Source organism: Ralstonia sp. Ralssp135, assembly GCF_047304345.1.
GTDB lineage: Bacteria > Pseudomonadota > Gammaproteobacteria > Burkholderiales > Burkholderiaceae > Ralstonia > Ralstonia chuxiongensis.
On the sequence record NZ_JBGLYZ010000013.1, the window covers coordinates 1 to 54,955 of the forward strand.

Sequence of the window (54,955 nt, forward strand, 5' to 3'; positions counted from 1 at the left end):
GAAACGAGATTATGCAGAGCTTTTTCGTCGCTGTCAACAACTCGTCGAAGAATTTTTATCATCAACTCGCTGCCAACCACCACTCAGTCCACCGCCAATCGCCAACCACCCAATCGACCGCAAACCCGCTCCAACCTTGCTTCTCCACCACCAAACTCCACCGCCTCAACCTGCGTTTCGGCGCTGTGTTTTGCAGCGAGGGGCGAATACTAATGTGCGGATGCGCAGCTGGCAAGCTCTTTTTGTGAGGCACCCGCAAAAATCTTGCTAGTTACCTGCCCACTACGCAATGTGGCCACACGGTATGGCGGGGTTGAGAGGCCGCCGAACGCCTCACCAGGCCTGCCGGCGACATGGATGGAAAGGCCATTGGCCCCGGAACGCCCTTCTTACTTATAGAGAAGCCATTGGCATCAATGCTTGATCGGTGCCTTGCACAGCCCCTGGTTGTAGAGAATCGCCTTGCTGGTCGATGCGTAGTTGTCAGCGTCGCACGGCGGCAGGAACAGTGATGCGTCCTTCTGTGCTTTGACGGCAGTCGTCTCAGACAGCACAGCCAGACACTGGGTGTTGTCACCGCGATGGTATTCAGTTACGGCAAGATCACTGCGGGCCTTGTCGCGCTCAATCCAATCCATGAAGGGATCGCAATCGGAGAGCAGCGAACGCAGCGTTGTGCGGGCTGCATCGTAATCCTTGGCGGCATATTGCTTGTGGGCCTGGCCGATGCGGGCCTGGCGCTGGCGGTCTGTGCAGGCGGCCGGGGCACGGCGGTAGTCACCATCAAACATAGCGCGCATGCCGCAGAAATCTCGGCACGCCTCGGCGGTGGCGGAGGAATCCAGCTTGAGCGCATCCTTATTACCCGATACGGCGATGCGGCACTTGCCCTCGTCTTTCTCGATGCCGACGCGGCCCTGGAACGTCCCTTCAATCGCGCACGTGTGGCAGTTCCCGCCGACGGTGGCGATATTGAAGCTGCTGCCCTTGACCGCCATCGTGCCGCTCGCGCTACCGCCCAGGATGTAGACGTATTCGCCCGGCTCGACGGCTGGGCCGGCCGCCAAGGCGCAGGCGCTAGCCAACAAGCCTGCAATCGCTAACGCGCGCCGCATCCACATTCCAAATCCCATGGTGTTTGCTCCAGATCCATGGAGGCGAATGCCTCCTGCAAGCGCGCCGTTCTGCGGGAGGCTGGGTATATCGGCACCCAACAGCCCCAACGACCGACGTCGTAACGCTGTCAGATATGAAATAGCGCCAGCACTGCCACGACACCACCGACAGCGCCAACACCGTACGAAAGCACCTGCATCCAGCGCCGGCGCGAGAGCAATGTAATGGCTGCCAGCGCGATCGACACCTGAATGGCGACCACCGCTTGCGCCCACCGGTGATGATGGTGCACGGCAAGCTCGCTCGCGTCATCGGCCTCTTTTGCCAGACGCTCTTGGTCTTCAGCCTGACGGCGAATGTCTTCTTTCTCGGCGGCGTAGCGCTGGGCTTCGCGCTTGGCGGCGGCCTGATCGGTGCCGGGCAGCTGAGCGGTCAACTCGGCGATGGCCTGCTTCTGGCCTTTGGCCTGATAGTAGGCCCAGCGGTTGGCGGCCTCGGTCTTATGGATGGCAGCTTCGTTCTTGGCGAGTAGCGCAGCGTTTTGCGTGGCGCCGCCTTGGTAACCGAAGACAGCGCCGGCTGTCGAAAGAATCGCCGTCATGACGGCGATACGCCCGGCAAAGCTGTCGGCGTGGCCGCTTTCTGCCGCATGCTCGAGCGCGTGGTCATGCGCGCCGTGCACGTGAAATCCTTCTGACATGGTTGCTCCCCTTCTAGTCTTGTATCGTCGGTCGCCCATCAGGCGCGGGCCTCACAATGCATGGCCTTGCGCGGAAAGGCAACGCCATGCGGTGCGCATCCAACGTTGCAGATGCAGCCTCCTGACGCTGACGCGCAGGGAGTAAGCGCGGCAATCGCAAATCATTTATACGCTGAGCAATTGCGCCGTTGAATACACGAAACCGGTCCGTATAATCGCGTAGCAATGCGAATCAGAGCCAATATTCCTTTGTTAATCGCATTGTTAATAAAACAAAACAATACTGCGAGTCAGATCCATGGATGCGTCCCAAAAGCCTTTAGCGCCACTGCCTGAAGAGGAACACCACCCCGCCATCGTCCGCGTGGCCGACGCGACGATCCGCGATGCCAATGCACTGCTGCATGCCAACGGCGGCCTGAAGTTCGGCCGGGGCATGATCGGCACCATCCTGGCGTTGGTGCTGAGCTTTCTGTGCCTGCTGGGCGTACTGGCGTTTCACTTTCCCCAGTATCTGACGACGCCCGAATTGCGGCGCGCGTATTCAGTGGATGTGATTCGGCAGATTCTGTTTGTCTCTCTGCTGATCTCGGGCGGGTTATCGCTGGCGAATATCGTGCTGGATAACCGCCGTCGCCTGAACGGCTTGGCGTTCCTGTTTGTGGTGGTTGCCGTTGCGCTGGGCGGCTCGCGCGTGCCGGTTGGCGATTTTCCGGATCACACGCCGTACATCGGCATGGATTGGTTCATTCTCGACCTGCTGGGTTCGACGGCGATTTTCGTGCTGCTTGAGAAGCTATTCCCGCTCTACAAGAAGCAGCCGGTGTTCCGGGCGGAATGGCAGACCGATATGGCGCACTTTGCAGTGAACCACTTCATCGTGGGGCTGGTGCTGCTGGTGGTGAACTTCGTGATCCACCGCGTGTTCGGATGGATGGTCCATGCGGACTTCCAGCAAATGGTCCAGCACATCTGGTTCATTCCACAGCTGCTGCTGTGCATGCTCGTGGCCGACCTGATGGAGTACGTCACGCACCGCGCGTATCACGAGGTGCCGTTCCTCTGGCGCTTCCATGCCGTGCATCACAGCGTGAAGACCATGGACTGGCTGGCCGGCTCGCGTCAGCACATTCTTGAACTGATCGTCACGCGAGTGGCAGTGCTGGGACCGCTGTTCGTGCTGGGATTCGACAAAGCCGTGGTCGATGTCTACATCATCATCGTGGGCTTCCAGGCGGTGTTCAATCACGCCAATGTGCATTTGCCGTGGGGGCCGTTGAAGTACATCTTCGTGACGCCGGATTTCCATCATTGGCACCACTCGTCGGAAGACGAAGCGATCGACAAGAACTACGCCGCGCACTTCGCCTTCATCGATTACCTGTTCGGTACCGCAGTCAAATCGAAAAAGGCTTTCCCAGAGAAGTACGGCGTAGTAGGTGACTACATGCCCGACGGCTTCGTCAACCAGCAGCGCTTTCCGTTCCGACGTCAGCAGAACTGAGTCGAAGGTTTTTCATCATGCCTCCCGCCGCCGCTGCTCAGCACCTCATCGCCCGCCTCGGTCTCGAACCGCACCCGGAAGGCGGCTTCTATCGCGAAACCTATCGCAGTGAGGAACGCATCCAGCGCGGCATCCCGCCCGTCGAACGTGCGGCTGCCACCGCCATCTATTACCTCTTGGCGGATGATGCATATTCCGCCTGGCATCGGATCCAGTCGGACGAGTTGTGGCACTTCCATGCGGGGGACTCACTCAATGTGCATGTGTTGGAGGACGACGGTACGGTGAGCACGCATCGTCTGGGCAATGCGCCCGACGACGCGATGGCGGTGTACCAGGCGGTGGTTCCGGCAGGCTGCTGGTTTGCGGCCGAGCGCGTGCCGGGTGAACATGGCTATGCGCTGGTCGGCTGCACCGTCGCGCCGGGGTTCGAGTTCAGCGAGTTCGAACTGGCCGACGATGGCGCGCTGCTGGCAAAGTATTCGGCACATGGCGATCTCATCCGAAGGTTGCTGCCCAAGCCTGCGGTGCGTTAGTCAGCACCACACCACGCTTTCATAGCCGACCGTGCGGCGGTAGACGCTGATACCCCGCCACGTGCTGTACTCCATGTACGCGCATGTCAGGACGACGATCCAGTTGGCTGCTGCGGTGGCTGTGGTGGACATATCCCCTCCCCTCTCTGCCTGCCCCGATGCTGTCTTATCGGCACGTTTTCAGTCTAGGAGAGGGGTCTCCAAAACCATTGCACGAGCAATGACGCTTCTCGGCCCTTATTTTCCGGGTCTCATCTCCGTATGGGCCTCGCGCGTCGCAAACGCCCGCCGGGCGCGGCTCTAATGCATCTTGGAGCGCACAGCATGACGGCGCCGGCTAGTCTTCATCAGTGCGTCGATCTACGCTTGTGAGACGCGCTGCGGCGTGACGCACGCCCCCCCATCCACATCACACAGACGCCTTCGGAAGAACATCATGGCTACCATCGGATTCATTGGTCTTGGCATCATGGGCGCTCACATGGCCCGCAACCTGCTCAAGGGCGACCACACCCTGATCGTCAGCGGCAAGCATTCTGTGCCGGAAGATCTGCGTTCGCGCACCACGGTTGTCGCCAGCTCAACGGCGGTGGCGCAAGCCGCGGACATCGTTATCGCCATGGCGCCGGACACACCGGACGTAGCCGATGTGCTGTTTGGCGAAGAGGGTGTTGCGCAGGGCTTGGCTGCAGGCAAGCTCTTCATCGACATGAGTTCGATCTCGCCGATTGAAACGCAGGCCTTTGCAAAGCGCGTTGAAGCGCTGGGCGCCGATTACCTCGATGCGCCCGTTTCAGGCGGTGAAGTCGGTGCACGCGATGCGACACTCACGATCATGGTTGGCGGCAAAGCAGCCGCGTTCGAGCGTGCCAAACCGCTGTTCGCCTTGATGGGCAAGAACATCACGCACGTGGGTGACTCCGGTGCTGGTCAGACCTGCAAGGTGGCCAACCAGATCATCGTGGCATTGACCATCGAGGCGGTAGGCGAAGCGCTGCTGTTCGCCTCCAAGGCCGGGGCCGATCCGGCACGTGTGCGCGAGGCGTTGATGGGGGGCTTTGCCTCCTCGCGCATTCTCGAAGTACATGGCGAACGCATGATCAAGCGGACGTTTGATCCGGGCTTTCGCATCGAGCTGCACCAGAAAGATCTGAACCTCGCGTTGGAAGGCGCTCGCAAGCTTGGCATCGCCCTGCCGAACACCGCCGCTGCACAGCAGCTTTTCAATGTGTGCGCCGCCAATGGTGGCAAGGCATGGGACCACTCGGCCATGGTGCGCGCGCTGGAACTAATGGCGAATCACACCATCGCCTGAAGCAAAACGGGGGGGCGTGCCTAGGTGAGCGCAACCCACCCGTTTTTGCGACCGTCGACAGCCTCGGCTTACAGCTCAAGTTGCTCCAGCACTTTCCCCTTGGTTTCGATGCCGAGGAAGTAGATGGTGATCGCGGCCAGTATAGGGACCAGGGCCAGCAGTAAGAACGCATTGCTGACATTGCCCGAGCCGATGGTCGAACCGATCAGCATTGGCGAAAAGATGGCCGCAATCTTCAGCCACGCGCCGCCCATGCCGCAACCGATCGCGCGGATGTTGGTCGGGTAAAGCTCCGGCGTATAGACATATGCGGTGATGAAACCGCACGCCATCAACCCCAGCGCCAACGAGCACAACCCCGCCACCACATACAGCGACTGCTCGTGCAGCAGCCCGGCCAGCGCCAGCGAGACACCGCACAGTACGAACGACACCACCATCACCGGCTTGCGGCCCACCTTGTCGACGATCATCGCGCAGACCAACGAGCCGATCACACCCAGCACTGAAGCGAGCGCCGCCAGGTTGAGCGCCAGTTGCAGCGGTGCGTGATAGATCGTCTTGTAGACCGTCGGCAGCCATGTCGACAGACCATACTGGATGAAACCGCACGTCGCCCACAGCATGGCCACGACCACGGTGCGCTTGATGTACACGGGGCCGAACAGATCGCGCATACCGCGCTTCGGGTGGCGATGCGACATCTGCTCGAATGCCGAGGTATCGCCCAGCGGAGGCAACGGTTCCTTCGATTTGGCTTCAAAGCGAGCCTGCGCTGCGTCCGCCTCGGCCATCCGGCCATTGGTCGCCAGCCAGCGCGGGGACTCCGGCACGGCCTTGGGCAGCGTGAAGAACAGCACCAGCGGAATGCCGCCGAGGAAGTACATCACCTCCCAGCCGAAATGCGGTACCAGCCATGCGCCCAGCGCGTTGGACACCAGCAGACCAATCGGAAACACCACCTCATAGAGCAGCACGAAGCGCCCGCGGCCATGTGCGCGCGTGACTTCGTTGATGTATGTGGCCGCCACGGGCAGTTCGCCTCCCAGGCCCACGCCCTGCACGATACGCAGTGCCGCAAATAAGGCAAAGCTGGGCGCCAAGCCGCACAGGAGGCTCATCAAGCCGATAATGCCTGCGCTATAGCCGATCATGCGCACGCGACCGAACCGCTCGGCAAGCATGGGGAACACCAGCGCACCGATCAACTGACCGATGCCGGGCGCGCCAATCACAAAAGCAATCTGCGCAGGGCTCAGATGCCATTGCGCAATCAGCAGCGGCAGCGTAGCCGCGATGACGATCACGTCAAAACCATCGAAGAACGTCGCAAGCCCGATCAGCAGACGCGCGCGCACGTGCATGCCGTTGCTCTTGAGCCGCTCGATGCGGGCAACGATCTTGCCCAGGCTCATCGCGCCCAGCGGCCCATCGTGGTCAATTCCGTTGTCAATCAAAACACCTGGCTTCATGTGAAGCTCCTTCCAGAGGAAGTTGATGCGCCACTTGGTCGCTGCCCAGTGGCGCGCGTGGGGGCAGGACGTCAGAACGAGTGATGCACGCCGGTGCTGACAACGAGCTGGTTGCGCTGCGCCGCCACACCGACGCCGTTGATGGCAGCGGACTTCGCGTCGCCGGCGGCACGCTGGTAGGTACCCTGAACGTACACCTGCGTGCGCTTGGAGAACGCATACACATTGCCCAGGCTGAACTGGTTCCAACGCGCCCCCTCGTACTTGCTGAAGGTATAGCCCACGTTGAGCGTGTTGGCGGCGCTGTAATGCCATGCCGTGCCCAGGTCGACGTTCTGTGCGCGAGCATTGGCGCCGCCCAGCGTGATGCGCGTTTGCGTGTAGACAACGTTGATCTGGACCGGCAGGCTGCTGAACTGATACAGCGCGCCGGTACCAAACGACTTGACCGAGCTCATCGGCGTCATCACGCCCGGTACCAGCGTCGTGCCCAGCGTGTTCGTGATTCCCAGGCGGCCTGCGATGTCCAGCGCGCGGTCATTGGATGCGGTATAGGCCGCTGCTGCACGGAAACCGCCGTTGGTGTAGTACGCACCCAGGCTGTAGCTGCGGCTCTTCGACGGCGAACCCGGTACCTCGCCAAAACCATACATGCCGCCCAGCTGCAGCCCGCCGAAGATCGGCGATACGTAGCGCACAGCGTTGTCGATCTGGAACTGGTTGGCCAGGTTGTCGAAGTTGCCGGGGTGGAACAGGTAGAAGTTGGTGAGCTGGAAGCCGTTACTCAGGCGGCCGAGGTAATCGAACATGAAGTCCGCCTGGTGGCCGAGCTGGATATTGCCCAGGCGATCGTTGGTGAGGCCCACCCACGCCGCCCGGTTGAACAGCTTGCCGGCGACCACGCTGTTGCCGGTGTCACCCAGAAAACCCGACTCCAGCTGGAAGATGGCCTGCGTACCACCGCCAAGATCTTCCGAGCCGCGCAGGCCGAAGCGGTCCGGCTGCATGGTGCCGGGGTCCATGCGCAAGGCCGAGCCGCTGGCGGCGCCGCTCTTGAGGCTATTGATGTAGGCCACGCCTTCATCAATGCTGCCGTACAGCGTCACGTTGCTCTGGGCCGCCGCCGTGCCAGCCAAGCTCATCGCCGCAAGGGCGAACAAAGTTGTCTTCATTTGCTGTTTCCTCCACTGGACGAGGTGTCCGCCCCGCCAGTTGTTATCGCCGTCTTGGTGGACGAGCTGGTTGTGGTTCTTGCTTTGTTTCGTATACGAAACGTCGTTTAAAAGAAAAACAGGGCGAAAAAAAAAGAGGGCGCGGCTGGTCAGGCCGGCGCCTAAACCATCCTGCGCTTACAGATCAATCACCAGGCGCTTGCCCTTGCAGCCGGATACGCAAACCATCATCGTTTGGTTCGATGCGCGCTCGCTCTTGGAGAGCACGCTGTCACGGTGGTCGGGCTCGCCTTCCAGCACGCGCGTTTCGCACGAGCCGCACACGCCTTCCTTGCAGCTGTGTTCCACCTCGACGCCAATCTCGAGCAGCGCGTCGAGCAGCGACTTGCCTGCCGGTACGCACAGCTCAGCACCGTTGCGCGCAAGCTTGACTTGGTACTCCCCTTCCTGCACCGACTCCACACCGGGATCTGCCGCAAAGCGTTCGATATGGACGTTGGTGTAGCCGAGTGCCTCGCAAGCGGCCTCGAAAGCCCGCAGCATCGGCCCAGGGCCGCAGCAATAGAAATGCGTGTCGGCCGGATGTCCTGCGAGCAGCGCTTTCAGATCGGGCGGGCCGCCTGCTTCCGCATCCAAGTGGAAGCGCACCGCATCGCCATGCGCGGCCAACTCTTCGGCAAAGGCGGCTTCGGCACGCGACCGGGCGCAGTACAGCATCGAGAACGTCTTGCCTTGCTCGGCCAGACGGCGCGCCATGCAGACGATGGGCGTCACCCCAATGCCACCCGCGACCAGCACCGTGCGGGGCGCGGCTTCGTCCAGCTCGAAGTGATTGCGCGGGCCGCCGATCTTGAGCGTCGAGCCCACGCGCAACTGCTCGTGCACATAGCGCGAGCCGCCGCGGCTGTTGCGGTCGAGCAGCACGCCGACCACGTAGCGATCACGCACCTCCGGCGCACCGCACAGCGAATAACTGCGCACCAGCCCGTTGCCAAGATGCAGTTCGATATGCGCGCCCGGGGCGTACTCAGGCAAGGTCTTGCCGTCGACATCGCGCAGCTCCACGCTCACGATGCCTTGGGCTTCGTAGCGCATGGCATGCACGCGCAGGTTGAGGGGGGAATTCATAGCACTTCTCTCTGCAACGTTTCAGCGCTTTTCCGTCAGGAACTTGCCTTCCGGGCCGACGACGTTTTTCTGCCGACGTGTGTTGCCGTCAATGCCACCGTCAATGGCCCATTCGGCAAACACGGTCGGACCGGGTTCGAAGTCGCGCGGCTGCCAGTCGGCGTCGAGCTGGTCTTCATCGGCGTAATACTCGATCAGGCCGCCGGCGGGGTTCTTGAAGTACCAGAAGTACGCCGACGAAATCGGGTGTCGCCCCGGGCCCAGTTGCGTGTCCCAGCCACAGCGCGACACATGCATGCCACCGCCGAACACTTCATGGATGTCGCGCACAGTAAAAGCGACGTGGTTGAGCCCGCTCTTGGCCTGCGGCGTTTGCAGCAGGAACAGATCGTGGTGGCCACCCTCCGGCTCGCAGCGCAGGAACGCACCGCGGCCGGGGTAGTGGTCGGACGGCACAAAGCCGAGCTTCTCGATGTAAAAGCGCTCGGTGGCAACCACGTCTTTCACGAAGAACACCACGTGACCCACTTCAATGGGCATGGCACGTTCGTAGATCGGGCTGGGTTGATTGCGGCGCGGCTTGTCCGTCCAAGTGTTCATCTCAGCGCATTGCACGTCGATATCGCGCTTGGTGGTCAGCTGCACACGCACTGCTAGGCCGTTCGGGTCGGTGCAACCAACGCGGCCGTCGGCGTGGACGTAGCCTGGCTGATCGGCCAGCTTGTCGACCAGGCGGTCGAGCACTGCTTGCGAATCGGCGCCCCAGATCACTTCGCGCAGCGTCGGGCCGGCTTCCATGGCGGGGGGCAGCGAGGCATCGTCGGTGCGCTTGACGCGCACGCGGCAGCCGTTGAGCGTTTCGAACAGCAGGCCGCCGGCGTCTTCCGATTGCAGGGCAAGGCCCCAATCCAGGAAAAACTGCTTGCAGGCGGCGAGGTCGTCGGCACCGTAGACGATTTCGTCGATGCCTCGAATCGTGTTCATCTTGATCTCCTGTGGTCTGGGTGTTTGCTTCAGCTTCAGTTGGCGTTGGCCCAGGCCAGCGGTTGTTCGTTCAAGCCCCAGTAGAGGCTCTTCTGCTCCATGTATTGCAGGATGCCGAGGCGGCCCTTCTCACGGCCCAGGCCACTGTCGCGCCAGCCACCAAACGGCGTCGAGATCGAGAACTGCTTGTACGTGTTGATCCACACGTTGCCGGCCTGCACCGCGCGGCCAATACGCCACGCGCGCTTGTAATCGCGTGTCCAGATGCCGGCGGCCAGTGCGTACACGCTGTCGTTGGCTTGTTCGATCAGTTCGTCTTCATCATCGAACGGCATGGCAACGAGCACGGGGCCGAAGATCTCTTCCTGGCAAATGCGTGCGCTGTTGGTAAGGCCTTCGATGATGGTCGGCGTGTAGAAGTAGCCCGATTCACAGCCGGAGATCTCCGGGCGCAAGCCGCCCGTGCGCAGGTGGCCGCCCTCTTGCACGCCCATCGCCACGTACGACTCGATGGTCTCGCGGTGGCGATCCGTAATCAGCGGGCCCATCTGCGTGGATTCATCGGCCGGATTGCCGACACGCAGGCGTGCCGCAGCAGCGGCTAGGCGATCCATGAACGGCTCGTACAAGGAACGCGCCACAAACAAGCGCGACCCTGCGATGCATGACTCGCCCGACGAGCTGAAAATGCCGTACAGCACGCCATTGACCGCGTGGTCGAGATCAGCATCCTCAAACACCATCGTCGGAGACTTTCCACCGAGTTCGAGCGACACCGGCATCATCTTGTCGGCCGCAATGTGCGCGATGTGGCGGCCGGTGTTCGTGCCGCCCGTGAACGACACGCGACGCACCAGCGGATGCTTCGTGATCGCGTCGCCAATGACGGAGCCCTTGCCGGGCAGCACGCTGATCATGCCCTTGGGCACGCCCGCCTCTTCGCAAATGGCGGCCAGTTCCAGCGCCATCAGCGGCGTGACTTCGGCCGGTTTGACGACGACGGCGTTGCCTGCGGCCAGCGCGGGCGCCATCTTCTGCGCTTCGCTGGCAATCGGAGAATTCCATGGCGTGATGGCGGCCACCACGCCCATGGGCTCATGCACGCTCATCGTCAGGCAGTCGCCACGCGCCGGCGTGAGCGATTCCTCCAGCGTCTCGCACGCGGCACCGAAGAACTGGAACGTGGCCGCAGCGCTTGCCACCAGGGCGCGCGTCTCGTTGATCGGCTTGCCGTTGTCCAGGCGCTGGCGTTGGGCCAGCGCTTCGCTGCGCGAGCGGATCAGTTCGGCTACGCGGTACAGAACGGCCGCACGTTCGTGCGGCTTGCGCTGCGCCCAACCGCTGGAGAGGAAGGCGCGGTAGGCACCAGCCACAGCCTCTTCCACATCGGCGACGCTGGCAGCGTTGAGTTCAGCCACCACCTCGCCCGTGGCCGGATAGCGCGTGACATAGCGCTCTCCAGTGCCGAGGCGCCATTCGCCTGCGATGCAAATGGGCAGCAAGGACGTTGCGGTTGCGTTAAGGGTAGAGACAGTCATGGCGCAATGGCCTCGCTTAAATCGAAACGGCGTGCGCGCGGTTGCCCAGCGCACGCACCACGCTGAACACCGTCAGCGCAGAAGTCTTAGGGTTGGCCGCGAGCGGCTTACCGCGCATCGTCAGCTCGAAGCCGCCAAAGGCGCCGCGCGCCTCAACGTGATGGATGTTCTCGTCCACCGTCGGATCGGCCAGCAGCTTGACGTGCGTGTGCTCCAGCCCCAAGCCCGCCAACGACAACGTGGCAGCCACGTTGGCATTCTTCGGGAACAGGCGTGCAGCTTCGCGAGCGTTGCCTTCGAAGATCACGGTCGGCTCGCGCAGCGCATCCAGGTCAAACTGCTGCTCGGCCGGCGTGTCCTTCCAGGCGCGCGGCGGCTTTCGGCCGGTGTAGGTCACGGCATCCAGCCCGCCGACGCGCGCGGCGGCCAGTGCATCGATGGCGCCAATAGCGCCCGACAGCAACTGCACCTGCGCGTTGCCACGCCGTGCCGCTGCCTCCAGCCGTTCAGCCACACCCGGTTCGGACAGCGCGCCCACCGATACCACCAGGCAATCAATGCCCTGCTCCAACGCCGGCAGCACATGCTCCTCAAGCGCGTCGTGGCCAGCGCATTCGACCAGCAGATCAGGATGCGCGTCGGCCGACAGATGCGTCGTGACACGCGCATTCGGCGCGAACGGTGCGATGGCCTCGCGCGCCTTGTCCATCGCGTGCTCGGGCACGATCACGACGTCAAAGCAGACATCCGGATCGCTCTTGAGCAATTCCAGAACGCCCTGCCCGATCGCTCCGCACCCGACCATCGATACATGCAGCATGTCCGGCTCCTTGAATTGGCTCGATCGCAGGTTCACGCCACCACCGTCGTACGCTCGGCGGCGCGTTCGCCCTGGCCATCCTTGGCCTGCTGATTGACGGGCGGGCCCGCAAAGATGGTCTTGAAGCTGCCGATGGAGAGCATGTCGATCTCCATCAGGAACGGCCCTTCGCCGCTGGTGGCTTCGGTCAACGCGCTGCCCACGTCGGCCAGATCCGATACGCGGCGATGACGCAACTGCAGCGACTGCGCGAGTGCCGCGTAGTCCGGCGTGTGCAGATCCACGTAGTGGCGGCGGCCGCCGTACTGCGCGTCCTGGATGTTCTTGATGACGCCATAGCCCTTGTCGTTCATCAGCACGATGACGAGGTTGGCGCGCTCCTGCACAGCGGTCGCCAGCTCACCCAGGTTCAGGATGAAGCCGCCATCACCGGCCAGACAGAACGTGGTCTTGCCCGATCCAGTGGTTGCCGAACCGATGGCCGCGCCAATGCCCATCGCCAAACCCTGGCCGATACCACCACCTAGCGCATGGACGCCAGCACGCGAATCAAAAATACGCAGCTGACGATTGCCCCACGTGCTGTTCGACACCGTCACATCGCGCACCCAATTGAACTCGCGGCCAACTGCGGCTTGCAACGCATCCACCAGCTTTGCGTACGGCCCGAGGCCATCGATCAGCCCGCGCACCGCCGTCTCGTGGGCCGCGCGCAGGTCGGTGGCGAATGCCGCATCGATCTGCATCTTCTTTTCCAGTCGATCCGCCAGGCCATCCAGCGCGAGGGCCGAATCGCCGCATACGAAATAGTCGCTGGCGTAGCAACGGCCTTCTGCCGACGCATCTGCATCAATGCGGTACAGCGGACGCGGCAGCTTCAGTTCGTACTTGAGCGTCTCGTTGCCGCGCAAGCGCGAGCCAACCACGACCATTGCGTCGCACGTCTGATAGAACGCTTCGACCGGCTTGTGCAGGTTGAATGCGCCCAGCGAGCGAGGATCATCCTCCGGCACGATGCCGCGGCCCTGCGTGCTGGTGACCACGCCAAAGCCCAGATCCATCAGGCGCTTGACCTGCTTCGCAGCGTGGCGGGCGCCACCGCCCAGCCACAGCATCGGACGGCGTGCGCGCGACAGGCGCTCAGCGAGTTCGTCCAGCGCGTGGGCCGACGGCACATGCTGCGGCACCTGCAGCGGGCGCAGATCGTCCGGCATCGGGATCAGCGCGGCTTGAATATCGATGGGGATCTCCACGCTCACCGGGCCGGCCGGGGCCGTGAGCGCGGTCTGCACAGCCAGCTTCATCGTGCTGATGGCGGTGTCGGCACTGCGCACGCGGAAGGCCGCCTTGGAAACGGCTTTGAGCATCGTGAGCTGGTCCGGCGCTTCGTGGATGTACGCGAGGCTTTGATCCAGGTACGGCGTTTCGATCTGGCCCGTGATGTGCAGCAACGGCGTGCCTGCGGTCAGTGCTTCCACCATGGCGCCCGCCGCATTGCCAGCCGCGGTGCCGGTGCTGGTCAGGCAAACGCCCAGGCTGCCCGTGGTACGGGCATAGGCATCGGCCATGTTGGTGCCGCCCGCTTCGCCGCGCGCCATGATGAAGCGGATCTTGCCGCGCTCGCCCATCGCATCCAGGATGGGCATGTTGTGGATCGAGATGACGCCAAAAGCGGCCTTGACCTCGCAAGCCTCCAGGAAGGCTGCAATCGCGTGGCCCACCGTGACCAGTTGTGGTTCCTGTTGTTGTCTATTAAGCATGACGGGAGTGTCCTCCGGAGATATCGATGTGGCTGCCCGTGGTGTACGAAGACAACGGCGAGGCAAGGAACAGAATGGCGCGGGCTGCTTCTTCCGGCAGGCCCAGGCGTCCAAGGGGAATATGTTTTTGCGCGGCCAGGCGGCGCGTCCAAGCGGCCCAGTCGAGATGGCGATCTTCTTCGGAGCGAGCCTCGAAGCGGCGGCGCCATTGGCCGGACTCCACCAGCCCGATCAGGATGCCGTTGACACGCACGCCCTTCGGTGCAAATTCAGTCGCCATCGAGCGCACCAGGTTGAGCACACCCGCACGCGCGGCCGAGGTGGCCACCATGTGCGGCTCGGGCTGCTGCGCCAGCAACGAATTCACGCAGACGATCGCGCCGTGCTCCGAGCGCTCCAGTTGCGGCATGAAAGCGCGCGTGGGATGAATCACGGAGAAGAACTTGAGATGCAGCTCCTGCGTCCACCCGGCATCGTCGGTATCGGCGAACGTCGAGACGCGGCCCTGGCCGGCGTTGTTGACCAGCATGTCGACGGGGCCGAGCGCCTGCTCCACGGCATCGGCAAACGCAGCCGTCTGCGCGGCGTCGAGCACGTCGCACGTTGCGGCAAACAGCCTGGCGCTCGGGAAGCGGCTGCGCAGGCCTTGTTCGGCTTGCGCAAGACGTTCGGCGTTGCGGCCGCACAGCGCCACGGCGGCGCCGGCTTCCAGCAGCAGTTCAACGGTGGCCAGGCCGATGCCGGAGGAGCCTCCGGTCACGACAGCGGTCTTGCCGGTCAGATCGATCATCGGCATGGTCATTCCCGGAACAGGTTGACGACCTTGCCGCTGACGGGGCGGTAGTCCAGCAGGTAAGACAGCTCGCCAGCAGCGGCGCGCACCTTGTCGATCATCAGATCGAGTTGTGCGGGCTCAATGCGCGGCGACGGAATGGTCGTGCCGAGCGCCGCCACCACCTTGCCTGCGCGGTCCAGCACCGGCGCAGCAATCGTCGAGATGTTCGCTTCGAAGAAGCCTTCCTGCAGCACGTAGCCGTGTTCGCGGTCGCGCTGGACCATCTCGAACAGCTCTTCCACCGTGCGCGGCGTGTTGGCGGAGAACACCTCCAGCTGGGGCTCCGGATAAAGCTGGCGCAACTCCGCCAGCGACAGGTCTGCCAGCAGCACACGACCCAGCACCGTGGCATGTGCCGGCAGGCGCGTGCCCACATTCACCGAGCTGGTGAACGGCGTGGGAGCGACCGACTTCGCCACGTAGACGATCGAGCGGCCATCTCGCACGACGAGGTTGCACGGATAGTGAATGTCGTCACGCAAGCGATCGAGCAGCGGACGGCCCAACTCGGTCAGTTCCAGCGAGGCGAGATACTCAAAGCCCAGGCGCAGCACCGCCATGCCGAGACGGAAATCGCGACCGCCGTCCACGCGCTCGATGAAGCCCATCACTTCGAGCGTCGTCAGCAGGCGAAATACCGTCGAACGCGGCACCTTCAGCCGGCGTGCCAGCTCCGGCGCCGACAAGACGCGGTCTTTGTGGCTGAATTCGCACAGGAGGCGCAGGCCGCGTTCGAGGCCCGGCACGATGTACTTTTCCTGCACGTCTTCTGGAATGAGGTCGTTGCTCATACGTCTTGGCGCTTAGGCGTTTTGAGATTGGGAGAGAACGGCTTGTTCGACCAAGCCTGCGACAGCGTCAGGCGCATCGATATAGGAGGCATGCCCCGCAGACGGCACAAGTGCAAACGGCAGACCAAACGTCTTGGCCAGGGCTTCGCAGCCCTGCGGCGGCGTGATGCCATCCACATCGCCGCAAGCGATTTGTGCCGGCGTCGATGCGGGGCGCTTGCTCAGGTAGGCGCTGATGTCGTCGCGGCTGAGCATCGCCACGGCCTGGCGGTAACCGCCATCGTTGAGGCGCTTCATGTTCCAGCGTACCCAGGCACGCTCTTCATCGGTGGCATTCGGGCGCAGCAGGTGCGCGTGGCGCGACTCCGCCATGCCGTCGATGCCGAGCTGGTCCAGCGTTGCAAGACGCTGCGCTTGCACGGCCAGCGACTTGTCTTCCTGCCCCGGCTGGCCGTAGCCCTGCGCGGGGTTCAGCAGCAGCAGGTGCTTCGGCTGCATCGTCGTTGGCGCGTCGGCCACATACGCTGATGCCATCAACGCACCCAACGAATGACCCACGATCACATCGGGCGTCGCATGCAGCGCAGCCAGCCATGCCCGCAACTGCACCGCATAGTCGGCGGCGTGCGGCGTAGCCTGTTCAAGCGGCGTGGAATTGCCGTAGCCCGGTGCATCCCATGCCAGCACGCGCATGGTTTGCGAAAGAACCTGGGCACAAGGCAGCCATGACGCGGCGCTGGAGCTGATGCCGTGCAACAGCACCACCACCGGCCCGCGCTCGCCCCATTGTCGATAGCCGATGCGATCGCCGCGCACATTGATCGCGACGGTGTGTTCGGCAAACACCCCGCCGAGCGCGGCCAGTGCGTCAGCAACACGGAACGGATGGGAGGACATGACAGCCTGCACGCTCATGGCATCAACGCTTGATCTTGGCGAGCGGATGCTCGGGCGGGTACGTCGGCGTGATCGGTTTCTTGGCACCCAGCATCACGCACATCAGCGCATCTTCATCGCCGATGTTGATTTCTTCGCGGTACACGCCGGGCGGCACCGAAACGAGGTCGCGATCGGTGAGGATGGTCTCGTAGCGTTCGCCGTCCTTCTCCAGCACAAGCTTGAGCTTGCCGCGAATGACGAAGAACACCTCTTCCACATCGGTGTGGAGGTGCGACGGCCCCTCGTGACCGGCCGGAATGACCATGGTCGAAAACGTGAAGTGCTCCGCCGGCACGGTGTTGGTGTCGGCCGCCACGCCCGTGCCGCCCGTGCCGAGGTAGCGCATTTGCGCACGGCGGTATTTCGGGTCGTAGTCGGCCTGGAACTTGAGGGCATCCCAGTCGTAGCGGCGGGTGGAGAAACGCGCCACGCGGCTGTTCATCCAGTCTTCAAACGACGCGCCTTCCGGGCGGTCCCACGTGCGTTGCACTTGCTGTTGTTCGGAGAGATCGCTCATCGAATACCTCTTCTGAATGGAGTGTGGATGCATTACTGCATGACAAAACCGCCGTTGACGGCCAGCGTCTGGCCCGTCACGAATCGGGAAAGATCGGACAGCGCGAACAGCACGGCACCGCACACGTCGTCGGGCAGCTGATCGCGCGAGATGGCGCGCTGGTCGCGGTACAGCGCATGGCGGTGTGCCGGCACGTATTCGGTGGCTTCCACCAGCGTCAGACCCGGCGCGATGGCGTTGACCGTGATGCCGTCTGCGCCGCATTCCCGCGCCAGGGACTTGGTCATGCCGATGACAGCGCTCTTGCTGGCCACGTAAGCCAACAGATTCGGCGCGCCCCACAGCGGTGTGTCCGACGACAAGTTGACGATCGCGCCTCGGCCCGATGCCTTGAGTGCAGGCAGGCAGGCTGTCGTCATCAGCCACGTGCCGCGCACGTTGACGTTCATCACGCGATCCCAGGTGTCAACGTCGATCGACAATGCGTCGCGCCCGCCCGAGTTGGTGATGGCCGCGTTGTTGACGAGGCCATCGAGCCCGCCCAGTGCCTGCGTGGCCGCCACGGCGCACGCCTGAACCGAAGCCGGATCGCCAAGATCAAGCACAAAGCCATGTGCGTCGAAGCCCGCCGCGCGTAGTGCCACAGCCTCTTCCTGCACGCGTTCGCCAAGAATGTCGGCCAGCGCAACCGCGCCACCCGCCTCGGCAATCGACTTGGCAAACGCCAGCCCCAACCCGCGCGCAGCGCCCGTCACGAGCACCTTGCGGCCAGCCAGCAGCCCCGCAGTTGGATTGCGCTCAGGCATGTTGAACTTCCGTGGGAACGGGCTTGAGCATGGCGACCGGCGCATCGGCCAATTCGGCAGCAGCGCGGCGTGCCAGCACGCGGCGGATACGCGTGATGCCAATGTCGTGCTGATACAGCGTCTCGTGATCGCGCGCCTCGGGGGCCATCGATTCGAGCACCACGCGGTCCTGCTCCAGCACATCCCAGTGCAGACCTTCCAGGCGGTTGCGATACAGGAAGCGCCACACGTCGCGCTGCCAGCCCTGCACGTGGCGCGTGCGCCAGAAGTAGACGATGCAGTGTTCTTCATCCACCGGCGTCACGATGCCGATGATGGTGAATGGGCCTCCAGGGCCAACCTTCGGTTGATACGGAATCGACAGGCGCAGCCACATCGTGCCGGTCTCGCCAAACTCGGTCCAATCGAAATTCACGCCGCGCTGGCCGGTCTTCTGGAACATGATCCCGTGATCGGTTTCCACCACTTCCATCACGGCCTTCTTCTCGCCGCTGGCCATCGAGTGCGACACGGCGTGCAAATACGCACCGTGCATCGGGTCCATGACGTTGTCGATGGCATAGCGGTAGTTGACGTTCCAATGCGCGAAGCAGAGGAAGTGGCTGTGCTCGTCGCTGGTCAGCTCTTCAGGCAAGCGCAGCGTGCCGACAGCGTCGTCGAACTCGGACGGGGCCTTGTCGCCAAACCACAGGAAGATGGCGCCGGCACGTTCCTGCACCGGATAGCTGCGCACGCAGGTCTTGCCTTCCATGGGGCACGCATCAACGGCGGGCACGCTCGTCACCGTACCCTGGCCGTTCACCTCAACGCCGTGGTACCAGCAAGCCACGTGGTCGCCCAGGTTCCAGCCCATCGACAGGCGCGCGCCGCGGTGCGGGCAGCGGTCTTCCAGCGCATGCACCTGGCCAGCGGTATCACGCCACAGCACGATGTTCTGACTCAGGCGCGTAATGCCGACCGGCGCATTCTTCACATTCCACGACGCCGCCACCGGATACCAGTAGTTGCGCAGACCGGTGTTGATGCGCGCTTCCTTCTGTGCTTCCTTGTTGCCTTCCATTGCTTGCCTCTTCTGATGGGGTTGAGCCGGACGCCTCTGCGGGCGGCGCGGCGTCGAATCGTGTTGGAGCCAGCCCGGCTCAGGCGCCCAGGCGGCGCATCTCGGCCAGGAACGTGTCTTCCGTCCAGGTCTCACCGCCGGCGACATTGCGCGGGCCGCGCTCGTTCAGTACGGCCACGATGTCGGCCGGCGTTTGTGCGCCACCCAGGAATGCCGCTTCCAGCGAATCGGCTAACTGGTTTTCATAGGCTGTCGGCTCAGTCGCGCGCGTTTGCCACACCAGATTGGCGACGTGACCCGGGCGCTCGACACGGCCCTTGCCAGCGACGTTATTCGGAGAAATCGGCTCCCACGGAGCGAGGTCTGGGTTGTATTGCGGTTGCATTTCTGTCGACTCCATCACGTTTCGCTTGTTTTACCTATGAAACGTCTGTTAATATCTGGAACACAGGTGCAACTATAGACCGCGTCTTCGAAATCGCAGATGCGGGATTACCCTATGGTTTCCAAAAAGGAAGGCCACGTCACACGTCGGCCAGGCAGCCGACAAACGCTTGGGGTATCGACTTAGCGCAGGCGCGCCAGCAGACGTCGGCCGGCATCGACGACCGAGCGCTCGCCGGTCATCTGGTAGCGCACGATCATCCCCTCCACGCACAGCAGCGCTTCTTCGGCGATGGCCTTCGGGCGCGGATAGCCGAGACGCTTCGCCAACTCCGCCAGATAAGCCGCCAGCTCGGCCTTATGCAAAACGGCCTTTTCCACCAACTGCGCATCACCGGTTTCCGTACCGGATTCGGCAACGAGGTTGATGAACGCGCAACCTCGATACGTTTCGGTGTCGAACCAGGTGGCCAACACGTCCGCCAGCACGTCGAGGTCAGCACGCTTGGCAAGGCGCGCTTCCGTCGCCTCACGAAACCACGCCATCCACCGCTCGTGCCGCGCATCCAGGAAGGCTGCGATCAAATCGCTCTTTGACGGGAAATGCCGGTACAGCGACATCTTCGCCACGCCAGACTCGGCGATGATTCGGTCGATGCCAGTGGCACGAAAACCTTCCTGCAGGAACAGCCGCTCGGCGGTTTCCATGATGCGATCGCGGGCGGAGAGGGTTTCGGCAGTCTTGGCCATGTTGATGAACGTGAAGGCAATGTTTCAGTATGGCCTTGACAGACAGACCTGTCTACTCAATGATGTAGACAGACCTGTCTCATAAAACCGTGACTTCCGTTTTTCCCACCACTCCTGATGAATGCCGCCCTGCTCGAGCGGCGCTCTCGCCGCTGCCGCTGTGGCGCCTGCGGCTGGCCACGACTTATATCGAAGAGAATCTCAGCCGCCCGGTGCGGCTGGAAGACGTTGCACGGGCGACGGGCCTTACGCGCATGCACTTTGCTGCTCAGTTCCGCGCCGCTACGGGCGTACGCCCGCACGCGTATCTTTTGCATCGGCGCATCGAGCGCGCCAAGGTCTTGCTGACGCGAATAGATGCCTCGGTGGTTGAGATCGCGCTGGAGGTTGGCTTTCAGAGCCAGGCGCATTTCTCGACGGTATTCAAGCGGCTCGCGGGCGATAGCCCGTCGACCTGGCGACGACGCGCGCTAGATCAACTGCACGGCTGAATGCAAAGCGCCCGGCCGAAACCGGGCGGTTTTCTTTAATCAACCTGCGTCACAAACCCAGCGCAGACAACCCGGGGTGATCATCCGGGCGACGCCCAAGCGGCCAGAAGAACTTGCGTTCATCCGCCTTGATCGGCAGGTCATTGATGCAGGCATAACGGCGCTGCATCACGCCGTGTGCGTCGAATTCCCAATTCTCGTTGCCGTATGAGCGGAACCAGTTGCCGGAATCATCGTGCCACTCATACGCAAAGCGCACGGCGATGCGGTTGCCGCCAAACGCCCACAGTTCCTTGATCAGCCGGTAGTCGAGTTCCTTGCGCCACTTGCGCGTGAGGAACTCGACAATCTGTTCGCGCCCATTGACGAATTCGGCGCGGTTGCGCCACTGGCTATCCGGCGTGTAGGCGAGCGCGACGCGCCCTGGGTTGCGGCTGTTCCAGCCGTCTTCGGCCAGACGCACCTTTTCGGTGGCAGATTCGAGGGTGAACGGCGGAACCGGCGGGCGGATCTCATTGGCAGACATCGGCAACTCCTTTGCAGTGGCAATAGTGGAGGCTGCCGCGCTGACAACGCAGCAGCACGCCCCCACTCTGCCCGACCGACTGCCACGCCGATACCAGGAATGCACGGGGTCTTTCGTGAACGCACGATTCCCGCACCGCAGGCCTACAGAAATTTGCGATAAACAACGAAGCCGGATTTCTCAGCCACGGTGTCGTAAAGCTTCATCGCCGTGGTGTTCGTTTCGTGGGTCTGCCAATAGACGCGCGGCAAGCCTGCCTCTGCGGCGCGGCCATAGACCGCCTCGATCAGCGCACGACCGACGCCCTGCCCGCGTGCAGCTTCGGCGGTGAAAAGGTCTTGCAGATAGCAGTTCATCTGCACTTGCGTGGTACTGCGGTGGAATAGGAAATGCACGATGCCCAGCAATGCTCCCCTCCGCTCGGCAACCATGGCATAGACCGGCTCGGCTTCATCGAAGAAACGCTGCCAGGTGGTCTGCGTGACGATGTCGGGCAAGGCTGTTTTGCCAGCGCGGCCGTAAAACGCGTTGTAGCCATCCCAGAGGGGTTTCCAGGCAGTGAAGTCGTCTTGGTGGATGGGACGAATCAGGAGGTCGGAAGGTGCGGGCATGGTTGGCTGAATGGGTGGCAACGCTCGCGCATTCTGCCAGCCAGGCAGCCGGCTTTCCTACCGTTGGCTTAGCTTGTGCTTCCGCCCCCCCCTCCCCGGCTGCCATGTGGCGCGACGCCAGCAGCGCGTGTGCAGCGCCCCGACCCTAGGGATTGTCCGGAGACAAGTCATTGCCGGAAGAAAGTTTGCCGAAAGCCTCGACCCACTAAAGTGCGCTCCATGGCCCGGTCACGACCCGGTATCGGGCAGTGCGATCTCCACGCACATCAGCGTCACCACGATAAGGGTCGGGTGTTGTACCAGCCATATCGCCGGACCCAACGGGATGTCAGTCCGGCGTCCGTTTCAATCGGTCTTTCCTGCTGTCAACCTTGCGGCCCACCGTCCTCCCGGTGGGCTGTTTTCTTTTCAGGGTTGCACGGGACTGGGCAACACCAGACGCTGCGTCAACCGCTGCACCGTCGGCGCGGCAATCAGCACGATGGTGAAGGCAGCCGGCCAGGCCAGCACGAAGGCATGCGCCCAGCGGGCGAGAAAGTCAGGGCTGATACCGGCGTTGATCCAGCCGATCCAGCCCGTCATCAACAACGACATCAGGCCGGACATCAGCCAGGCAAAAATGACACGAAGACGTGTGGGAGTGGAAACAGGCATCGACATGGCGGTTCTCCTTGCAAGCCATCAAATGTGATTGACGGTATGCTAGACAACCGCGTTTCAAGAAACTATAGACGTTTATTGAAACTTAAATTCCGAAAATGGAATCATGCTCGACGACTTGGCTCTCTTTGTTTCCATCGTGGACCACGGCAGCCTGCAGGCCGCCGCCCGTCACGCCAACCTCCCGCCCGCCACGCTGACACGGCGTCTGCAGAAGCTCGAGACAGCGCTGGGTTGCCAGCTTCTGCTGCGCAGCGCCCGCAGCCTGAAACCAACGCCGGAAGGCCAGCTGTACTACGAGCAATGCCGCCCGCTGCTGACCGCGCTTGCGCAAACCACGGCCACGCTCGACGACGATCTCAACCAGGTGAAGGGCACCCTGCGCGTGCTCGCGCCACTGAACCTATCGCGCGGGCTGCTCGCACCCGCGTATGCCAGCTTCATGGCGACGTGGCCGGAGATCCGCCTGGAGTTGTCGCTCAGCAACCGCAATGAAGACGTGTGGCGGCATGGCGCCGATCTTGCCATCCGCGTCGGCCAGCAGGACGACCCGAAGTTGCGGCAGCGCCGGCTGGGCGTCATCGGGATGGTGTTGGTGGCGTCGCCCGCGTACGTGGCCGAGCATGGCGCACCGACACATCCAGATGAACTGCAGCAGCATCGGTTGTTGGTGTCGTCGCCGCTCTCGGCATGGCGCTTCACGTCGCCCGATGGCGCGGAAACCATCGAAATGCAGCCTCAAGGTCGCTGCGACCTGAACGACATCGAACTGGGCGTGACGCTGGCCGAAACGGGCCTTGGCCTGCTGTACTGTCCACGCACGCTCTGCCATCAGGCGCTGGAGGCAGGCCGGCTGGTGCGCCTGCTGCCGGAATGGCGCACACCGCAACGCCCCATCTACGCGGTGTGGCCGCAGCAGCAGTTGCCACGCAAGGTGCGTACGTTGCTGGAGCATCTGGCGGCCTTCGCCGCGGCCACTCCATTGCTGCAGACGGACGCCGCGCCGAGTGCTTCACACGCTGCTTGAAACGGGTAAAAACACGCGTTGTAGCATCGCCTGTTCACCCCGTAGGCTGCAGAGATTCCACCCGCCATTTTCACTGGAGACCCGATGCACAGCAGCCACGTGGTGCGTTCCGGCAACATTCGCTTGCATGCCCGCATGACACAGCCCGCCGACGGTTCCGCGCGGCACCGCCCCGCCGTGGTTCTCGTGCATGGCTATCCGGACGACAGCTCTGTCTGGCACGGCGTGCGCGATACCCTGGCACGCGATCGCCGCGTCCTCACCTTCGACGTGCGCGGTGCCGGGTTGTCGGACGCTCCGGCAGATACCACCGGTTACCGCATCCCCCAATTTGTCGACGACCTTGCCGCCGTGGCCGATGCACTGCTGCCCGGCGAGCGCTTCCATCTAGTCGGGCACGACTGGGGCTCTATTCATAGCTGGGAATCGGTAACGACCGACCGGCTGCGCGGGCGCATCGCGTCGTACACGTCGATCTCGGGCCCGTGCCTGGACCACGTCGGCCACTGGATGCGCACGCAGCTTGATGCCGGCACATGGACGGCCAAGCGCGCGGTGTGGAAGCAGCGGCTGCAGTCGTGGTACGTGGGTTATTTCCACCTGCCGCTGGTGCCCGAATGGTCGTGGCGGCTATGGGTGGCGCGCGCGTGGCCTTGGTGGCTGCACAAGACGGAAGGCATTCGCATCGAGGCCCAGCGGCCGACGCTTGTGCGCGATGCCTGCAATGGCGTGCGCATGTATCGTGCAAATTTTCGCGACCGCCTCGCCCGCCCGCAGGCGCGTGCGCCGCATGCGCCCGTGCAACTGATCGTGCCAACGCGCGATCGCTACGTCAGCCCCGCCGTTACGCGCGCTGTAGAGGCCTGGGTGCCGCACTATTGGCGCCACGAGGTCGATGCCGGCCATTGGCTGCCCCTGCGTCGCCCCGACTGGGTGGCGGACTGCATCGCGCGCTTTGCCAACTATGTCGAATCCGGCCACGAGCCCGCCGAATTGCGGCAGGCCCGCGTGGCCGGCACGCTGGCAACGACCTGACGCAACTAGAGCATTGCGCCCAACGCAAACGTTGACGTGCGTGTAACACACTGTAATCATCGTCCGCAACAACGCTGACGGCGCGCCATGACCTGGCGCCCGGACGGCTCGAGCCGCCGCTTCGCGCAAACCGCGTGGCCGGCCATCGATACAAGAAACAGGGACAAGACAATGAAAAGCAAGGTCGTGGTGTACGGCCCGCTCTACGGGAAGTGGTACGCAATCCTGGTCAACGACGGTGTGGCCGCCGAATCCAACCAGTTTGGCTCGTACGAAGCCGCCATGGGCTTCGCTTCACGCCGATACCCGGAGCTTGAGCAGGAGCGGCAGCCTTACGCACGAGGCCGCGAAGAAAGCGAGAGCGGAAGCGACAGCCGGGAAGCTGCGCCGATCTGACCACGCCGGGCGGCATTGACGCCGCCCTTGCTGACCACAGCGTTAGCGGCCCACCCCGCAAAAGCGGCCGGCAATCCATTCGAACACGCTGCCTTCGCGCAGCGAGCGGCTTTGCGCCTCGTCGCCGTAGTGGATCTGGTAAAGCGGCTTGCCGCTGGCATTGCGCGCGCGGTAGAGCGTTTGCGCAATCACCGTGTAGCTATGTCGCGCGCAATCGAGCACCACCTGCTTGACCGAAGAGCGGATCGGCTGGCCATCTGCCGTTTTGATCGTGAAGTCGGGCAGCACGTTGCGCAGCAGCCGGAAGTGCACGGTATGCGAATCGGCATCCGCCTCAGCGCTTGGCTCTGGCTTGACCGATTGCCGGTCGATATACGAAACGATGCCGTTGATGCTCTCGAACCGGCGCCAGCGGGAATCGGTGCTGGCCGATTCAGGCACGGGTGCCGCACCGCCCGTCACGGCCTGCGCGGACGCTGTCGGCACAGCCGCCGACGCAGACACAGTTTGTGCGGATACGGGCATCGCTGCCCACTGTGCGGCAACCAGAGCGGTCGCCGCGATGGCGCTTTGCCAGCGCCAGCCTCCTGTTTTCATGGGATATCTCGCCTTGCTCCAAAAACTTAGCGGGCGATTCTACCGCGATGGCGCTACCGCTTACATCACATCTGGCCAACGGGCTCGGCAACGTCCACGCCGGCAAAGCGCAGATACAGCGTGCGCAGTGCCTGCGTGAGCGAGCCCGGCTGGCCGTTGCCGATCTGCACGCCGTCGATGGACACCACCGGCATCACGAACGTCGACGCGCTCGTGTAGAACGCTTCGGCGGCTTGCTGGGCTTCGGCCACGGTGAAGGTGCGTTCCTCCAGCGTCAGGCCGTGTTCGCGCGCCAGCGCCAGGATAGACACGCGCGTGATGCCCGGCAGCACGGCGTTCGACAGCGGACGCGTAATCAATCGCTTATCTGCGGTGATGATGAATGCGGTCGACGACGCGCCTTCGGTCACGCGGTCGCCATCGGTCATCCAGGCTTCGTGCGCACCGGCACGGGCAGCGATCTGCTTGGCCATCACCTGAGGCAACAGGCCAACGCTCTTGATGTCGCAACGCTTCCAGCGCAGGTCGGGCACCGTCACCACGGTTGCGCCTTTCTTCGCCAGCGGGCTATTGACGATGGACTTGACCTGCGTGAACGCCACAGCCGTCGGCGTGATGTATGCCGGGATACCGAAATCGCGCTCGGCCACACCGCGCGTGACCTGCATGTAGACCACGCCCTCCTCCAGCCCATTGCGTGCCACCAGCTCTTCGCACACGCGCGTCCATTCGGCGGCGGTGTACGGGTTGTCGATGCCGATCTCAGATAGCGAGCGGGTCAGGCGGGCGAGGTGCGCGTCGTTGTCGACGAGCTTGCCGCGGGCCACAGCGGTCACTTCGTAGATGCCATCAGCAAAGGTGAAGCCACGATCCATGACGGAGACGGTGGCTTCGGCGGCTGGCACGTATTGGCCGTTCAGGAAGATGATTCGGGACATGCTGGGAGAAGGAATTCAGGCGCGGGCGGGACTGCCCTGCCAACCAATCTACAGGATACGTGCGCCATGCCGCGAATACCGATGTGTGCCCACGTTATGCGAAAACAGCATGATGCGCGGGACACGTCCGGTAAACTCTGCCGTTTTTCGGCCCATCGCGCGCCCATGCCTGAACTCACCATCCGCCCGATCGTTGCAGACGACCTGCCCGGCATCCTGGCCGTACAGCAGGCGTGCTACGGCGACGCGTTTCTGGAACCGGGCGATGCGCTTGCCAGCCGCTGGGCGCGCAGCCCGGCCATGTGCCTGGTCGCACTGCGTGAGTCTGAAGTGGTCGGGTACCTGCTCTCGCATGCGTGGCACGCATGGACGCCGCCCAAATTGCACGTACCGCTGCCCGACACGGATGCAACCGATGTTCTCTGGTTCGTGCATGACATGGCCATCGCACCCGGGGGCCGTGGCCAGCGGTTGGGCGAGCGGCTTTACGCCCTTGCCGCCGCCCGCGCTCAGACACAGGGCCTGGGCCGATCCCGGCTGGTGGCGGTGCAAGGCGCGGATGGCTTCTGGCGCCGCCTTGGTTATCGGTCCGTCGACATGGATAGCGCCGCGTTGGGAGCCCTGCTCGCCATCTACGGCGAGGATGCTGAATTGATGGAACGCGCGTTGCCGTGAGCGGCCATCGCGTCACTCCGTTACAATTTGCAACATCCGTATATCTTCTGTAAGACTGCGCGCGCCCGGTTCAACTACAGTGCGACGTCTTGAGGAATTCCCACATGCATAAGAACTTCGCGCTGTTCGTGCTGGCAACCGCTGCGGCGCTGTCGTCGCAGGCGGCTCTGGCCCGCGTCAATGTCGATATTGGAATCGGCGTGCCTGTCGCACCCGTTTATGTCGAACCGGCGCCGGTCTATGCCCCCGCTCCCGTGTACGCACCGCCCCCGCCGCCGGCCTACTATGCGCCGCAGCCGGTCATCGTTGCGCCTGGCTACTACGACGATGGTCGCGGCCGCGAATGGCAGGAACGCCAATGGCGCGAGCAACGCTGGCGTGAGCGTGAATGGCGCAGGCACCATCGTCACGACGACGACGATTGATCCCGCACACGGCCGCGCTCAGGCGGCCTTCTTTGCCAGTCCCAGGTAGGTCTCGATCACGCGCGGGTTGACGGCCAACTCCTGCGCCGGGCCTTCGAGCGTCATGTCGCCCGTTTCCAGCACGTAACCGTAGTCGGCCACCTGCAGCGCGGCGCGTGCGTTCTGCTCGATCAGCAACGTTGCCACGCCGGTTTTGCGCAGGTCGCTGATGATGTGGAAGATTTCTTTGACGATGAGCGGTGCGAGGCCAAGGCTCGGCTCATCCAGCATCAGCAACTGGGGCTTGGCCATCAACGCGCGGCCCACCGCAAGCATCTGGCGCTCGCCGCCGGAGAGCGTGCCGGCTTCCTGCACACGACGCTCTTTCAGGCGCGGGAACAGGTCGTACACCACTTCCATCTGGTCTAGATAGTTGCGCTCGCCCGCCCGCTTGCGCCGGTAAGCGCCAAGCACGAGGTTGTCTTCCACGCTCATGGTGGCAAACAGCTCGCGCTTTTCCGGCACAAGGCACATGCCACGTGCCACGCGCTTTTCCACCGGCAGACCGGTCAGGTTGTGACCGAGGTACGAGACCACGCCGCTGGCCGAACCGGTGGTCGGCAGCGCGCCCATGATGGCGCCGAGCATCGTCGATTTGCCCGCGCCGTTCGGGCCGATGACGGTCACGATCTGGCCCGCTCCCACCTTCAGGTTGGCGCCATGCAGCGCCTCCACCTTGCCGTAGCGGACGTGCAAGTCCTTCACTTCCAGGATGACAGACATGCGCGTTCTCCTTATTCCACGCCGCCCAGGTAGGCTTCCAGCACGGCCGGGTTCTGCTGCACTTCCTGCGGCAGCCCTTCGGCAATTTTGGTGCCGAATTCCATGACGACCAGCCGATCGGTGAGATTCATGACGAAGTCCATGTCGTGCTCGACCAGCAGCACGCTCATGCCTTCGGCTTTCAACCTGGTGAGCAGCGCAGCCAGCGCCTGCTTTTCCTTGTAGCGCAGGCCCGCGGCGGGCTCGTCCAACAGCAGCAGCGCCGGATCGCAGCACAGTGCACGGGCGATTTCCAGAATGCGTTGCTGGCCGAGCGCCAAGCTGCCGGCTTCCTGATACATGCAATCGGCCAAGCCCACGCGTTCCAGTTGGCGGCGCGCTTCAAACAGCAGCTTCTGCTCTTCAGCCTGGTTCATGCGCACCACGCTGGCGAGCACGCCGCCCTGCGCCGCGAAGTCGCCGCGCAGATGGGCGCCAAGCGCTACGTTTTCCAGGACGGTCATGCCCGAGAGCAATTGCACATGCTGGAAGGTACGGCCGATGCCGCGTTTGACGATCTCACGCGAAGGCATACCGTTGATGTGCTCGCCACGGTAGAGCACCTCACCACGCGTGACCGGCAGCACGCCTGTCACGAGGTTGAAGGTGGTCGACTTGCCCGCGCCATTGGGGCCGATCAGGCCGATGATCTCGCCGGCTTTCACCTGGAAGCTGACGTCATTCACGGCAACAAGGCCGCCAAACTCCTTGCGTGCGGAGCGTACGTCGAGGATCAGCTCGCCAGCATGCGGCTTCTCGCGCTGCTTCAGCGCCGGCGCGTCGTCGGGTGCACGCGCCGTCGGTGCCGAGGGAAACAGCTTGCGGATGAACGGCCATACGCCGTCACGCGCGTACTGCAGCAACAGCACCAGCAGAACGCCGAACACGATGATCTCGAAGTTGCCGTTGGTGCCCAGCAGCTTCGGCAGAATGCTTTGCAGGCTGTCTTTCAGGATGGTCAGCAAACCCGCGCCGAGCACCGCGCCCCACACGTGGCCCACGCCACCGACCACCGCCATGAACAGGTATTCGATACCGTAGTTCAGGCCGAACGGCGTTGGGTTCACCGCGCGCTGCAGATGCGCATAGAGGAAGCCCGAAATGCAGGCCAGCACCGCTGCACACACGAAGATCACCACCTTCATCCACGCCGTGTTCACGCCCATTGCCTCGGCCATTGTGCCGCCGCCCTTGAGCGCGCGGATAGCGCGGCCGGGGCGCGAATTCAGCAGGTTCTGCACGGCCAGCACAGCCACAACAACGACGGCCCAGATCAGGTAGAACATCTCGCGCCCGGTCTGCAACGATTTACCGAGTACGTTCAACACAGGAATGCCGTTCAGCCCGTCGTACTTGCCCAGGAATTCGAGGTTGCCGAACAGGAAGAACAACGACAGGCCCCACGCAATCGTCGCCAGCGGCAGGTAGTGGCCCGACATGCGCATCGTGATCAAGCCGATCACATATGCACTGACCACCGTGATCACCAGCCCGGCCAGCAAGCCGATCCACGGCGAAACACCATACTGCGTCGTCAGATACGCAGTGCTGTACGCACCCAGCCCAACGAACGCCGCTTGCCCGAACGAGGTCAGGCCGCCCACCCCGGTCAGCAGCACCAGCCCCAGCGCGACAAGGCTATAGAGCCCGATATAGTTCAGCAGCGTGATCCAGAATTCGGGCGTGGGCACGACCGGAATCAACGCGAGCACAACCACAAACAAGGCGGTCAGCACGCGGTTGCGCGAAAGCCAGCCGCGCTGCGCAGGGCCTTCGGAAGATTTGGTCAGCGTGTTCATCGGCTTATTCCTCTTCCTCGACATGCTTGGTGGTGAGCGATCGCCACAGCAGCACGGGAATGATGAGCGTAAACACGATCACCTCCTTGAACGCCGACGCCCAGAACGACGAATACGACTCCAACAGCCCAACGAGCAGCGCGCCCAGCGCAGCCACCGGATAGCTCACGAGCCCACCCACGATCGCGCCCACAAACCCCTTCAGGCCGATCAGGAAGCCGGACTCGTAGTAGACCGTAGTGAGCGGAGCAATCAGGATGCCGCACAGCGCGCCCAACGCCGCCGCCAGCGTGAAAGCCAGACGCCCCGCCTGCGTGGTCCCGATGCCGACCAGCCGCGCACCCAGCCGGTTCACTGCCGTCGCACGCAGCGCCTTGCCCGACACCGTACGGCCAAAGTAGAAGTACAGTGCCACGATCATCAGCACCGATACAGCCACTACCCACAGGCTCTGGCCTGACACGGTGAGCGAGCCCAGATCAAAGCGCGCATCGGAAAACGCATCCGTGCGCGAGCCTTCCGCGCCAAACATCACGAGGCCGAGGCCCACCATCGCAAAGTGCACGCCCACCGAAACGATCAGCAGCACCAGCGTGCTGGCTTCGGCCAATGGCTCATAGGCCAGGCGGTAGATCATGGGGCCCATGGGAATGACGATCAGCAATGTCAACGCGACCTGCGCAAGCATGGGCAGCGTCATCGGGGCGAGCATGCTGGCGGCGATGTACACCGCAATCGGAAAGACCAGGTATTTGACCGCATAGATGGCGCCCGTGCGTAGCGCATGCAGGCGCAGTTCGGGTTGCAGCAGCGTGCGGCCCATCTCAACAAGAAACGTCAGCACGCCGAGCACAACCAGCATGCTGGCCGACAGCGGCGCCTTGTTGGCCTGGATGGCCGCCAGCGTGAGCGCGCCATACGCGACGAATTCGCCCTGCGGGATGAAGATCACGCGCGTGACGGAAAACACCAGCACGAGCGCCAGTGCCAGCAGCGCGTAGATCGCGCCCGATGTCACGCCGTCTTGCGCCAGGATGGCGGCAATCGACAAGTCCATGAAGCTCCTCGTTCTTGTAATCGTGGAGTTCGCGCCGGATGTGAACCGGGCGAGGGGGCGCCACGAGTTACGAGATAGTAAATTTCTTACGACAGGATGAAATTGGCGACAACCCTAACGCGTCGCCCTGCTCCGCCGATTGCCGGCCTTGGCGGGGCTGACCGCAGGCGCCTGCAGCATGGCAGACAGGCGCATCACGAACGTGCGCAGCGTGTGCTCCAGCTCGCCACCGCGCTGCGCGTGAAACAGCGGTTGCAGGTTCAGCGCAATCAACACCAGCACAAGTTGCCCGCGCGCACCGAACACCGGGAGCGACAGGGCATTCACGCCCGGCAGCAGACTACCCGTGACCCACGATGCGCCTTCGGTCCGGACGTCTTCACACAGACGGTAGTAATCGGTTAGCGAACGCGGCAGGCCCGGCAGGTCGTCGCTGGCACGCTCGTGCAGCTCGCGCTCAACGAGCGGCAGCGTCTGCTCCATCGGTTGATAGGCGCCAAACAGGCGGCCAGTGGCTGAATTAAGCATCGGCAAGACGTCGCCAATGCGCAGGTTCACGCCAGGCGCACCACCGGCCTTCTCCCAATGCACAACGGTCGGGCCACGATCGCTCCAGACAGCAATACCAATCGTGTGACCGGTCTGGTCTCGCAAGCCGGCAAGCAACGGCCGCGTGCGGACAATGGCATCGGAGCGGTTGAGACTGGCCAGACCCAGGCGCAGCGCAAACGGCCCGAGTTCGTAGCGGCCGGTCAGCGGGTCTTGCGACACGGCGCCCACGCGCTGCAGGCTCACCAGATAACGATGCGCCTTGGACGGATGCATACCCGCCGTGCGTGCCAAATCGCCGAGCGCCATCGCCCGCATGGCACGCGTCAGCGCCACCAGTAATTGAGCGCCGACCTCAATGGATTGGATGCCCGAACGGTCACGGTTTGCGCGCGCGTCTTCAACATCGCCATCGGGTGGCAGGTCGTCTTCGACTTCCGGAGTCTCCATGTCTTGGGGGCGCATTGGCTGGGGCTGAGCCGACAAAGTGCTGCGAGCGTAGCACGCAGCTTCGCCTCGACGGCCAGTTTTTGGTTTTTATGCATTGTAGAAATAATGCTTCTAATCATAATTCACGTATACCCTAAGCGCATCCCCGGACCCTGCGGTCTATGATTGCCAGCGTCCGGTATGGCTTGGTATCAGCACGCCCCAACCCAAGCTTTTCGGCTTGAGCACGCTCAATAAAAATTCCTCAAACCGTAATTCACTACACCAGGAGTGACAGAATGGCCAAAGCCTTCGCCTCGCAAGCCGACCTCGAGGCCAAACAAGTCACCTTCACCCAGCTCTCCCCCAACGCTTACGCCTACACCGCCGAGGGCGACCCGAACTCGGGCGTCATCATCGGCGACGACTCGGTGTTGATCGTCGACACCACCGCCACGCCAGCGATGGCGCAAGACCTGATCGCACGCATCCGCGCCATCACCGACAAGCCGATCAAGCACGTGGTGCTGTCGCACTATCACGCCGTGCGCGTGCTCGGCGCGTCGGCCTACTTTGCAGAAGGCGCGCAGAACATCATTGCCAGCCGCGGCACGTACGAGATGATCGTCGAGCGCGGTGAGGCCGATATGAAATCGGAAATCGAACGCTTCCCGCGCCTATTTGCCGGCGTGGAAACCGTGCCGGGCCTGACTTGGCCGACGCTAGTGTTCGAGCGCGAGTTGACGCTCTTCCTCGGCAAGCTGGAAGTGAAGATCCTGCACCTCGGCCCCGGCCACACGAAGGGCGACACGGTGGTGTGGATCCCGTCGCAGAAGGTGCTCTTCTCCGGCGATCTCGTCGAATACGACGCCGCCTGTTACTGCGGCGACGCGCAGCTCGAAGAATGGCCCGCCACGCTCGATGCGCTACGCACGCTCGGCGCCGACAAGCTTGTGCCGGGGCGTGGCCCCGCGTTGCTCAATCCGGCCGAGGTCGACAAGGGTCTCGCCTATACGCGCGATTTCGTGTCTACCTTGCTCCAGCGTGGCAAGGAAGCCGTCGCGCAGAAGATGGACCTGAAAGCCGCCATGGCGCACACCCGCGCAGCCATGGATCCGAAATTCGGCAGCGTCTTCATCTACGAGCACTGCCTGCCGTTTGATGTGACGCGCGCATTCGATGAGGCCAGCGGCATCAAGCACCCGCGCATCTGGACCGCCGAGCGCGACAAGGAAATGTGGGCCGCCCTGCAAGGCTGAACATGAATCCCGACTTCCAGAATCGCGTCTTCGCGTATGCGCCGTGCGCCGAGCAGCAACCCGGCGCGACACCTGAGGCTCGCCCCGTCGTCATCGTCGGTGCGGGGCCGGTGGGGTTGGCAACGGCCATCGATCTGGCGCAGCAAGGTGTGGCCGTAGTCGTTGTCGACGACGATTGCTCGCTGTCTACCGGCTCGCGCGCGATCTGCTTCTCCAAGCGTTCGTTGGAGATTTTTGATCGGCTCGGCTGCGGCGATTGCATGGTCGACAAAGGCGTGAGCTGGAACGTCGGCAAGGTCTACCTGAAGAACGAACTGCTCTACAGCTTTGACCTGCTGCCCGAAACCGGACACCGCCGGCCGGCGTTCATCAACCTGCAGCAGTACTACGTCGAAGGCTTTCTCGTTGAACGCGCGCAAGCCTTTCCGAACATCGAGCTGCGCTGGACGAACAAGGTGACGGGCCTCTCACAGGATGCCGATGGCGTGACGCTCACCATCGAGACGCCCGACGGCACGTACGAGCAGCGCGCGCAATACGTTGTGGCCGCCGACGGCTCGCGCAGTCCGGTACGACACCTGATGGGCCTCGAAGCGCGCGGCCAGACGTTCAAAGACCGCTTCCTGATCGCCGACGTTCGCATGGATGCGCCCTTCCCCAGCGAGCGCTGGTTCTGGTTTGACCCGCCGTTCCATCCGAATCAGTCAGTACTGCTGCACCACCAACCCGACAACGTCTGGCGCATCGACTTCCAGCTCGGCTGGGACGCCGATCCCGTGGCCGAGAAGCAACCGGAGCGCGTCATCCCGCGCGTGCGCGCGCTGCTGGGGGAACACGTCGATTTCGAGCTGGAATGGGTCAGCGTCTATACGTTCTCGTGCGAACGCATGGACCACTTCCGCCACGGCCGCGTGCTCTTTATCGGCGACGCGGCACATCGGGTGTCGCCGTTCGGCGCACGCGGCGCCAACAGCGGCTTGCAGGATGCCGAGAACCTCGCGTGGAAGTTGCGCATGGTGCTCGACGGCGATGCGCCCGACGCGCTGCTCGACACCTACGCGAGCGAGCGCGAGTTCGCCGCCGACGACAACATCCGTCACTCCACCCGCTCGACCGACTTCATCACACCCAAGAGCGCAGTGAGCCGGCTTTTTCGCGATGCCACGCTGCGCTTGGCCAAGCACTATCCGTTTGCGCGGACGCTGGTCAACAGCGGTCGGCTGTCCATGCCGACCGTGCTGGAAGGCTCTGCATTGCAGACAGAAGATGAAGCGCCCTTCGCCTGCGCACTCGTGCCCGGCGCGGTCGCACTTGACGCGCCGGTGCGCAATGCCGATGGCCGCGCCGATTGGCTCCTCAGTCATCTGCACGGCGGCTTCATGGCGCTACGTTTCTGCGGTGCGGGAGAACACGTCGATGCGCTGCCGCTGCCCACGCTGGCAATCTTCCCGGTTGGCGGCATGGGCACGGTCTCTGCCAACGTGACCGCGCTGGAAGACATCGACGGCTTGGTCGCGCAACGCTATGACGCGCGCCCCGGCACGACCTACCTGATCCGCCCAGACCAGCACGTCTGCGCACGCTGGCGCGCGCTTGAGCCTGCCAAGCTGGCCGCTGCGTTGCTTCGTGCCACCGGGCAAACCGCACCTGCGGAAACGCCGCACGCCACTGTCTCCGCCTGAGCTGAATACCGACCGCCATGCCGCTGAACACGCAACCCAATCTGCCGCGCCCCGATGATTTTTACGAAGCGCTGATCGACGCGCATCGCAACCTGGACGACGAGCACAGCGCGATGCTCAATGCACAGCTCATCCTGCTGCTCGCAAACCATATCGGCGACATGGCGGTATTGCGTGAAGCGCTGGCGGCGGCGCGACTTGCATTGCCGGCGGCAACAGCAACCTGAGCGCCATCGCGTTTCAACAATCCAACACTTACGCTTGATCGTACTTGCGACTGCGCAAAGTGCGGTGCTAGTATCCGCCCCGCTTACCGATCAACCATTTTGCATAGGAGGAAAAAACATCATGCGTCACCTTGCTTTCCCCTTTGCAGGCCCTTGCCTGGGTTGATCGAATCTCTCGCGCTGTAGTTCGCAGCGTCTTCGCATTGCCCCGGCCTTCGGCCTGCCAGATCAGATTTTTTTTCAGACCTGATATGGATATTTCATGGGCAATTGCATCTTGCATTTGTTCGACGGCGTCTCCCTGATCGCCTCGGACGACACCTGGATCGAATGCGACGCGATCCGACAACTTCAAACCACCAAAGCACTCGACGGCATGCGCCATGTGGCCGGCATGCCCGATCTGCATCCCGGTCGCGGTTACCCCGTTGGCGCAGCGTTTTTCTCGGTCGGCCGGTTGTATCCGGCATTGATCGGCAACGACATCGGCTGCGGCATGGCGCTGTGGGCCACCGATCTCGACGCCAACAAGGTCAGCCTGGACAAGCTTGAAAAGCGTCTCGGCAACATCGATACGCCACTCGACGAAAGCTGGAGCGAGCGTGTCGCAGCATTGGCACCGGCTGGCACCGACTTCGATGCAGCGCTTGGCACCATCGGTGGCGGCAACCACTTTGCTGAGCTACAGCGCGTCGACGAGATTTACGACGCAGAGGAACTGCCGCTGGACCCACGCCAGCTTCTACTGCTGGTGCACAGCGGCTCGCGAGGACTCGGCCAGGCCATCCTAGATGAGCACGTGCGCACGTATGGCCACGCCGGGCTCGCACAGGACGATGCAGCGTGCGCCGCCTATCTGGCGCGCCACGACACGGCGCTGTACTTTGCCAAGGCCAACCGCGAACTTATCGCGCGCCGCATGCTCGACCGACTGCACGCGCAGGGCAAAGCGTTGCTCGACGTGCATCACAACTTTGTCGCGCCGGCCACGATATTCGGTGAGCGCGGCTGGCTGCATCGCAAGGGCGCAACGCCATCAGATGCCGGCGTGGTCGTCATCCCAGGCTCGCGTGGGGACTACAGCTACCTCGTCGCGCCACGCCCGAGCGAACACGGCTTGTTTTCGCTCGCCCACGGCGCGGGCCGCAAGTGGATGCGCAGCGAGTGCAAGGATCGCCTCATCCGCCGCTTCACGCCAGCGCAGCTCAATCGCACCAAGCTCGGTGGCCATGTCATCTGCGAAGACAAGCAGTTGATCTACGAAGAAGCGCCCGAGGCCTACAAGCCGATCGAGAGCGTCATCGCGCCGCTGGTGGACGCCGGCCTGGTGAAAGTGCTCGCGCGTCTGCGCCCGGTGTTGACGTACAAGACGCGTGGGGAGTGCTGCTGATGGTGTTACTGCAACTCTCTTCCGCCCAAGGCCCGGCCGAATGCGAACTGGCTGTGGTGAAAGCGCTCGCGCGGCTGCAACGCGAAGCTGCAGCCGCCGGCGTCCAACTCGAACTGCTGGAACAGGAGGATGGGGAGCGCGCCGGCACGCTGCGCTCCGCCTTGATCAGCCTGGAAGGCGACTCCGAGAACGCCGTGGCTCGAGCATGGGAAGGCACGATCCAGTGGACATGCCCGAGCCCGTATCGGCCACGGCACGCGCGCAAGAACTGGTTCTTGGGAGTGGCGCGCTGTGCGGCGCCGTCAGAAACGCTACCCAGCGAGATCCGCTTCGAGACCACGCGTTCGTCAGGACCCGGCGGGCAGCATGTCAACAAGACGGAATCGGCCGTGCGGGCCACGCATATCGCCACGGGCATCAGCGTGAAGGTGCAGACCGAGCGCAGCCAGCACGCCAACAAGCGGCTGGCCGTGCTGCTACTCGCACACAAGCTGGCGGACGATGACGCGGCAGCCGATGCAACACGGCGTGCGCAACGGCGCGCGCTCCATCATCATGTGGAGCGCGGCAACCCGCACCGCGTGTTCAAAGGCGAACGATTTGAGCCGACAGACTAGCGTCCGGCCTGCCGCGTTCCGGCAAGCTGGCCGCGCCGGTACTCACCTTGCCGCTCCAGCATCCAGCCCGGGTATTCGGCCGGGAGTTTGCTCAGCTCATCGAGCTGCGCCAGCTCTTCCGCCGTCAGCTCAACCTTGGTGGCCGCGATGTTGTCGTCGAGCTGCTCAATCTTCTTGGCACCGACGATCACGGTGGTCACTGCGCGCTGATGCAGCAGCCAAGCAAGCGCAATCTGCGCAACCGACACGCTGCGCGCATTTGCCATGACGCGCATGGCATCCACGCACGTATAGGCACGTGCACGGTCCACTGGCGGAAAGTCGAACTTGTTGCGGCGGCTGTCCTGTTCGCCGTGCTGCTCGCGCGTGTATTTGCCGCTGAGCAAGCCGCCGGCCAGCGGGCTCCAGACCATCAGGCCCAGGCCTTCGCTTTTGAGCATCGGCACCAGTTCGCGCTCAAGATCACGTCCGGCGATGGTGTAGTACGCCTGCAAGCTTTCGAAGCGTGCGCAGCCGAGCCGCTCGGCAATCCCCAACGCCTTGACGATCTGCCACGCTGCCCAATTCGACACGCCCACATAGCGCACATGGCCATGCTGGACGAGCGTGTCGAGCGCACGCACGGTTTCTTCAATGGGCGTGGCGGGGTCGAAACCATGGATCTGATAAAGATCGATATGGTCGAGCTGCATGCGTTTCAGGCTCGCCTTGATGCCATCCATGATGTGCAAGCGTGAGGCGCCGCGTGCGTTCATGCTTTCGCCGGTCTGGCCGAACACCTTGGTGGCGACGACCACGCTGTCGCGCGACACCTTCAGGTTCTTGAGCGCCTGCCCTGTCATCTGTTCAGCGACACCGTTGGCGTACACATCAGCCGTATCGATGAAATTGATGCCGGCGTCGAGCGCGCGCCCGATCAGGCGCTCGGCATCGGCTTGCTGCAAATCGCCGATGTGCTGCCAGATGCCGTCGTTGCCGCCGAAGGTCATCGTGCCGAGGCACAACTCAGAAACGAACAGGCCGGTCCGGCCCAGTTGGTTGTAACGCATGTGATCGACTCCAATACGGTGGAAATGGAATGCTGAGCGCACAGGCTCAGATGCGGGAAACAACGCAGAGGATAGGACGGACCGGCTGATCCTGCAGAGCGCTCAGTCGGATGCAGGGTGATGGCCCAGGCGCGAAGAGATGGCCGCGCCAGCCTGCTGCAGCAGCGCGACGTAGTGCGCTTTCGTATCGGCGCCGCAACGCATGGTCGGGAACGAGATCGACAGCCCCGCAATCACGCGGTCAAAACGGTCGAACACCGGCACGGCAATGCACAGCAGACCGTCTTCCTGCTCTTCGTTGTCTTCGCCAAAACCTTGCTGGCGCACGCGCGGCAGGATGCTCAGCACGGCCTCGGCAGAGGCAAGCGTCTTCTGCGTGGATTTCTTGAATTCCACCTTCGACAGCACCTCGCGCGCCTCTTCCGGCGGCATGTACGCCAGCAGCACCTTGCCAATGGCCGTGCTGTGCAGCGGATTGCGGCGGCCGATGCGCGACTGCATGCGCAAGCCGTAATCGGCGTCGATCTTGTGGATGTAGATGATGGCGTCTTCGTCAAAGGCGCCCAGGTGAACAGCTTCGCGCGTGAGCTGACCGATGCGCCGCATCTCGGTGTCGGCCTCGCGGACGAGGTCGACATTCTCCAGCGCCTTGGCGCCAAGCTCGAACAGGCGGATGGTCAGCCGGTATCGATCGGTGTCGCCTTCCTGGGCCACATAGCCGAGACCTTTGAGCGTCTGCAGGAAACGGTGCACGGTCGTCTTCGACATGCCCAGCCGCTGCGACAGTTCGCTGGGGCCGACGGCGCCGAGCTCGCCCATCGCGCCCAGGATGGTGAACACCTTGTCGACCGCCGAAACCGATTCGGCCTTATCGGCACCGGTATCAACGGGTTCGTTGGCGGACAGGGCTTCCGGCTTGCGTTGCCGGGGCGTGGCTTTCATCTCTCGTGGTTCCGTGATTTCAAAATCTGGAGAGAGCATAACCGGTCTCATACCGCGCTCCATCAATCCACCTGCCGACTTTGCCTACCGCGCCAGCCAGCCGCCATCCACGGCGAGCGTGTGACCGTGCACGTAATCCGATGCCGCCGAAGCGAGAAACACCACCGCGCCCGCGAGGTCATCCGGCACGCCCCAGCGCCCGGCCGGAATGCGCGCGAGAATCTCTTCGCTGCGTTGCCGGTCTTCGCGCAATTGCGCCGTGTTGTCGGTTTTCATGTAGCCGGGCGCGATGGCGTTGACGTTGATGCCACGCCCCGCCCACTCGTTGGCCAGTAACCGGGTGAGACCCAGCACGCCGCTCTTTGACGCGGTATACGACGGCACACGAATGCCGCCCTGAAACGACAGCATCGACGCCACGTTGATGATCTTGCCGCGGCCACCTTGCCCAACGAAATGCCGTGCCACCGCCTGCGAGAGAAAGAACACGCCCTTGAGATTGACGTCGATGACGGCATCCCAATCGGCTTCGGAAAATTCCAGTGCGTCGCAGCGGCGAATGATGCCGGCGTTGTTGACGAGGATGTCGACGCGGCCGAAGGTGTCCATCGCGGCTTCCACAATGCTGCCGATCGGCTCCAGCGAAGACAGATCGGCTCGCACGTCGACGAACCGGCGGCCGGCCGCTTCCACGCGCGAGGCCGTCTCTGCGGGGTCCGAACGGTTGCCGCCTACGATGTCGCAACCCGCCGCAGCAAGCGCCATCGCCATGCCCGCGCCCAACCCCGTGTTGCTGCCGGTGACGATGGCCACCTTGCCGCTCAGGTCGAACAGGCTTGCGCCCTGGAGATAGGGATTCTCGAGCCGCATGGTGTCAGCGCAGGTCGGCAATGGCGATGTGGTCCATGTCGTGGAACGCCTGGTTTTCGCCGACCATGCCCCAGATGAACGTATACGCCTGCGTGCCTACGCCCGAATGGATCGACCAGCTTGGCGAGATCACGGCCTGCTCGTTGTGGACGAGGATGTGGCGCGTCTCCTGCGGCTCGCCGAGCATGTGGAACACGGCGGCGTTGTCCGGCAGGTTGAAATAGAAATAGACCTCCATGCGGCGCTCGTGCGTGTGGCACGGCATGGTGTTCCACAGGCTGCCGGGCTCGAGCTTGGTCATGCCCATCGAGAGCTGGCAGGTGGGCAGCACGTCCGGCACGATGAACTTGTAGATCGTGCGCCGGTTGCTGGTGGCCGGATCGCCGAGCGTTTCGGGCGACGCCTGCGCCAGTGTGATCGTGCGCGTCGGATAGGCCGTATGGGCCGGCGCGCAGTTGATGTAGAACTTGGCGGGCCTGGCGGCATCGTCGCTGCCGAAGACGACGTTCTGGCCGCCCTGGCCGATGTAGATCGCCTCTTCATTGCCGACGGCGTGACGTGTGCCATCCACCTCCACCCAACCCGGACCGCCAATGTTGATCGCGCCCAGCTCGCGGCGCTCCAGCAGATGGCTCACACCCATCGACTTGGCGAGCGATGCCGGCACCTCCACCGGCCGCGTTGCCGGCCACGCACCACCAACGATGATCCGGTCGATATGGCTATACGTGAGCTGGAGCGCATCGCGCTCGAACACCCGTTCCACCAGGAACTGGCGGCGCAGCCCGGCCGTGTCGAGGGTTTTTGCGTGTTCGCTGTGGATTCCTTGCCGCACTTCCATGCCATTTCTCCGTCGGGATGCGCCGGCATCCGCGTACGCCGCCGGCTGTTCGGGTTGGATTGAAGCACAAAAAACAAAAATACGGAACGTCGATCCATATTTTTGATGCCGGGCGAATATCGAGTGGAATAGCGTTGCACCGCACACATTTGCGCCCTCGGGTAAACGATAAATCAGCACAGCTAAAAACATGGAACATCGTTCCATATCATCCGCTATAGTCACCCCATGATGTTGGACCCCAACCAACCGAGCCCATAGAGGCTCACGGAGGAGACGTGAAGATCAAGAAGGCGATTGACCGCATTCCGGGCGGGCTGATGCTTGTGCCGCTGCTGCTGGGCGCATGTGCGCATACGTTCGCACCCGATGCCGGGAAGTACTTCGGCTCGTTCACCAACGGCCTGATCACCGGCACGGTGCCGATCCTGGCGGTGTGGTTCTTCTGCATGGGCGCGACCATCGACCTGCATGCCACCGGCGTGGTGCTGCGCAAGTCGGGCACCCTGCTCGTCACGAAGATTGCCGTGGCGTGGCTGGCGACGCTGGTGGCTGCGCAGTTCATTCCGGATGAAGGCATCAAGACCGGCATCCTTGCCGGGCTGTCGGTGCTGGCAATCACCACGTCGATGGACATGACCAACGGCGGACTCTACGCCGCCGTCATGCAGCAGTACGGCACCAAGGAAGAAGCCGGTGCGTTCGTGCTGATGTCGATCGAATCGGGGCCGCTGGTCAGCATGTTCATCCTGGGCGCAACAGGCATTGCCGTGTTTGAGCCACGGCTGTTCGTGGGCGCGGTGCTGCCGTTCCTGATCGGCTTTACGCTGGGCAATCTCGACAGTGAACTGCGCGAGCTGTTCGGCCGCTGCGTGCATCCGCTCATTCCGTTCTTCGGTTTTGCGCTGGGCAACGGCATTGACCTGCACGTGATTGCCAAGAGCGGCCTCCCGGGCCTGCTGCTCGGCCTGACGGTGATCATCATCACCGGCGTGCCGCTCATCCTCTCCGACAAATTCATCGCCGGCGGCAATGGCGCTGCTGGGTTGGCGGCATCGTCCACGGCCGGCGCGGCGGTTGCCAACCCGGCCATCATTGGCGAGATGATTCCCAAGTTCAAACCCATGGTGCCGGCTGCCACGGCGCTGGTGGCCACGGCGTGTCTCGTCACGGCGATTCTCGTGCCGATCCTGACCGCGATGTGGGTGCGGCGCGTGGGCCGTGCGGCGCCGTTACCCGAGCCGGAAGCCGCGGGCCTGCCGCCGCAGGCTGCGCACCGCGAAGCCCATTTCTGACCACGCCTGCGATGCACCGCACACCAGACCCGAGAGGAGATTGCCCATGCCGTTGCACACGTTTGTCCGCCGCATTGCGGGCGTTGCCATGACCGCCGCGCTCGCTGTCGGCAGCGCCCTCGCCCATGCCGCCACCGATGCCGATACGGTTGCGCAGGCCGTGGAGCACATGCGCGTCGCCATGGTTGCCAGCGACGGCGCCACGCTCACCAAGCTGATCGAGAACGATCTGACCTACGGCCACTCGTCGGGCAAGCTGGAAGACCACGCAGCCTTTCTGAAGGCGCTGGACGGCACGAATTCATTCAAGTCGATTGCGCTGACCAACCAGACCGTGCAGGTCAACGGCGACAACGCGTGGGTGCGCCACGTGTTCGACTCCGTCAACAACCTGCCCGACGGCAAGACCAGCACCGCGCATATCGGCGTGCTGCAGGTATGGAAAAAGCATCCGGACGGCTGGCGCCTGTTTGCGCGCCAGGCTTATCTGCTTCCGAAGCAATGAGCGGCGCTGCTTTTCCCGGGCGCCTGGCGGGCAAGACCGCGCTCGTGACGGCCGCTGCGCAAGGCATCGGCCGCGCCTGCGCCGAGCGCTTCGCCCGCGAGGGTGCCCGCGTGATCGCCACCGATCTCCGCATCGATGCGTTGAACGACGTGCCATTCGACGTCCGCCGCCTCGACGTGCGCGATAGCCGGCAGGTGAATGCCCTTGCCGCCGAGCTTGGCGGCATCGACATCCTCTTCAACTGCGCAGGCTTCGTACACGCCGGCTCGGTGCTGGAGTGCGATGAGGATGCGTGGGATTTCTCATTCGACCTCAACGTCAAGTCGATGTACCGGACCATCCGCGCGTTTCTGCCGGCCATGCTGGAACGCGGTGGCGGCAGTGTCATCAACATGTCGTCCGCCGCGTCGAGCATCAAGGGCGTTCCGAACCGCTTTGTGTATGGCGCATCGAAGGCCGCGGTGATCGGATTGACCAAATCCGTGGCGGCAGACTTTGTGTCGCGCGGCATCCGCTGCAATGCGATCTGCCCCGGCACGGTGATGTCGCCATCGCTCGCGCAGCGCATCGACGAACAAGCTCGCGTGCAGGGCAAACCGCGCGCAGAAGTCGAAGCTGCGTTTGTCGCACGTCAGCCGATGGGGCGCCTCGGACAACCGGAAGAAATTGCCGCGCTGGCCGCCTATCTCGCTTCCGACGAAGCCGCCTTTACGACCGGGCAAGTCCACCTGATCGACGGCGGCTGGTCAAATTGATACCTTGATGCCCTTCCCCCAACCGATTTGAGCCTTTCATGAAACTGCTGCGCTTCGGCCCTAATGGCCAAGAGAAACCGGGCCTGCTCGATGCAACCGGCACCCTCCGCGATCTGTCGGGCATCGTCGACGACATTGCGGGCAATGTGCTGTCGGACACATTCCTCGCCAAGCTGCGCGACGTGGATCCCACCACGCTGCCGGCAGTCAACGGGCAACCCCGCATTGGCCCGTGCGTCGGGCGCGTCGGCAAGTTCGTCTGCATCGGGCTGAACTACGCCGACCACGCTGCGGAATCCGGCCTGCCGGTGCCTGCCGAGCCGGTCGTCTTCAACAAATGGACCAGCGCCATCTGCGGCCCGAACGACGACATCGAAATCCCGCGCGGCTCCGTCAAGACCGACTGGGAGGTTGAACTGGGCGTGGTGATCGGCAAAGCCGCCAAGTACGTCGACGAAGCCAACGCACTGGACTACGTGGCGGGCTACTGCATCGTCAACGACGTTTCCGAGCGCGAATGGCAGATCGAGCGCGGCGGCCAGTGGGACAAAGGCAAGGGCTTCGACACGTTCGGCCCGCTTGGCCCGTGGCTCGTCACACGTGACGAGGTGCCCGACCCGCAGGCGCTGGACCTCTGGCTGGAAGTGGACGGCCATCGCTATCAGAACGGCAACACGCGCACGATGGTGTTTGGCGTGGCGCAACTGGTGGCGTATCTGAGCCGCTGCATGAGCCTGCAGCCGGGCGATGTCATCTCGACGGGCACTCCGCCGGGCGTGGGGCTGGGCATCAAGCCCACCCCGGTCTATCTCAAGCCGGGGCAGACCATGCGATTGGGCATTGCCGGCCTGGGCGAACAATTGCAGCGCACGGTCTCGGCAGGCTGAGGCCTAGCCCTCCAGCTCTGCAAAGCGCTGCGCGACCACGTTGCGCAGCCACTGGTTGCCGGCGTCCTGATGAAAGCGCCGGTGCCAGAACACATTGGTCTGCAATGCCGGCAGCTTCAGCGGCGGCGCAACGAACTCCAGCCCGAATGGCGGCGCCGCGCGTTCGGCCAGCTTGCGCGGCACCGTCACCACCAGGTCGGTCGTGCTGACGATGTACGGCACCGCCACGAAGTGCGGCACGGAAAAACGCGCTGATTGCGTGATCCCCGCCTTGTCCAGTAACGGCCCGATGGCGTTGTAGGGGCTGGCCGAACTTGCCACCACCAGATGCGACGCGGCACGAAAGCGCTCAAGCGTGAGCTTGCCGTCGGACAGCGCATGGCCGCGCCGGAACATCGTCACGTAATCCTGCTGAAACAGCCGGCGCTGAAAGATACTCTCGCCGGAAAGATCATCGAACGCGCCGATGGCCAAGTCGACGGCGCCTGCCTCCATCCCCACCTTCATATCGAAGCCGCCGGCCCGCATGGTGTCGATGCGCACGCCGGGCGCCTGCTCGGCGCACAACTGCGCCAGCACCGGCATGAAATACACCTCGCCGACGTCGCTCATGGCAATGGTGAAGGTGCGCGTGGAGGTGGCCGCTTCAAAGTGCGCGCGCTGGCCGAAGGCGCGTTGCAGCGTGTCGAGCGCCGTGGCAACCGGTTCTGCCAGTTGCTCGGCAAGTGCGGTCGGCATCATGCCGCGCGGCGTGCGCACGAAGAGTTCGTCGTCGAAGGTCTGGCGCAGGCGCGAGAGTGCGTTGCTCACTGCTGGCTGCGACAAGCCAAGCCGCTCGGCCACGACGGAAATGCGCTTTTCGCGCAGGATTTCCTGAAACAGGACCAGCAGGTTTAGATCGACATCCCGCAGGTTCAGCATGGCGGCGCCTCAACATTCATAAAATCAATAGCATGCATTCTCGCATTGATATTCCAAATTTTCATCCAATCCGGACAATACGCGCATACCAAAAATCCAGAACAGAGCGGCAACGCCGCCACCGGAGACCACCATGCGCCCTGCCCCCGCCGCTCATGAAACGCCATCCACGCCCATCGACCTCGCCCGCCTGATCGACCAGGGCAAGGTTGGCGGCTTCCAGATCCTGTTGCTCGCCATCTGCGGGCTGTGCCTGATCATCGACGGCTTTGACGTGCAGGCCATGGGTTATGTGGCACCGGCCATCATCAAGGATTGGGGGATCACCAAGGCAAGCCTCGGGCCGGTATTTGGCGCGGGGCTGTTCGGCATGCTGGTCGGCTCGCTGGTGTTTAGTGTGCTGGGCGACCGCTTCGGACGTCGGCCTGTGCTGATCGTCGCCACGTTCTTCTTTGCGACGTGCATGCTGGCCACCACGCAGGTGGCAACGGTGGAGGCGCTACTCGTCTTGCGCTTCATCACAGGCCTGGGCCTGGGTTGCATCATGCCCAACGCGATGGCGCTGGCCGGTGAGTTCAGCCCCGCGCGCTCTCGCGTCACGTGGATGATGCTGGTGTCGTGCGGCTTTACCGTGGGCGCGGCACTTGGCGGCTTTGTCAGCGCGGCGCTGCTCTCGCGCTTTGGGTGGCATGCGGTGTTCCTGGTGGGCGGGCTGGTGCCCCTCGCCGTTGGCGTGATGATGGTGCTGTGGTTGCCGGAATCCCTGCAATACCTTGTGCTCAAGGGCGATCCGCAAACCCGCCATCAACGTCTGGCTCGCTGGCTGGGCAAGCTCGCGCCGCAACTGCAGGTGAACGCGCAGACGCAATTCGTGGTGCCCGAGGCGCCCGCGCGGGGCATGCCGGTCTCCGCGCTCTTCACGGAAGGCCGCGCCAAAGTCACGCTCGTGCTGTGGGTCATCAACTTCATGAACCTGATCGACCTGTATTTCCTGTCGAACTGGCTTCCGACGCTGATTCGCGATGCGGGATATCCGACGGATACCGCTGTGCTGGTAGCCACCGCGCTGCAGGTGGGCGGCGTGATCGGCACGCTCACGCTGGGCCGGCTGATCGATCGTCTGGGCTTTGTGCGCGTGCTGGCCGTGTGTTTCCTGATCGCCTGCGTCAACGTCGGGCTGATCGGCCATGTGGCGGCAGCGCTGCCCATGCTGGTGGCGGTGGTGTTCGTGGCCGGCTTCTGCATCGTCGGCGGGCAGCCTGCGGTCAATGCGCTGGCCGCCACGTATTACCCCACCACGCTGCGCGCGACCGGCATCGGCTGGAGCCTTGGCGTGGGCCGCATCGGCTCCGTCATCGGCCCGGTGATCGGCGGGCAGCTGATTGCCATGCAATGGAGCAGCCCGGCGTTGTTCTCGGCCGCGGCGGTGCCGGCGCTGGTGTCGTTCGGCATGGTGCTGGTGCTTACGCTGGCCGCCAGTGGCGCGGACGCCGCACGCTTTGCCTCAGGTCGCACAACCGGCAAGCCCGCCTGATGGCTCGGTAACGACTACGCTTTCCCTGAAGACGCTCCTGATTTTTTCTCCAAGGACTTCACCATGAACATGCTCGCCCCGACGGCCAAGAACGCATTCACCCCCGCGTCGCTGGACCGGCCCGCTTACCAAAGCGGCTTCGGCAACGAGTTCGCCACCGAAGCACTGCCCGGCGCGCTGCCTCACGGCCAGAACTCGCCGCAGAAGGCGCCGTATGGCCTGTATGCGGAACAGATCTCCGGCACGGCGTTCACCGCGCCGCGTGCGCACAACCGCCGCTCGTGGCTGTATCGCATTCGTCCGGGCGCCGTGCATCTGCCGTTCGAAGCCATGGCGCAAGGCCGTTTCCACAGCAACTTCAACGAGGTACCGCCCTCGCCCAACCAGTTGCGCTGGGACCCGCTGCCCGCACCGGCGGCCGGCACCGATTTCATCGACGGCATCGTCACCTTCGCCGGCAACGGCGGGCCAGACGCGCAAACCGGCTGCGGCATCCACCTGTACGCCGCCAACGCTTCGATGACCGACCGCTTCTTCTACAACGCTGACGGCGAACTGCTGATCGTGCCGCAGCAAGGCCGCCTGCGCCTGCTGACTGAGATGGGCGTGGTCGACGTGGAGCCGCTGGAGATTGCCGTCATCCCGCGCGGCGTGCGTTTCCGCGTCGAGTTGCCGGACGGCGACGCGCGCGGCTACATCTGTGAGAACTTCGGCGCGATGTTCCGCCTGCCGGACCTGGGCGTAATCGGCTCGAACGGCCTGGCCAACCCGCGCGACTTCCTCACGCCGCACGCCTGGTATGAAGACCGCGAGGGCAGCTTTGAACTCGTCGCAAAATTCCAGGGCAGCCTGTGGACGGCGAAGATCGGCCACTCGCCGCTAGACGTCGTGGCCTGGCACGGCAACCTCGCGCCATACAAGTACGACCTGCGCCTGTTCAACACCATCGGCTCGATCAGCTACGACCATCCGGACCCGTCGATCTTCCTGGTGCTGCAAAGCCCCTCCGACACGCCGGGCGTAGACACGATCGATTTCGTGATCTTCCCGCCGCGCTGGCTGGCCGCCGAAAACACGTTCCGCCCACCCTGGTTCCACCGCAACGTCGCGAGCGAATTCATGGGCCTGATCCAGGGCGTCTACGACGCCAAGGCCGAAGGCTTCGTGCCGGGCGGCGCCAGCCTGCACAACTGCATGAGCGGCCACGGCCCCGATGCCGACACGTTCGAGAAAGCCAGCAACGGTGATACCACCAAGCCGCACAAGGTCGACGCAACGATGGCCTTCATGTTCGAAACGCCGGCGGTGATCCGCCCGACGCGCTTCGCGGCGGAATCTGCACAACTGCAAGCCAGGTACTTCGAATGCTGGCAGGGCCTGAAGAAGCATTTCGACCCGAGCAAGCGTTAACCAAATCAGCCTGACGCCAAGGCAAGCGCCGCGAAGGTTTGGCCGTTGATGCCCTAGATGGCGCCTTGAATTTCTGTTGCGGGGAGGAAAAAGAAGGGAGGCCTGTCTGAGCGCAGCGAGTTTGCCTCCCTTCCCTCCCTGCGACATAAATTCAAGGGGAAGTCGCCATCTGGGCGCGCCTTTCTTTGCTTACTTTCTTTGGCAAGACAAAGAAAGTGAGTCGGCCCCGGCAGGGGACGAAACGCGGGATGCACCACCAACGTCAAGAGATAACCGACTCACCAAACAAACCACCGCCCCATCATGACCACCCGACAACTAAGCTGGCTCGAATCCGCCAACACCCCCGACACCCACTTCCCGCTGGAAAACCTGCCCTTCGGCATCTTCTCCACCAAGGAAAACCCCTCGCCACGCGCGGGCGTTGCGCTGGGCGATCAAGTCATCGATCTTGGCGTGCTGGATGACGCCGGGCTGCTGCCCGCATCCACACGCGGCACGTTCCGCACCGGCAAGCTCAACAGTTTCATCGCGCTGGGCAAGCCCGTATGGGCAGAAACCCGCAAGAAGCTGCAAACGCTGTTCAGCGTGGCCGACACCCACGTGCGCGACAACGCCACGCTGCACGCCCGGGCGCTCGTGCCGCAAACACATGCCGTGATGCACCTGCCCATCGACATCCCGGGCTATACCGATTTCTATTCGTCTCGCGAACACGCCACCAACGTCGGCCGCATGTTCCGCGATCCCGAGAATGCGCTGCTGCCCAACTGGCTGGAAATCCCGATCGGCTACAACGGCCGCGCCAGCTCCGTGGTGGTGAGCGGCACACCGCTGCACCGCCCCATGGGGCAGATCAAGCTGCCGGATCAGCCGCGCCCGATCTTCACGGCCTGCCGCAAACTGGACTACGAACTGGAGATGGCCTTTGTGGTTGGTAAGCCCAGCGCGCTCGGTGAGCCGGTTTCCGTCGACGCTGCACCGGACCACATGTTCGGCGTCGTGCTCCTAAACGACTGGAGCGCGCGCGACATTCAGCAATGGGAATACGTGCCGCTCGGCCCGTTCAACTCGAAGGGCTTCGGCACATCGATCTCGCCGTGGATCGTGACGATGGACGCGCTGGAGCCGTTCCGCGTGGCCAACCCGGCCCAATCGCCCGAGCCGCTGGAATACCTGCGCCAGAGCCATCCCAACGCTTACGACATCGCCCTCGAAACCGCACTGCGCCCCCACGGCGGCGAGCGCACCACCATCGCCCGCACAAACTTCCGCGCGATGTACTGGACGATGGCGCAACAGCTCGCGCACCACACCGTGTCGGGCTGCAACGTGCGCGTGGGGGATCTGATGGGCTCCGGCACCATCAGCGGAACGACACCGGATTCGTACGGCAGCCTGCTGGAGCTGACCGTCAACGGCAAGCAGCCGCTTGACCTCGGCAAGGGCACCACGCGTGCATTCCTGGAAGACGGCGACGAAGTCATCATGACCGGCTGGTGCCAGGGCGATGGCTATCGCGTCGGCTTTGGGGAAGTGCGCGGCGAGATCCTGCCGGCGCGCAACGCAAAGTAATGCAGTGCGGAGCGACGGATCAACAGTCCGTCGCTCCGCCTTATTCCGTCTTGGCAGCAGCGCAAGCCAGCATCGCGTCGCTGATCACACGCTCGCCGCTGGCCCTGAGCGCCTCGCCGGCGCCCACGATATCTCGCGTTTCCTTGTTCTGGCCCAGCTTGAGTTTGCCTTCGATACGCGTGATCTCGATCTCGATGCCAACGATCATCTTGAGCAACGCGTCGGTGTAGTCGGCCGGGGCGTCAGACATCTTCCACGGCGCGGGTTGCGATGCCTCGTGTGTGCGTGTCAAGCGTGCCACCACGCCGCGTACAAAACGCTCGTCGTCACGCACGGTGATACGGCCATGCGCATGCGCGACGCGGTAGTTCCATGTCGGCACCTGCCGGTGGGCTTCATGCTTGCTCGGATACCACGTGGGCGAGATGTATGCATCGCCCGCGCGGAAGATCACGAGCACCTCGTCGCCATTCGCCACGTCTTTCCAGACCGGATTGGCGCGTGCCACGTGGGCATGCAACGCACCAAGCTTGCCCTCTTCCGGCAGCAGCAAGAACGGAATGTGGTTTGCGTCCAGCCCATGCTCGCCATGCGTGACGAGCGTCCCGAACGGGTTCTGCGCGATCAGATCGTGCAGCGCTTCGGGGCGCGATTCTTCAAAGTGGGCGGGAACGTACATGGCAACTCCGGCAGCAACCCTGCAATCGAGCAGGAAAGCGCCCATTCTGGACTAGAACGTGGCTCCAAAACAGAGCCACATTCCAGCAGATTGCTAGAGCCAGCCTAGTCGCGCAGCAGGTTCTTGGCGATGATGAGCTGCTGGATCTGCGTGGTGCCTTCGTACAGACGCAGCAGGCGCACATCGCGATAGAAGCGCTCGGCCTTGTATTCGGCGATGTAGCCGGCGCCGCCGTGAATCTGCACCGCTCGATCTGCCACGCGGCCGACCATCTCGGTGCAGAACATCTTGGTGCACGAAGCCAGCATGCTGACTTCGTGATCCTGTTTGCCGACGGGCTTGGCGTCGTACCGGCGCGCGCAGTCGCGCACCATCGACATGCCGGCGTAAAGCTCTGCCTGGCTGTCGGCGAGCATGGCCTGGATCAACTGGAAGTCTGCGATGGGCTGACCGAACTGCTTGCGCTCCTTGGCGTAGGCGACTGCATCGGTCATCAGCCGGTGCGCCATGCCGCACGCCAGCGCCGAGATATGCAGGCGGCCGCGGTCCAGCACCTTCATCGCCGTCTTGAAACCCTGCCCCGCCACGCCGCCAATGATGTTGGCTGCCGGCACGCGCACGTTATCGAGCATCACATCGCACGTCTTGGTGCCACGCTGCCCCATCTTCTTGTCTGGCTTGCCGAGCGTGATGCCCGGCGTATCGGCCGGCACGATGAAAGCGGAGATGCCGCCCGCGCCTTCGCCACCCGTGCGCGCCATCAGCGTGAATGCCCCGGCGCGCGGCGCGTTGGTGATGAAACGCTTGGTCCCGTTGATGACGTAGTGATCGCCGTCCAGCGTGGCGCGCGTCTGCAGCGATGCGGCATCCGACCCCGCGTTCGGTTCCGTGAGTGCAAACGAGATGATCAGCTCGCCGCTGGCAATGCGCGGCAGGTAATTGGCCTTTTGCGCATCGGTGCCGTCCATCAGGATGCCCTGCGAGCCGATGCCAACGTTGGTGCCGAACACCGAGCGAAAAGCCAGCGCCGTGTGCCCGAGGTCGTACGCCACCTCGCATTCCTGCGCCATCGCCAGGCCAATCCCGCCGTGCTCTTCCGGAATCGACAGGCCGAAGAGGCCCATCTCCTTCATGTCGGCAACGATGTCGGCGGGCACGTCATCCTCTTCCTCGAGAATGTTTTCCGCCGGCACGAGCCGTTCCTGGATAAAGCGCTGCACCGATTGCTGCAGCAGGCCGAAGGATTCGTCGTCGAGCGCCATGTCACCTGCTCCTGAGGGATATTCCCGGGGGATGTTACCGGGTTGGCATGTTTTGACAATCCGCACCCACATCAACAGAATGTCGAACCTGATTCACCAATCTGGCTGGCCTTCATGGATCTCAATGCGCTCAAGCTGTTCGTGGAAATCGTCGATGCGGGCAACCTGTCGGCGGCGGCACGCCGGCTGCAGACCACGCGCTCCAATGTGAGCCACCGGCTGAAGGCGTTCGAGCGCGCGCTGGGCGTGCAACTGCTGCGCCGGACCACGCGCCGCGTGGAACCCACGGAGGTGGGCGCCGGCATCTATGAACACGGCCGCAGCATCCTGCGCGAAATGGCCGCCGCCGATGCGCTGGTCTCTTCGCTCGGAAAGTCGCTGCAAGGCAGCGTGCGGCTGTCGGTGCCGACGGGGCTGGGGCACCTGCTGGTGTCGCCGCTACTGGTGGCGTTCAAGCGAGCGTATCCCGACATCCGTCTTGATGTGCGGTTCGACAACCGCGTGTCCGACCTGATTGGCGAAGATGTGGATGTGGCGCTGCGCATCGTCTCGAACCCGCCAGAATCGCTCGTCGCCACGCTGCTCGATGAGGTTGACTGGGTGCTGTGCGCGGCGCCGGATTACCTGGCCGCGCATGGCATGCCAAAAACCCTCGATGCGCTGGGCAAGCACACCATCGTGAGCGCGCCTGCGGTTGGGCAGCCGCTGCGGCTATCGGCGCAACTGGGCGATGAGCGGACGCTCGTGACGCTCGACCCCGGCGTCTCGTCCGACAACTATCTGTTCCTGCAGGCCGCCGTGCGTTCGGGCAATGGCCTGGGGATCCTGCCCTATTACGCCGCTGCCGATGATTTGCGCGAAGGCCACGTCAAACGCGTGCTGCCCGGGTATCGGTTCAGCGTGTTTGGTAGCCGCCTTTACATGCTGGCGATGCCAAGCCGGTATCGGACGCTGGCCACGCGGCATTTGTTGGACTTTCTCAAAGAGGGGCTGCAAGGCAAGCTGCCGCGCCTGCCCCAGAAGGAACGCGTTTGATTACGCTTCCAGCGGCATCAGGCCCGGCAACTGCGCAAAGCAGATCGACTTGGCCGTCTCGATAAAGTCCTGCGCAAACGGTGCCTGTGCGTAGTCGCGCGTCATGGCCGCGTAGAGATCGCTCCACAGGCCTTCCTTGCCGACACGCTTGGCCACCACGTATTCGTAATCGATGTAGTTCTTGATGCCCCAGCTCGGCAGCGCGGCAAGCCCGCGGCGACTGGCGACGAGCTGCAGCACGGCGATGGTCAGTTCTGCTGTGCGGCGGTTGAACGCGACCCCGGCCGGTGTCAGGACCTGTCGGATCAGATCGATGCGCTCTTCGGGCACGGGGTACGTGATGAGCGTCTGGTCCGTAAAGTCTTTCGCGTCGAGCCATTTCTTGTTGCGCAGCGCGTGATCGACCGGCAGCACGGCGAGGATCTCGAAGCGAAACAGCGGCGCGAACACCACGCCCCGTCGCATCTTGGCGTCGGAGCCGATGATGACGTCGGCACGGCCATCCTTGAGCAGCGCGAGCGGATCGGTATGGAAGCCCGACACAAGATCCATCTCCACTTCGGGCCAGCGCTGGCGGAAAGCGTCCATCACAGGCATCAGCCAGTCAAAGCAGGTGTGGCATTCGAGCGCGATGCGCAGCGTACCGGCCGCGCGGCCCTTGATGCGCTCAAGATCGCGCTCGGCGGTCTGGATGTCGGCGACGACCTTTTGCGCGAGTTCAAGCATGCGCTCGCCCGCTTCGGTCAATTCCACCGTCTGGCCCTTGCGGCGCACGACGGCCAGCCCGTAATGCGACTCCAGCGCGCGCAACTGATGCGACAACGCCGATTGCGTCAGGTGCAGCCGCTCGGCGGCGCGCGAGACGGAGCCGCCATCGGCCAGGGCGATCAGCGTGCGTAGGTGGCGGATTTCAAGCATGTTGGTGCGGCCTCCAATGTATGAATATGATTCAACTTTATCGAAAATAATATCATTTGATTCATGATCGAGGGTCGCCGATCATCGCAGGACTGAAAAACGAATCGCCTCTCCTGCGACCACCATGACGACCATCCATACCCTCGGCTACCCGCGCATCGGCGCGCAACGCGAGCTGAAGTTCGCCCTCGAATCGTTCTGGAAGGGCGCCTCGTCCGAAGAGGACCTGCGCGCCACCGGCCGCGCATTGCGCGAGCGCCACTGGACGGCACAGCGCGATGCCGGCCTCGATTTTGTGACCGTGGGCGATTTCGCCTGGTACGACCAGGTGCTGCAGACGGCCGCGCTGCTCGGCGCCATTCCCACGCGCTATGGCTTTGACGCCGCACAACTAACGCTGGCGCAATCGTTCGTGCTCGCGCGCGGCAATGCCGACCACGCCGCCATGGAAATGACGAAGTGGTTCGACACCAATTACCACTACCTCGTGCCCGAACTCACGCCGGACCTGCAATTTGGCCCCGGCACCGAATGGCTGTTCGATGAAGTGCGCGAAGCACAGGCCGCTGGGCACCGCGTGAAGGTCGTGCTGGTGGGGCCGGTCACGTTCCTGCATCTGGCCAAGGCGCGCAACGGCTTGATCGACAAGCTCGCGCTGCTGCCGCAAATTCTGCAGGCCTACACGGCCGTGCTCCAGCGCCTGGCCGCGCTGAATGTGGAATGGGTGCAGATTGACGAACCTGCGCTGGTGCTGGATCTGCCGCAAGCCTGGGTAGATGCATTCAGCCCCGCTTACCAGGCGCTGGCCGCCGCCAAGGGCCCGAAGCTGCTGCTTGCGACGTACTTTGAAGCCGCTTCCCACCACGCAGCCGTGATCAAATCGCTGCCGGTCGATGGCGTGCACCTGGATCTCGTGCGTGCACCGGAACAGCTTGGCGCCTTCGCGCCGTGGCCTGCAGACAAGGTCCTCTCCATTGGTGTGGTGGATGGCCGCAACATCTGGCGCTCGAATCTCGCACGCGTGCTGGAACGCGTGGCGCCGCTGGCCGAAGCCTTTGGCGACCGCCTGTGGGTAGCGCCGAGCTGCTCGCTGCTGCATGTGCCGGTCGATCTGTCTGCCGAAACCAAGCTCGACGACGAACTCAAGGGCTGGCTGGCC

The 54,955-nt window shown here is 63.4% G+C and carries 59 protein-coding genes (1 of these 59 cut by a window edge); 24 read left to right on the top strand and 35 right to left on the bottom strand.

The features are described 5' to 3' along the window. On the top strand, window positions 1–248 hold a 248-nt coding region (locus ACCD03_RS11340), incomplete at its 5' end, for a hypothetical protein (protein WP_413411588.1). A 165-nt stretch (window positions 249–413) separates the two neighbouring features. Here the strand turns inward: ACCD03_RS11340 and ACCD03_RS11345 are convergent. Both ACCD03_RS11345 and ACCD03_RS11350 read right to left on the bottom strand, forming a co-directional pair. Beyond that, window positions 414–1,115, bottom strand: coding sequence for a hypothetical protein (locus ACCD03_RS11345; protein ID WP_325648931.1), 702 nt, complete (start codon window positions 1,113–1,115; stop codon window positions 414–416). A gap of 128 nt (window positions 1,116–1,243) precedes the next feature. After that, window positions 1,244–1,816 (bottom strand): DUF4337 domain-containing protein, encoded by a 573-nt coding sequence (locus ACCD03_RS11350; RefSeq protein WP_024979208.1) that lies wholly within the window; start codon window positions 1,814–1,816, stop codon window positions 1,244–1,246. Between the two features lie 298 nt (window positions 1,817–2,114). Between ACCD03_RS11350 and ACCD03_RS11355 the strand changes: the two genes are divergently transcribed. Beyond that, the gene (locus ACCD03_RS11355) at window positions 2,115–3,320 is read left to right on the top strand and encodes a sterol desaturase family protein (protein ID WP_045206582.1); all 1,206 of its coding nucleotides are present in this window, start codon (window positions 2,115–2,117) and stop codon (window positions 3,318–3,320) included. A 17-nt stretch (window positions 3,321–3,337) separates the two neighbouring features. Then, window positions 3,338–3,856: a cupin domain-containing protein gene (locus ACCD03_RS11360; protein WP_325648798.1), complete on the top strand. Its 519-nt coding sequence runs from the start codon at window positions 3,338–3,340 to the stop codon at window positions 3,854–3,856. Here the strand turns inward: ACCD03_RS11360 and ACCD03_RS11365 are convergent, their stop codons facing one another. Further along, a complete protein-coding gene (locus ACCD03_RS11365) occupies window positions 3,857–3,988 on the bottom strand; it encodes a hypothetical protein (RefSeq protein WP_260804153.1) in 132 nt (43 codons plus the stop codon). 304 nt (window positions 3,989–4,292) lie between these two features. Between ACCD03_RS11365 and ACCD03_RS11370 the strand changes: the two genes are divergently transcribed. Then, window positions 4,293–5,171 carry a 2-hydroxy-3-oxopropionate reductase gene (locus ACCD03_RS11370; protein WP_325648800.1) on the top strand — a complete coding sequence of 293 codons (879 nt, stop codon included), beginning with the start codon at window positions 4,293–4,295 and terminating at the stop codon, window positions 5,169–5,171. A gap of 68 nt (window positions 5,172–5,239) precedes the next feature. Here ACCD03_RS11370 and ACCD03_RS11375 read toward each other — a convergent pair whose 3' ends face one another. The 15 genes from ACCD03_RS11375 to ACCD03_RS11445 form a co-directional block, all read right to left on the bottom strand. Next, window positions 5,240–6,643: an MFS transporter gene (locus tag ACCD03_RS11375; RefSeq protein WP_253542662.1), complete on the bottom strand. Its 1,404-nt coding sequence runs from the start codon at window positions 6,641–6,643 to the stop codon at window positions 5,240–5,242. A 71-nt stretch (window positions 6,644–6,714) separates the two neighbouring features. After that, window positions 6,715–7,815, bottom strand: a complete 1,101-nt coding sequence (locus tag ACCD03_RS11380) for a porin (protein ID WP_413411589.1) — start codon at window positions 7,813–7,815, stop codon at window positions 6,715–6,717. Between the two features lie 177 nt (window positions 7,816–7,992). After that, entirely contained in the window at window positions 7,993–8,943 is a 951-nt protein-coding gene (locus ACCD03_RS11385; RefSeq protein WP_413411591.1) for a PDR/VanB family oxidoreductase, read from the bottom strand. A 21-nt stretch (window positions 8,944–8,964) separates the two neighbouring features. Then, window positions 8,965–9,927: a VOC family protein gene (locus ACCD03_RS11390; protein ID WP_413411592.1), complete on the bottom strand. Its 963-nt coding sequence runs from the start codon at window positions 9,925–9,927 to the stop codon at window positions 8,965–8,967. 35 nt (window positions 9,928–9,962) lie between these two features. Then, window positions 9,963–11,465: an aldehyde dehydrogenase gene (locus ACCD03_RS11395; RefSeq protein WP_316678135.1), complete on the bottom strand. Its 1,503-nt coding sequence runs from the start codon at window positions 11,463–11,465 to the stop codon at window positions 9,963–9,965. Window positions 11,466–11,481: 16 nt separating this feature from the next. Continuing rightward, window positions 11,482–12,285 carry an aspartate dehydrogenase gene (locus ACCD03_RS11400; RefSeq protein ID WP_413411593.1) on the bottom strand — a complete coding sequence of 268 codons (804 nt, stop codon included), beginning with the start codon at window positions 12,283–12,285 and terminating at the stop codon, window positions 11,482–11,484. Window positions 12,286–12,317: 32 nt separating this feature from the next. Then, window positions 12,318–14,045 (bottom strand): thiamine pyrophosphate-binding protein, encoded by a 1,728-nt coding sequence (locus ACCD03_RS11405; RefSeq protein WP_413411595.1) that lies wholly within the window; start codon window positions 14,043–14,045, stop codon window positions 12,318–12,320. Then, the gene (locus tag ACCD03_RS11410) at window positions 14,038–14,841 is read right to left on the bottom strand and encodes an SDR family oxidoreductase (RefSeq protein WP_413411596.1); all 804 of its coding nucleotides are present in this window, start codon (window positions 14,839–14,841) and stop codon (window positions 14,038–14,040) included. Before ACCD03_RS11410 ends, ACCD03_RS11405 begins: the two co-directional genes overlap by 8 nt. A gap of 2 nt (window positions 14,842–14,843) precedes the next feature. Next, window positions 14,844–15,671 carry an IclR family transcriptional regulator gene (locus ACCD03_RS11415; RefSeq protein ID WP_045206558.1) on the bottom strand — a complete coding sequence of 276 codons (828 nt, stop codon included), beginning with the start codon at window positions 15,669–15,671 and terminating at the stop codon, window positions 14,844–14,846. A 12-nt stretch (window positions 15,672–15,683) separates the two neighbouring features. After that, window positions 15,684–16,586, bottom strand: a complete 903-nt coding sequence (locus ACCD03_RS11420; protein ID WP_413411597.1) for an alpha/beta fold hydrolase — start codon at window positions 16,584–16,586, stop codon at window positions 15,684–15,686. Between the two features lie 4 nt (window positions 16,587–16,590). Beyond that, a complete protein-coding gene (locus ACCD03_RS11425) occupies window positions 16,591–17,127 on the bottom strand; it encodes a cupin domain-containing protein (RefSeq protein ID WP_253542638.1) in 537 nt (178 codons plus the stop codon). Window positions 17,128–17,159: 32 nt separating this feature from the next. Further along, entirely contained in the window at window positions 17,160–17,933 is a 774-nt protein-coding gene (locus tag ACCD03_RS11430; protein ID WP_413411598.1) for an SDR family oxidoreductase, read from the bottom strand. Continuing rightward, entirely contained in the window at window positions 17,926–18,993 is a 1,068-nt protein-coding gene (locus tag ACCD03_RS11435; protein WP_413411599.1) for a Rieske 2Fe-2S domain-containing protein, read from the bottom strand. The genes ACCD03_RS11430 and ACCD03_RS11435 overlap by 8 nt, the downstream gene beginning before the upstream one ends. Window positions 18,994–19,072: 79 nt before the next feature. Beyond that, window positions 19,073–19,378 carry a recombinase-like helix-turn-helix domain-containing protein gene (locus tag ACCD03_RS11440; protein WP_045206546.1) on the bottom strand — a complete coding sequence of 102 codons (306 nt, stop codon included), beginning with the start codon at window positions 19,376–19,378 and terminating at the stop codon, window positions 19,073–19,075. A 182-nt stretch (window positions 19,379–19,560) separates the two neighbouring features. Beyond that, a complete protein-coding gene (locus tag ACCD03_RS11445) occupies window positions 19,561–20,127 on the bottom strand; it encodes a TetR/AcrR family transcriptional regulator (protein ID WP_413411600.1) in 567 nt (188 codons plus the stop codon). Between the two features lie 89 nt (window positions 20,128–20,216). Between ACCD03_RS11445 and ACCD03_RS11450 the strand changes: the two genes are divergently transcribed. Beyond that, complete coding sequence (locus ACCD03_RS11450; RefSeq protein WP_253542622.1) at window positions 20,217–20,618, top strand: helix-turn-helix domain-containing protein; 402 nt, start codon at window positions 20,217–20,219, stop codon at window positions 20,616–20,618. 49 nt (window positions 20,619–20,667) lie between these two features. Here the strand turns inward: ACCD03_RS11450 and ACCD03_RS11455 are convergent, their stop codons facing one another. The 3 genes from ACCD03_RS11455 to ACCD03_RS11465 all read right to left on the bottom strand — a co-directional run bounded on the left by ACCD03_RS11455 (window position 20,668) and on the right by ACCD03_RS11465 (window position 22,415). Further along, on the bottom strand, window positions 20,668–21,144 hold the full coding sequence (locus ACCD03_RS11455; RefSeq protein ID WP_253542619.1) for a DUF1348 family protein: 477 nt from the start codon (window positions 21,142–21,144) through the stop codon (window positions 20,668–20,670). Between the two features lie 143 nt (window positions 21,145–21,287). Continuing rightward, window positions 21,288–21,755, bottom strand: a complete 468-nt coding sequence (locus tag ACCD03_RS11460; protein WP_045206539.1) for a GNAT family N-acetyltransferase — start codon at window positions 21,753–21,755, stop codon at window positions 21,288–21,290. 408 nt (window positions 21,756–22,163) lie between these two features. Then, a complete protein-coding gene (locus ACCD03_RS11465) occupies window positions 22,164–22,415 on the bottom strand; it encodes a DUF2798 domain-containing protein (RefSeq protein WP_253542616.1) in 252 nt (83 codons plus the stop codon). Window positions 22,416–22,521: 106 nt separating this feature from the next. Here ACCD03_RS11465 and ACCD03_RS11470 point away from each other — a divergent pair, with 106 nt between their 5' ends. The 3 genes from ACCD03_RS11470 (at window position 22,522) to ACCD03_RS11480 (ending at window position 24,873) form a co-directional block, all read left to right on the top strand. Continuing rightward, window positions 22,522–23,442 carry a LysR family transcriptional regulator gene (locus ACCD03_RS11470; protein WP_413411602.1) on the top strand — a complete coding sequence of 307 codons (921 nt, stop codon included), beginning with the start codon at window positions 22,522–22,524 and terminating at the stop codon, window positions 23,440–23,442. Between the two features lie 84 nt (window positions 23,443–23,526). Beyond that, complete coding sequence (locus tag ACCD03_RS11475; RefSeq protein WP_413411603.1) at window positions 23,527–24,477, top strand: alpha/beta fold hydrolase; 951 nt, start codon at window positions 23,527–23,529, stop codon at window positions 24,475–24,477. 171 nt (window positions 24,478–24,648) lie between these two features. Then, window positions 24,649–24,873 (top strand): hypothetical protein, encoded by a 225-nt coding sequence (locus ACCD03_RS11480; RefSeq protein ID WP_253542611.1) that lies wholly within the window; start codon window positions 24,649–24,651, stop codon window positions 24,871–24,873. Window positions 24,874–24,915: 42 nt separating this feature from the next. Here the strand turns inward: ACCD03_RS11480 and ACCD03_RS11485 are convergent, their stop codons facing one another. Continuing rightward, window positions 24,916–25,470: a surface-adhesin E family protein gene (locus ACCD03_RS11485; protein WP_325648835.1), complete on the bottom strand. Its 555-nt coding sequence runs from the start codon at window positions 25,468–25,470 to the stop codon at window positions 24,916–24,918. Window positions 25,471–25,535: 65 nt separating this feature from the next. Then, a complete protein-coding gene (locus ACCD03_RS11490) occupies window positions 25,536–26,408 on the bottom strand; it encodes a D-amino-acid transaminase (RefSeq protein ID WP_413411604.1) in 873 nt (290 codons plus the stop codon). Between the two features lie 165 nt (window positions 26,409–26,573). Here ACCD03_RS11490 and ACCD03_RS11495 point away from each other — a divergent pair, with 165 nt between their 5' ends. Further along, window positions 26,574–27,083 (top strand): GNAT family N-acetyltransferase, encoded by a 510-nt coding sequence (locus ACCD03_RS11495; protein WP_413411605.1) that lies wholly within the window; start codon window positions 26,574–26,576, stop codon window positions 27,081–27,083. Between the two features lie 104 nt (window positions 27,084–27,187). Next, window positions 27,188–27,508: a hypothetical protein gene (locus tag ACCD03_RS11500; protein ID WP_045206525.1), complete on the top strand. Its 321-nt coding sequence runs from the start codon at window positions 27,188–27,190 to the stop codon at window positions 27,506–27,508. Between the two features lie 18 nt (window positions 27,509–27,526). Here ACCD03_RS11500 and ACCD03_RS11505 read toward each other — a convergent pair whose 3' ends face one another. The 4 genes from ACCD03_RS11505 to ACCD03_RS11520 form a co-directional block, all read right to left on the bottom strand. Beyond that, on the bottom strand, window positions 27,527–28,270 hold the full coding sequence (locus ACCD03_RS11505) for an ABC transporter ATP-binding protein (RefSeq protein ID WP_045206524.1): 744 nt from the start codon (window positions 28,268–28,270) through the stop codon (window positions 27,527–27,529). 11 nt (window positions 28,271–28,281) lie between these two features. Next, window positions 28,282–30,108 carry an ABC transporter permease subunit gene (locus tag ACCD03_RS11510; RefSeq protein ID WP_413411606.1) on the bottom strand — a complete coding sequence of 609 codons (1,827 nt, stop codon included), beginning with the start codon at window positions 30,106–30,108 and terminating at the stop codon, window positions 28,282–28,284. Between the two features lie 4 nt (window positions 30,109–30,112). Continuing rightward, window positions 30,113–31,165, bottom strand: coding sequence for a branched-chain amino acid ABC transporter permease (locus ACCD03_RS11515; RefSeq protein WP_325648844.1), 1,053 nt, complete (start codon window positions 31,163–31,165; stop codon window positions 30,113–30,115). Window positions 31,166–31,279: 114 nt separating this feature from the next. Then, window positions 31,280–32,164 carry an IclR family transcriptional regulator gene (locus ACCD03_RS11520; RefSeq protein WP_413411609.1) on the bottom strand — a complete coding sequence of 295 codons (885 nt, stop codon included), beginning with the start codon at window positions 32,162–32,164 and terminating at the stop codon, window positions 31,280–31,282. A 278-nt stretch (window positions 32,165–32,442) separates the two neighbouring features. Between ACCD03_RS11520 and ACCD03_RS11525 the strand changes: the two genes are divergently transcribed. The 5 genes from ACCD03_RS11525 to prfH all read left to right on the top strand — a co-directional run bounded on the left by ACCD03_RS11525 (window position 32,443) and on the right by prfH (window position 37,318). Continuing rightward, a complete protein-coding gene (locus ACCD03_RS11525) occupies window positions 32,443–33,402 on the top strand; it encodes an MBL fold metallo-hydrolase (protein WP_252693508.1) in 960 nt (319 codons plus the stop codon). A 2-nt stretch (window positions 33,403–33,404) separates the two neighbouring features. Beyond that, window positions 33,405–35,084, top strand: coding sequence for an FAD-dependent oxidoreductase (locus tag ACCD03_RS11530; RefSeq protein WP_413411610.1), 1,680 nt, complete (start codon window positions 33,405–33,407; stop codon window positions 35,082–35,084). 17 nt (window positions 35,085–35,101) lie between these two features. Next, complete coding sequence (locus ACCD03_RS11535; RefSeq protein WP_045206515.1) at window positions 35,102–35,311, top strand: DUF2783 domain-containing protein; 210 nt, start codon at window positions 35,102–35,104, stop codon at window positions 35,309–35,311. A 262-nt stretch (window positions 35,312–35,573) separates the two neighbouring features. Further along, window positions 35,574–36,701 carry an RNA ligase RtcB family protein gene (locus tag ACCD03_RS11540; RefSeq protein ID WP_413411611.1) on the top strand — a complete coding sequence of 376 codons (1,128 nt, stop codon included), beginning with the start codon at window positions 35,574–35,576 and terminating at the stop codon, window positions 36,699–36,701. Beyond that, entirely contained in the window at window positions 36,701–37,318 is a 618-nt protein-coding gene (gene prfH / locus ACCD03_RS11545; RefSeq protein WP_253542571.1) for a peptide chain release factor H, read from the top strand. The genes ACCD03_RS11540 and prfH overlap by 1 nt, the downstream gene beginning before the upstream one ends. Here prfH and ACCD03_RS11550 read toward each other — a convergent pair. From ACCD03_RS11550 to kduI, 4 genes are all read right to left on the bottom strand, one after another. Beyond that, on the bottom strand, window positions 37,315–38,367 hold the full coding sequence (locus ACCD03_RS11550; RefSeq protein WP_413411612.1) for an aldo/keto reductase: 1,053 nt from the start codon (window positions 38,365–38,367) through the stop codon (window positions 37,315–37,317). The genes prfH and ACCD03_RS11550 overlap by 4 nt on opposite strands. Before the next feature lie 102 nt (window positions 38,368–38,469). Beyond that, a complete protein-coding gene (gene kdgR / locus ACCD03_RS11555) occupies window positions 38,470–39,309 on the bottom strand; it encodes a DNA-binding transcriptional regulator KdgR (protein ID WP_413411614.1) in 840 nt (279 codons plus the stop codon). Window positions 39,310–39,393: 84 nt separating this feature from the next. Continuing rightward, entirely contained in the window at window positions 39,394–40,179 is a 786-nt protein-coding gene (kduD, locus tag ACCD03_RS11560; protein WP_413411615.1) for a 2-dehydro-3-deoxy-D-gluconate 5-dehydrogenase KduD, read from the bottom strand. A 4-nt stretch (window positions 40,180–40,183) separates the two neighbouring features. Beyond that, the gene (gene kduI, locus ACCD03_RS11565) at window positions 40,184–41,020 is read right to left on the bottom strand and encodes a 5-dehydro-4-deoxy-D-glucuronate isomerase (protein ID WP_413411617.1); all 837 of its coding nucleotides are present in this window, start codon (window positions 41,018–41,020) and stop codon (window positions 40,184–40,186) included. A gap of 278 nt (window positions 41,021–41,298) precedes the next feature. Between kduI and kdgT the strand changes: the two genes are divergently transcribed. The 4 genes from kdgT to ACCD03_RS11585 are packed head-to-tail and all read left to right on the top strand — an operon-like array spanning window position 41,299 to window position 44,462. Continuing rightward, on the top strand, window positions 41,299–42,315 hold the full coding sequence (kdgT, locus tag ACCD03_RS11570) for a 2-keto-3-deoxygluconate transporter (protein WP_252693516.1): 1,017 nt from the start codon (window positions 41,299–41,301) through the stop codon (window positions 42,313–42,315). 46 nt (window positions 42,316–42,361) lie between these two features. Next, on the top strand, window positions 42,362–42,820 hold the full coding sequence (locus tag ACCD03_RS11575; RefSeq protein WP_413411619.1) for a nuclear transport factor 2 family protein: 459 nt from the start codon (window positions 42,362–42,364) through the stop codon (window positions 42,818–42,820). Then, window positions 42,817–43,575, top strand: coding sequence for an SDR family oxidoreductase (locus ACCD03_RS11580; RefSeq protein ID WP_413411621.1), 759 nt, complete (start codon window positions 42,817–42,819; stop codon window positions 43,573–43,575). Before ACCD03_RS11575 ends, ACCD03_RS11580 begins: the two co-directional genes overlap by 4 nt. Window positions 43,576–43,613: 38 nt before the next feature. Further along, entirely contained in the window at window positions 43,614–44,462 is an 849-nt protein-coding gene (locus tag ACCD03_RS11585) for an ureidoglycolate lyase (protein WP_413411623.1), read from the top strand. A gap of 3 nt (window positions 44,463–44,465) precedes the next feature. Here ACCD03_RS11585 and ACCD03_RS11590 read toward each other — a convergent pair whose 3' ends face one another. Further along, window positions 44,466–45,383, bottom strand: coding sequence for a LysR family transcriptional regulator (locus ACCD03_RS11590; protein WP_413411625.1), 918 nt, complete (start codon window positions 45,381–45,383; stop codon window positions 44,466–44,468). 133 nt (window positions 45,384–45,516) lie between these two features. Between ACCD03_RS11590 and ACCD03_RS11595 the strand changes: the two genes are divergently transcribed. From ACCD03_RS11595 to fahA, 3 genes are all read left to right on the top strand, one after another. Then, entirely contained in the window at window positions 45,517–46,917 is a 1,401-nt protein-coding gene (locus ACCD03_RS11595; protein WP_413411627.1) for an MFS transporter, read from the top strand. Window positions 46,918–46,980: 63 nt separating this feature from the next. Next, on the top strand, window positions 46,981–48,327 hold the full coding sequence (gene hmgA / locus ACCD03_RS11600; protein WP_413411629.1) for a homogentisate 1,2-dioxygenase: 1,347 nt from the start codon (window positions 46,981–46,983) through the stop codon (window positions 48,325–48,327). A 303-nt stretch (window positions 48,328–48,630) separates the two neighbouring features. After that, window positions 48,631–49,902 (top strand): fumarylacetoacetase, encoded by a 1,272-nt coding sequence (gene fahA, locus ACCD03_RS11605; RefSeq protein ID WP_413411631.1) that lies wholly within the window; start codon window positions 48,631–48,633, stop codon window positions 49,900–49,902. A 40-nt stretch (window positions 49,903–49,942) separates the two neighbouring features. On the opposite strand, the gene ACCD03_RS11610 is transcribed toward fahA, so the two are convergent. Together ACCD03_RS11610 and ACCD03_RS11615 are read right to left on the bottom strand one after the other, a co-directional pair. Beyond that, window positions 49,943–50,581 carry an FMN-binding negative transcriptional regulator gene (locus tag ACCD03_RS11610; RefSeq protein WP_413411633.1) on the bottom strand — a complete coding sequence of 213 codons (639 nt, stop codon included), beginning with the start codon at window positions 50,579–50,581 and terminating at the stop codon, window positions 49,943–49,945. A gap of 104 nt (window positions 50,582–50,685) precedes the next feature. Next, on the bottom strand, window positions 50,686–51,843 hold the full coding sequence (locus ACCD03_RS11615) for an acyl-CoA dehydrogenase family protein (protein ID WP_045206494.1): 1,158 nt from the start codon (window positions 51,841–51,843) through the stop codon (window positions 50,686–50,688). Between the two features lie 114 nt (window positions 51,844–51,957). Here ACCD03_RS11615 and ACCD03_RS11620 point away from each other — a divergent pair, with 114 nt between their 5' ends. After that, window positions 51,958–52,878: a LysR family transcriptional regulator gene (locus ACCD03_RS11620; RefSeq protein ID WP_413411635.1), complete on the top strand. Its 921-nt coding sequence runs from the start codon at window positions 51,958–51,960 to the stop codon at window positions 52,876–52,878. On the opposite strand, the gene ACCD03_RS11625 is transcribed toward ACCD03_RS11620, so the two are convergent. Next, window positions 52,879–53,796: a LysR family transcriptional regulator gene (locus ACCD03_RS11625; RefSeq protein ID WP_045206492.1), complete on the bottom strand. Its 918-nt coding sequence runs from the start codon at window positions 53,794–53,796 to the stop codon at window positions 52,879–52,881. A 124-nt stretch (window positions 53,797–53,920) separates the two neighbouring features. Here ACCD03_RS11625 and metE point away from each other — a divergent pair, with 124 nt between their 5' ends. After that, window positions 53,921–54,955, top strand: the 5' end (the start) of a protein-coding gene (metE, locus tag ACCD03_RS11630; RefSeq protein ID WP_413411637.1) for a 5-methyltetrahydropteroyltriglutamate--homocysteine S-methyltransferase. 1,287 nt of this gene lie beyond the right edge of the window; only the first 1,035 of its 2,322 coding nucleotides appear in the window; it begins with the start codon at window positions 53,921–53,923; the stop codon falls past the right edge of the window.

Coding starts and splice junctions, on each gene's coding strand:
- ACCD03_RS11345 (WP_325648931.1), bottom strand. CDS start 1,115: ATGCGGCGCGCGTTAGCGATTGCAGGCTTGTTGGCTAGCGCCTGCGCC.
- ACCD03_RS11350 (WP_024979208.1), bottom strand. CDS start 1,816: ATGTCAGAAGGATTTCACGTGCACGGCGCGCATGACCACGCGCTCGAG.
- ACCD03_RS11355 (WP_045206582.1), top strand. CDS start 2,115: ATGGATGCGTCCCAAAAGCCTTTAGCGCCACTGCCTGAAGAGGAACAC.
- ACCD03_RS11360 (WP_325648798.1), top strand. CDS start 3,338: ATGCCTCCCGCCGCCGCTGCTCAGCACCTCATCGCCCGCCTCGGTCTC.
- ACCD03_RS11365 (WP_260804153.1), bottom strand. CDS start 3,988: ATGTCCACCACAGCCACCGCAGCAGCCAACTGGATCGTCGTCCTGACA.
- ACCD03_RS11370 (WP_325648800.1), top strand. CDS start 4,293: ATGGCTACCATCGGATTCATTGGTCTTGGCATCATGGGCGCTCACATG.
- ACCD03_RS11375 (WP_253542662.1), bottom strand. CDS start 6,643: ATGAAGCCAGGTGTTTTGATTGACAACGGAATTGACCACGATGGGCCG.
- ACCD03_RS11380 (WP_413411589.1), bottom strand. CDS start 7,815: ATGAAGACAACTTTGTTCGCCCTTGCGGCGATGAGCTTGGCTGGCACG.
- ACCD03_RS11385 (WP_413411591.1), bottom strand. CDS start 8,943: ATGAATTCCCCCCTCAACCTGCGCGTGCATGCCATGCGCTACGAAGCC.
- ACCD03_RS11390 (WP_413411592.1), bottom strand. CDS start 9,927: ATGAACACGATTCGAGGCATCGACGAAATCGTCTACGGTGCCGACGAC.
- ACCD03_RS11395 (WP_316678135.1), bottom strand. CDS start 11,465: ATGACTGTCTCTACCCTTAACGCAACCGCAACGTCCTTGCTGCCCATT.
- ACCD03_RS11400 (WP_413411593.1), bottom strand. CDS start 12,285: ATGCTGCATGTATCGATGGTCGGGTGCGGAGCGATCGGGCAGGGCGTT.
- ACCD03_RS11405 (WP_413411595.1), bottom strand. CDS start 14,045: ATGCTTAATAGACAACAACAGGAACCACAACTGGTCACGGTGGGCCAC.
- ACCD03_RS11410 (WP_413411596.1), bottom strand. CDS start 14,841: ATGCCGATGATCGATCTGACCGGCAAGACCGCTGTCGTGACCGGAGGC.
- ACCD03_RS11415 (WP_045206558.1), bottom strand. CDS start 15,671: ATGAGCAACGACCTCATTCCAGAAGACGTGCAGGAAAAGTACATCGTG.
- ACCD03_RS11420 (WP_413411597.1), bottom strand. CDS start 16,586: ATGAGCGTGCAGGCTGTCATGTCCTCCCATCCGTTCCGTGTTGCTGAC.
- ACCD03_RS11425 (WP_253542638.1), bottom strand. CDS start 17,127: ATGAGCGATCTCTCCGAACAACAGCAAGTGCAACGCACGTGGGACCGC.
- ACCD03_RS11430 (WP_413411598.1), bottom strand. CDS start 17,933: ATGCCTGAGCGCAATCCAACTGCGGGGCTGCTGGCTGGCCGCAAGGTG.
- ACCD03_RS11435 (WP_413411599.1), bottom strand. CDS start 18,993: ATGGAAGGCAACAAGGAAGCACAGAAGGAAGCGCGCATCAACACCGGT.
- ACCD03_RS11440 (WP_045206546.1), bottom strand. CDS start 19,378: ATGCAACCGCAATACAACCCAGACCTCGCTCCGTGGGAGCCGATTTCT.
- ACCD03_RS11445 (WP_413411600.1), bottom strand. CDS start 20,127: ATGGCCAAGACTGCCGAAACCCTCTCCGCCCGCGATCGCATCATGGAA.
- ACCD03_RS11455 (WP_253542619.1), bottom strand. CDS start 21,144: ATGTCTGCCAATGAGATCCGCCCGCCGGTTCCGCCGTTCACCCTCGAA.
- ACCD03_RS11460 (WP_045206539.1), bottom strand. CDS start 21,755: ATGCCCGCACCTTCCGACCTCCTGATTCGTCCCATCCACCAAGACGAC.
- ACCD03_RS11465 (WP_253542616.1), bottom strand. CDS start 22,415: ATGTCGATGCCTGTTTCCACTCCCACACGTCTTCGTGTCATTTTTGCC.
- ACCD03_RS11470 (WP_413411602.1), top strand. CDS start 22,522: ATGCTCGACGACTTGGCTCTCTTTGTTTCCATCGTGGACCACGGCAGC.
- ACCD03_RS11475 (WP_413411603.1), top strand. CDS start 23,527: ATGCACAGCAGCCACGTGGTGCGTTCCGGCAACATTCGCTTGCATGCC.
- ACCD03_RS11480 (WP_253542611.1), top strand. CDS start 24,649: ATGAAAAGCAAGGTCGTGGTGTACGGCCCGCTCTACGGGAAGTGGTAC.
- ACCD03_RS11485 (WP_325648835.1), bottom strand. CDS start 25,470: ATGAAAACAGGAGGCTGGCGCTGGCAAAGCGCCATCGCGGCGACCGCT.
- ACCD03_RS11490 (WP_413411604.1), bottom strand. CDS start 26,408: ATGTCCCGAATCATCTTCCTGAACGGCCAATACGTGCCAGCCGCCGAA.
- ACCD03_RS11495 (WP_413411605.1), top strand. CDS start 26,574: ATGCCTGAACTCACCATCCGCCCGATCGTTGCAGACGACCTGCCCGGC.
- ACCD03_RS11500 (WP_045206525.1), top strand. CDS start 27,188: ATGCATAAGAACTTCGCGCTGTTCGTGCTGGCAACCGCTGCGGCGCTG.
- ACCD03_RS11505 (WP_045206524.1), bottom strand. CDS start 28,270: ATGTCTGTCATCCTGGAAGTGAAGGACTTGCACGTCCGCTACGGCAAG.
- ACCD03_RS11510 (WP_413411606.1), bottom strand. CDS start 30,108: ATGAACACGCTGACCAAATCTTCCGAAGGCCCTGCGCAGCGCGGCTGG.
- ACCD03_RS11515 (WP_325648844.1), bottom strand. CDS start 31,165: ATGGACTTGTCGATTGCCGCCATCCTGGCGCAAGACGGCGTGACATCG.
- ACCD03_RS11520 (WP_413411609.1), bottom strand. CDS start 32,164: ATGGAGACTCCGGAAGTCGAAGACGACCTGCCACCCGATGGCGATGTT.
- ACCD03_RS11525 (WP_252693508.1), top strand. CDS start 32,443: ATGGCCAAAGCCTTCGCCTCGCAAGCCGACCTCGAGGCCAAACAAGTC.
- ACCD03_RS11530 (WP_413411610.1), top strand. CDS start 33,405: ATGAATCCCGACTTCCAGAATCGCGTCTTCGCGTATGCGCCGTGCGCC.
- ACCD03_RS11535 (WP_045206515.1), top strand. CDS start 35,102: ATGCCGCTGAACACGCAACCCAATCTGCCGCGCCCCGATGATTTTTAC.
- ACCD03_RS11540 (WP_413411611.1), top strand. CDS start 35,574: ATGGGCAATTGCATCTTGCATTTGTTCGACGGCGTCTCCCTGATCGCC.
- prfH (WP_253542571.1), top strand. CDS start 36,701: ATGGTGTTACTGCAACTCTCTTCCGCCCAAGGCCCGGCCGAATGCGAA.
- ACCD03_RS11550 (WP_413411612.1), bottom strand. CDS start 38,367: ATGCGTTACAACCAACTGGGCCGGACCGGCCTGTTCGTTTCTGAGTTG.
- kdgR (WP_413411614.1), bottom strand. CDS start 39,309: ATGAAAGCCACGCCCCGGCAACGCAAGCCGGAAGCCCTGTCCGCCAAC.
- kduD (WP_413411615.1), bottom strand. CDS start 40,179: ATGCGGCTCGAGAATCCCTATCTCCAGGGCGCAAGCCTGTTCGACCTG.
- kduI (WP_413411617.1), bottom strand. CDS start 41,020: ATGGAAGTGCGGCAAGGAATCCACAGCGAACACGCAAAAACCCTCGAC.
- ACCD03_RS11575 (WP_413411619.1), top strand. CDS start 42,362: ATGCCGTTGCACACGTTTGTCCGCCGCATTGCGGGCGTTGCCATGACC.
- ACCD03_RS11580 (WP_413411621.1), top strand. CDS start 42,817: ATGAGCGGCGCTGCTTTTCCCGGGCGCCTGGCGGGCAAGACCGCGCTC.
- ACCD03_RS11585 (WP_413411623.1), top strand. CDS start 43,614: ATGAAACTGCTGCGCTTCGGCCCTAATGGCCAAGAGAAACCGGGCCTG.
- ACCD03_RS11590 (WP_413411625.1), bottom strand. CDS start 45,383: ATGCTGAACCTGCGGGATGTCGATCTAAACCTGCTGGTCCTGTTTCAG.
- ACCD03_RS11595 (WP_413411627.1), top strand. CDS start 45,517: ATGCGCCCTGCCCCCGCCGCTCATGAAACGCCATCCACGCCCATCGAC.
- hmgA (WP_413411629.1), top strand. CDS start 46,981: ATGAACATGCTCGCCCCGACGGCCAAGAACGCATTCACCCCCGCGTCG.
- fahA (WP_413411631.1), top strand. CDS start 48,631: ATGACCACCCGACAACTAAGCTGGCTCGAATCCGCCAACACCCCCGAC.
- ACCD03_RS11610 (WP_413411633.1), bottom strand. CDS start 50,581: ATGTACGTTCCCGCCCACTTTGAAGAATCGCGCCCCGAAGCGCTGCAC.
- ACCD03_RS11615 (WP_045206494.1), bottom strand. CDS start 51,843: ATGGCGCTCGACGACGAATCCTTCGGCCTGCTGCAGCAATCGGTGCAG.
- ACCD03_RS11620 (WP_413411635.1), top strand. CDS start 51,958: ATGGATCTCAATGCGCTCAAGCTGTTCGTGGAAATCGTCGATGCGGGC.
- ACCD03_RS11625 (WP_045206492.1), bottom strand. CDS start 53,796: ATGCTTGAAATCCGCCACCTACGCACGCTGATCGCCCTGGCCGATGGC.